Raw genomic sequence first — 55,387 nt, forward strand, 5'->3', positions numbered from 1 at the left:
CCGCCCGAAGTAGACGTTGCGCCCGCCCAGCCGTACGCCGAGCACGCCCGCCATCGCCGCCTCGCACTGCCCGGCGTTCGGGCTGGGGTGGTCGTTGCGATCTCGCAGCCACACCCGCCAGGCCCGCCCCCGGTCCCCGTGCGCAGCCGGGGCCACGGCGATGGTGAGCAGCCCGGTCAGCCGGGACGGGGCGAGATTGAGCAGGTCGTCCAGCCGGGCGGACGGGGTACCGAAGCGGGCGTACCGGGGCGACCGGTGACCGACCATCGCGTCGAGGGTGTTCGCCGCGCGGTAGCCGAGCAGGCCGGGCAGCCCGGCGACCGCCCCCCACAGCAGCGGCGCGACCACCGCGTCGGAGGTGTTCTCCGCCACGGACTCGACGGTCGCGCGGGCCAACTCGGGCTCGTCCAGCGTGGACGGGTCCCGTCCGCACAGGTGCCCCAGCCGACGACGGGCCGCCGGCAGGTCCCCGCCGCGCAGCGCGCGGCCCATCATCTTCGCCTCGTGGCGCAGGGTGCGCCCGCCGAGCACCGTCCAGGTGGCGGCGGCCATCAGCACGGCCCGGCCGACCGGCCGGCGTCGGGTGGCCACCGTCGCCGCCACCCCGACCAGCACCGGTACGCCCACGGCGAGCGCCGTGAACGTCGTGCCCGCGGCCCGGTCCGGCCGGTACACGCGCCGTTCCAGCGCACCGGCCGCCCGACCGAAGCCGGCCACGGGATGCCAGCGGCGCGGGTCACCGAGCAGGGAGTCCAGGGCATACCCTGCCACCAGCCCAGCCGCGTTAGCACGGCGACCGACTGCCGCACTGCCACCACCTTCCGTCGGCCAGCCTAGCCGCCCCCGGGAACCCCCACACCGATCCACCCACAGCCGGACCCGACTAGGGCGGGCGACCTGGGCGGGGCGGCCCCGGACGGGGCGGGGCGAAGCTGGGCGGGCCCGGACGGCTCGGCGGGGCGGGATCATGTCGGCGACATGGGTGTCCTGGCGCAGGGATGCCCCCATGTCGCCGACATGGCTACCGCCCGAGGGCCCCGCCCCGTGTCGGGCCCCGTCCCGGCCGGCTTCCACCCCCCGGCCAGCCCCGCCCCCCGTCGAGCCCCGGCGAGCGTCCGCCGCAGGCCGTCAGGCCGACACGCCGACCCGGCCTCGGCCCCGCCGGCCGCGCCTGGTCGGAGTCACCCCGCCGGACTCTCCGCCGGACGGCTCGGGGTCGTCGAGCCCGGCCGGGGACGGGTCGCCCCCGGCCACGCCCGGCCCGGCCAGTTCCTCGTCCCCGCCGAACCCACCGCCCTCGCCGAAACCGTCGCCGGAGCCGTCGCCCTCGCCGAAGCCGTCGTCGAACCCACCGCCCTCGCCGGAGCCGTCGCCGAACCCGCCGTCGTCCCCGGAGTCGTCGTCCAGGTCGTCCCGTTCGCCGAGGTCACCCAGGCCGTGCGGGTCACCCAAGCCGTGCGGCTCACCCAAGCCGTGCCGATAGTTGGAGCCGGGCGTGCCGTTGGAGCCGCCCAGGACGTCCGAGCCGTACGGGGCGTCCGAGCCACGCGGGTCGAAGGAGGCGCGGGCCGGGTCGAAGTCGCGCGGCTCGAAGTCCTCGCCGAAGGGGCGGTCCTCCGGCCCGCTGGGTGCCTGCCCGCGCGGGACCCGCTCGGTCGGCTCACCGTGCACCCGGGTCTCTGTTTCGGCGTCCTCGACCGTGCTGGTGACCATGTTCGGCCGGTTGCGCAGGAACCGGCCCCGCCCCCGGGACAGGTCGTGGCCGACGGCGACCGCCTCCAACTCGTACACCGTGCGGTGGTTGCCCGCGTCGTCGGTCCAGTCGCGGGTGTAGAGCCGGCCGACGACCATCACCGGGTCGCCGACCATCACGGAGGCGGCCACCCCCTCAGCCAGCTTCCGCCAGCAGTTGACGCGGACGCGGAGGCTGTTGCCGTCCACCCACCGGCCGCTGTCCCGGTCGAGCCGGCGGGCGGTGGAGGCCACCTTGAAGTTGGCCACCAGCGTGCCGCTCTGGGTAGTGCGCCGCCACTCCGGCGCAGTCAGCACATTGCCGACAATCGTGACGTAGGTGTCGAACATCGCCCCTCCAGGGATGATCCGGGCCTGCCATTGGTGAGTCGACTCGCCGCCGACACTGGCCGCTCCGGCCAGCCCCTCGCCACCGCCCGGCCCCCGCCTGTGGACAACCCGATGCTCTGTGGACAAAGACCTGATCAAGCTCGGGTGTGCTAGGCCCTGCCCGAGTGCGCGCGGGCGGCCCCACCGCAGGCGTTTCCGGACGGACCGTGACTGGGTACAGCTTTGATCAACCGAGCACCGCCGACGGCACGCCGTCCGATCAGAAAGGCCACGGGACATGACTTCCTGCCGACCCCGTACGACCGGCTCCGTCCGCACCGAGGGCAAGGCGCTGCGATGAGCGCCGTGGCGAACCCAGCGACCGTGGCCGAATGCCTGCGCGTCGGGGCGGGCTTCTCCCAGGGTGACCGGAACTGGATCGCCGAGCAGTTCGCCACCCTCGACGCCCGGTTGGCCGGCTTCCACGCCGACGCCACCGAGCTGGAGGTGTCCGTGAAGGACCGGGAGGCCCGGGGGCAGAAGGTCACCCTGGAGTGCTGGATCGCCGGCCGGCAGAAGATCGTCACCACCTCCGCAGAGGAGGACCTGCACGCCGCGCTCAACGACGTCCGGGACGACCTGCGCCGCCGGCTCAACGATGCCAAGACCCGGCAGGAGCCGCGCAACAACAAGCGGCTGCGCGACACCGGCCAGCCCGAGGCGGGCCAGCCCGAGGCGGGGCCGGACGGGGGCGACCTCGACGACGACGCGCCCCGGGCCGACGCCGGGACTGCCTGATCCGACCGGCGGTGAGGTGGTGTACGCCACGGCGGTGCGCCACCTCACCGCCGGGGCTACCGTCGGGTAGCTTGCGGGCGTACCGTCGCGTTCGTGGAACCGGATGTGCTGGGGCCGCCGTACGAGCGGCAGACGATCGACCTGGGCACCGACGACGAGGGGCCGGTCGTCGCGACCCTGGTGCGCCGCCGGGCCGACCGCCCGACCCGCCGTGCGGTGCTCTACGTGCACGGCTACGTCGACTACTTCTTCCAGACCCACGTGGCCGACTTCTTCGCCGAGCGAGGCTGGGACTTCTACGCCCTCGACCTGCGAAAGTACGGCCGCAGCCTGCTCGCGCACCAGACCCCGAACTTCTGCCGCGACCTCGGCGACTACTTCCCCGAGCTGGACGCCGCCGCGCAGATCGTCCGCTCCGAAGACGGCCACGACACACTGCTGGTCATGGGTCACTCCACCGGCGGCCTGATCATCTCCCTCTGGGCCCACGCCCGGCGCGACGCCGGCATCATCGACGGGCTCGTCCTCAACAGCCCCTTCTTCGACATCAACGCTCCCTGGATGGTCCGCAGACCCCTCGCGGCGGCCGTCTCCCGCCTGGGCCGCAGGGCGCCGCGCCGCCGGCTCCCATTCGGCCTCGGCACCGTGTACGGCGAGAGCCTGCACGCCGAGCATCGCGGCGAGTGGACGTACGATCTGGCCTGGAAGCCGCTCGCCGGGTTCCCGGTCCGCGCCGGCTGGCTGAACGCGGTCCGCACCGGGCAGCGGCAGCTCCGTGCCGGCCTCGACATCCCGGTGCCGGTGCTGCTGGCCTGCTCCACCCGCACCTTCCGAGGCACGAAGTGGCACGACTCGGCGGCGCTCGCCGACGCCGTCCTGGACGTGGAGCACATGGTCCGCTGGGCTCCCCGCCTCGGCCGGCACGTGACCCTGGCCCGCTTCGACGGCGGCATGCACGACCTGACCCTCTCCGGCCCCGCCGTACGGGAGAAGGTCTTCACCGAAGTGGGCCGATGGGCGGAGGCTTTCCTCGGTGCCGGCCCGACGCCTGAGGTGCCGGCCAGCCGGCCGCCGGCCGAGGCGGGCGCGGAGGTCGCCGCACCGAGCTGACCGGGCGAATCAGGGGTGCCCGGCGGGGGCAGGCCATGCGACGCTGAACGGGCCTCGACAGGCTGCCCCATCGCGCCAGACCCCCTCGGCACGGCGGTACCCTCTTGGCGCACGACCAACAGCGCGCCCGTAGCTCAGCGGATAGAGCAGGGGACTTCTAATCCCAAGGCCGCAGGTTCGAATCCTGCCGGGCGCACAGGACTTTCTTCCATCCGAACCAGCCGCGTGGGGCTACACGTGGTGCGAACGAGCTAGGTTGCCGCGTGGACGATGGCGCGGCAACGTCGCTCGGGCCGGCCAACACGAGCGCGGTAACCGGGCCGTCTTCTGGGCCGAGCACCACGACGCCTGAAACCCGCTGAACCATCTCGACAAGCGGTCTGCCGAGATGAACGCCGGTTGCCGAGATGGGCCAGCGGAGAGGACGGCAAGCGGTACACCGTGGTCAGCTACGCCATTGACGACGGCGACGGCCGGGTCCGCATGTCAGTCACCGTGGACGATGGCGGCTCGTCGGCGTTGGCACCGCTACTGAGAGACGGAATCATGAAACCGGACGACACCTTCATCACGTGACCTCTTCGGTGTAAAGGAACGATCACCGGCTCGTGAGCTGCCCTGCCGACTTCGTTGAGCTGGCCGAACGGTCCGTCACCGTCCATGACGTCCACCGTCGCCCACGCCCGTCGTCACCCGGTTAGTCACTCATCCGCAGCACGGGGAAAGACCCTCGTACACATGGCCTCGGCAACGCGTAGCCCTTCATCCTCCTCGTAGATACAGGCCGCGCAAATGGAAAGGTCCCGACTGTCCGGCCTCGGGTGAACCTGCGGCGCGTGCCCGCACTCGAGACAGGGCCTAGCTTCCTCGCTGGTCACGCGGCGATCCTTGCAAATCTGCACGCTCAGCTTGGGCATCGGGTGCCGTAGGTAGCCGGTCAGCCTGACAAAACACGAAGCGTCGAGCATACCGCCCGCCAGGGTGCCGCTCCTCGCCCCTGTTGACCGCTGCATCGGGCACGCATCCGGCACGGCGCCCGGGTGACGTGGTCCTGGTCAGGGCGACCAACAGCACCGTGCTCGTGGACAGGCTGATCGAGGAACCCGGCGCTGTCAGCGCATAGCCGTCAGGCGGACAGGGCGACCTCGGCGCGGCGGCCCAGGCCGTCCAGGATCGCCGCGCCGTAGCCGGTCACGTCACCGGTGCCCATCGTCAGCACCACGTCACCCCGCCCGGCCATCCGCGCGATCACCCGGGCCGCGTGGTCCGGTCCGAGGGGCAGGCAGTAGGCACCGTCGCGCAGCCTGGCCGCGATCGCGTCGGTGTCGGCCAACGGACGGCCGTCCGACAGGTTGTCGGGTACGTCGAGCAGCAGGACGTAGTCGGCGTTGTCCGCCAGGACGCGGCCGATACGCTCGTCGAGGGCGAGCACGCGACCGATGCGCTCGCCGAGGGCGAGGACGCGGGCGTGTCCGGAGGGCTGGAACACCACGAACACCCGCCCTCGGGCCAGGGTGCGCGCGGCTTGCAGGTCGGCGGCGATCTCGTTCGGGTGGCTGGCGTAGGAGTCGATCACCGTCACTCCGGCCCGGGTGTCGATGTGCTCGAACCGGCGGCGCACCCCGGCGAAGGTACCCACCGCTGCGGTCACGTCGGCGGGGTCCAGCCCGAGGGCCACCGCGCAGGCCACGGCCGCCGCCGCGTCGTGCAGGTGGTGCGTCGCCGGGGTCGGCAGGGTCAGCCGTGTCTCGGTGCCGTTCGGCATCCGCACCGTCGCGGACACCGACCAGCCCTCGGCGTGCACGTCCAGGAGCCGGACGTCGGCCGCGCGGTCCCGCCCGCAGCGCAGCACCATCAAATCGGGGCGCTCGTCGGCGATGACCTGGGCGGCCACCGTCGCGCCCACACAGTCGGCGTTGACGATCAGGAACCCGTCCGGCGCGACCCGGCAGCCGAACTCGACGTAGGCGCGCAGCACGTCGGCGCGGCTGACGAAGCTCGGGTGATCGTCGGTCACGTTCGTGACGACCGCCAGTGACGGGGACAGGAGGTGGAACGAACGGTACGACTCGTCCGCCTCCGCTACCAGCAGCCGGGACCGGCCGAGGTGGGCTCCAGAACCCGGCCCCGTCAGGTCGGCGCCGATCAGGTACGTCGGGTCCTGCCCGAGGGTGCGCAGGATGTGGACCAGCATGCCCGCCGTGGTGGACTTGCCGTGCGAACCGGACACCGCCACCAGCCGCCGCCCGTCGGCCAGCTTGTCGAGGACCTGTGCCCGGCGCACCACCGGGATGCCGGCGGCACGGGCCGCGCGAACCTCCGGCGCGTGCCGCGCGCCCGTGGTGTGCACGACGCAGCTCGCGCCCTCGACATACGCCGCGTCGTGGCCCACGCGTACCCGCACGCCGGCCGTGCGCAGCGCCGCGAGGATGTCCGAGTCGTGGATGTCGCTTCCGCTGACCTGGTGGCCCAGCTCGGCCAGCAGCCGGGCCAGGCCGGACATCGCGGGCCCGCCGACGCCCACGAGGTACGGGCGGGACAGGTCGATCGGGCCGGAGTGCGAATCGATCGTGTCGGTCATGATGCCGGCTCTCCTTGGTTGTGCGGGATGACGGATACCGGGTCAGCCGTGGTCAGCCGTGCGCCGACCGGGGTTGCCCGCAGCCCGGCCGGCTGAACGAAGATCGACCGGCGGGCGACGGCATCGCCCCTGTCGTCCAGTTGGTACACGTCGAGCCACATCCACCGGTCGTAGGTGATCCAGTCGAGCACCCGGATGACCCGGCACATGATCGGCTCGACGAACTGCACGCTCGCCGCGCGGGTCACCTGCACCAGGTCGCCCGCCTTCAGCGGCGACGTGCTCATGGCCGACCCCCGCGCCGGCACCTGGCGGCGGCCGGTCACGGCTCCTCCCCCTCCCCGAAGAATAGCGCCGCCCCGGCCACACATTTCGCGGCGAGCGAGACGGCGGGCTGTTGTAGACGCCATTTTTGACGCCCCTCACAGCCATGCGGATATTCGACATCCTGTGACACCGCCAGCACCTTGCGCAACACCTCCCATCCCCCTAATCTCAAGTCGAATTGACGCACGAAGAATGAAGGAGAGAAATGCGCGAGCGGAAACACCGCCTGTTGCAGGAGAACTGCGGTGATGTTGCATGACGGATGAAACAAGCGGGTCGACCGTTCCCCGGCGGCAGCTCGGCAGGCTGCTCACGCAGCTTCGCGAGGACGCCTCGGTCTCGCTGGACGCCGCAGCCGAGGGGCTGGACTGCTCGCGGCAGAAGGTGTGGCGCATCGAGAAGGGTCTGGTGCCGGTCCGGGTGGTGGACGCCCGCGCCATGTGCGAGATGTACCGGGTGCCGGAGGACATGAAGGCGATCGTCACCGGCCTCGCGAAGGAAACCCGCGCCAAAGGCTGGTGGCACTCGTACGGCGAGATCGTCCCACCATGGTTCTCGCTGTACGTCGGGCTAGAGTCATCGGCCGCCCTCATGCGGCGATACGACTCGGAACTAATCCCAGGATTACTCCAAACAAGGGAATACGCCGCCGAACTGTTCCACCGCAAGAATCCCACGATGAGCGAGGCGGAGCGGGAGAAGCTCGTCGAGGTGCGGATGCAGCGCCAGCACGTCCTGATGCGGCGGCTGCCCAGCGCGCCCACGCTGAAAGTGGTGATGAGCGAGGCCGTGCTGCGGCGCACCATCCCGGACCGGCAGGCCATGGCCGGGCAACTGCGGCACCTGCTCGACGTCGCCGCGCTGCCGAACGTGAGCCTGCGCGTCCTCCCGCTGGCCGCCGGGCCGCCGCTGGCCAGCGAGACGGGCACCTTCGTCCTGCTGGACTTCCCGCAGGCGTTCGGCCGGGCCTCGACCGAGCCGACCACCGTCTATCTAGAGAACATCACCGGCGCTCTCTATCTCGACAAGCCGGCCGAGGTCGCCGCCTACGAGCACGTCTGGTCCGACCTGGAGACGCTCGCGTCGGATGAGGCAGAATCAGAGAAAATGATCAAAATGATCATCGAGGAGCGCGCATGAGTGACCTTGCCGGTGCCGTCTGGCGCAAGAGCACCCGCAGCGGCGGCAGTGGCGGCGACTGCGTCGAGGTGGCCGACAACCTGCCCGGCGTCGTGGGCGTGCGGGACAGCAAGGACCAGGCCGGGCCGACGCTCACGTTCGCCCCGACGGCCTGGTCGGCCTTCGTGGGCCAGCTGCGGCGCGGGCCGCGCTGACCGATCGGGGCCGCCCACCTTGCCGGCGGGCGGCCCCGAACCCGCGAAGGGCCACGACCGGCAGGTCAGCCCCGGCCGGGGTGGCCGCTGACCAGGGTGGTCAACGAGCGCGGTGCCAGTTCGACCGTCGGGTGCCCGCCGTGCCCGGTGACGAGCCCGGGGGCCTCCTCCAGCTTGTGCGTCGAGTCGGTGAGGTACGCGGTCGGCTTCCTCAGGTCGACGGTGGTCCGTACGGTCTCGGTCGAGGTGTTGATGATCTGCACCACCTCGGTGCCGTCGGCGTTGCGGTACGCCGACACCGCCAGGCCCGCCGGCGTGCCGTCGACGCCGATCCGGACCGCGCCGGGACGGATGAACCGGCTGTACGCGGCGAAGGCGTACAGCCGGGACGACACCCGGTAGCTGTCGGTGGTGTTGTCGACCTGGACGAGGGCCGCCGTCGCGCCCCGGGAGGAACCGAGCCAGTAGACGAAGGCACTGGCGTCCGCCTTCGCGAGGGTGTCGTGGATGCGCTGGGCGACCGCGATGCCGTCGGTACCCTTGCCGCTGTCCCACGCCTCGTTCCAGCCGTCGGAGACGCTCGACGGGGCCCACTCCGTCATCCAGACGGGTGCCGTGATCGGCAGCGGGCGATCCGCGGGGCTGGCGTAGCCGTGCCCGGTGAACAGGTCCAGGTGGCGGCGGGCCTCCGGGTCCGCCTCGATCGCCTGGGCGTACGCGTCCGACTGCTGCCAGCCGAACGAGTCGCAGCAGGCCAGGTCCACCCCGGCCTGCTCGGCGATGGGGCCGATGACCTTCACGAACTCGGCCGCCTGCGCCGGGGTGAACCGCATCGAGGCGTACGGGGCGGTCCAGTCGGGCTCGTTGGTGAACCCGATCTCGTCGATCCGGATGCCCTCGCGCTGGTAGAACTTGGCGTACTGCACGAGGTAGCGCGCATACGCCTCGCGCCAGTCGCCGCTGGCGCAGGTCACGCCCGCCAGGCCGCAGAGGCTCCCGCCGTTGGCGTCGGTCCCGTTGTCCTTCATGTACCCCGGGGCGCTCCACGCGTCGGCGTAGAACCGGTTGATCCCGCGCTTGCGCGCCTCCCTGACGTACCACACCTGGCCGCCGTCCCAGCCGTCCCACTGGTAGTTCGGGGTGGCCGCCGGACCGCCCGGGTCGTTCGGCTGGATGGACAGCATGTTGTCGTACACGTCGGTCGTCGACGAGCCGATGCCGAGCCGCAGGATGGTCGGCGCGGCACCCTTCCTCCGGTCGAGGAGCAGGTCGAGGACCTCCGCGCGCTTCGCCTCGGACAGGTTGTGGACCAGCGTGGCGCGCTGGAAGGCGATGGAGTAGCCGAAGCCGTCGATGTGCTGGTGGGTCTCGGCGCGGTCGAGGTCGAGGCCCGGTCGGGGGCCGGCGTGAGCGGGTGTGCCGGCCAGGACGGTGAGGGCCGTGACGGCGGTGACGAGGGTGCGGGATCGAAGCACGAAGCTCTCCTGACGTCGCGCGGGGAGACACTCCGAGCCATACTATCGACATCGATGCACGTCGTAGGATAATCATTTCTTCCGAGACGGGAGACAGGAAGTGTCGACGACCGCGCACAGGAATTTCGGACGACTGGCGCAGGCCCTGGCCGTTGCCGCCGTCCTCACCACCGCCACGCCGGCCCAGGCCGTCACGCCGACCCAGGTCACCACGTCAGCGCAGGCCACCGCGGCGACGCGCAGCCACGTCGCCAGGATCATGGTGGCCGACTCGACCACCCAGACGTTCCGCATTCCCTACGGCGCGTCGATCGCCGAAGGCACCATCACCTTCTACAACCGCAGCCTGAACATCACCGGCTACGTGAAGGCGGTCAGCGCCTCGCGGACCGTGGAATTCATCGGCTACAACGGCAACCTGAGCTGCTATTTCGACGAGACGCGCACCGCCTCCGCGGGCACCACCCGCACTTACGGATTCGACGAGACGTGCGACGTGGCCGGCGGCTTCTACGCGGTCGACGTCTATTTCCCGGTGTAGGTGCCTCACTCACCGTCCCTACGTGTCGGGCACCCCTCAGCCGGCATCCGACGCCACGCCGGCCGAGGACAGCGTCGCCAGGTCCAGTTCGCCGACGGTCTGGCCGCCGCTGCGCTCCCCCGTCGGCCGGAACCCGAGCCGCAGGTAGAACTCCTCCGGCCCGTCCGCACCCGGCTCCCAGGTGGTGAAGATCCGCCGCTCGCCGCGCCGCCGGGCCTCCTCGGCCACGGCCCGGACGGCGAACCGCCCGTACCCGCGTCCCTGCCGCTCGGCGGCGATGTTCAGCCGCCACAGCCCGGAGCGCAGGTCGGTGGGGGCGTCCTCGCTCCACGGGATGCGGAAGAAGCCCATCAGAAAGCCCACCACCTCGTCGCCGTCGTAGACGAGCCGGGGCCAGGCGATGTCCTGCCACGCGTACGCCTCGGCCAGCGACCGGGCGACCGGCTCGACCAGGTGTTCCTGGTCCGGCCGTATTCGCAGGTCGCAGGCGGCGTCGACGTTGCCGGGCGTGATCTTTTCCAAGCGTGGGGTGGCCATCGGGGCACCCTACCGGGTATCCCCGCCTCGGCCCCACCCGGTTTTCCGGTCAGGGCGTGCGGGGGCCGACGCCGTCCTTCGGCGTGGGGGCCACCGGGAACCCGGTCTGGTGGCCGATGAACCGGTCGACGACCTGGCCGGCCGCCCACAGCAGGTACCCCCGGTCGTCCCGGCCGATCGCCCGCCCGTCGGCGTGGCCGACGCTGGCGAGCAGCACCCAGCCCCGCATCCCCGGCGGGCCGCCGGGCGGGCCGGGTCAGGCGGCGGAGGTACGCCGGCCGCCCCGGTCGAGCGCGGCGGCCTCCTCCGGCGTCGGCGCGGTGCCGCCGAGGTGGGCCGGCTGCCACCAGGTGTCGTCCCCGGCCGGGGTGTCCGGGTACGCCCGCTGGGCCCGGTCGACGAGGGCGGTCAGCCGGGTCCTCAGCTCGGCGCTCAGCGCGTTCGCGTCCGGGTGGGCGGCCGGGTCGATCGGCTCGCCAACGAGGATGGTGATCGGGGTGTGCCGGCGGGTGAGCGTCCTCGGCCGGCCCTTCGTCCAGAGCCGCTGGGTGCCCCACAACGCGACCGGCAGCAGCGGCACCTCGGCATCCTGGGCCATCCGGGCCGCCCCGTTCTTGAGGTCCTTCACGGTGAACGAGCGGCTGATGGTCGCCTCGGGGAAGACGCCCACCACCTCGCCGCGGCGCAGCGCGTCCACGGCCGTGCTGTACGACCCGGCGCCGGCCCGCCGGTTCACCGGGATGTGCTTCATGCCGCGCATCAGCGGGCCGGAGATCTTGTGTGCGAACACCTCGTGCTTGGCCATGAACCGGACCAGACGGCCGGACTCGTGCGCGCCGTACCCGCAGAAGATGAAGTCCAGGTAGCTCACGTGGTTGCTGGCCAGCACCGCCCCGCCGGTGCGCGGCACGTGGTGGCTGCCCTCCACGGTCAGGCGAAGGTCGAGGACCCGGAACATCGTCTTGGCGGCGGCGATCACGGGCGGGTACACGAGTTCCGGCATCCGGCGACTTTACCCCGCTGGGGGTGGGGACACGCCAGGGCCGGACCCTCCGTCCCACGCGTGCCGCCACCCCACTGCCACCGCGCCGGCCCCGCCGGTGCCGGTCAGTCGGGAAGGGTTTTCAGGTCCAGCCGGCCGCGGGCGAACGCGTCGACCTTGCCCCACCGGCCCGGGATGTCCAGCACCTCGATCCGGCCCATGCCGCTGGGCAGGCTCGGCTCGACCGACAGGTGCCCCTCGTGCGGCTCGATGCCGAGCATGGTGCGCAGCAGCAGCATCGGGGTGCCGGTCGACCAGGCCTGCGGGCTGCACGCCGTCGGGTACTCCACCGGGAACTTGGTCAGCTCGCGCTGGTACCCGCCGAACGCCTCCGGCAGCCGTCCGTCGAAGTATCGGGCGGCGTCGATGATCCCGTTGGCGATGGTGGCGGCCTCCTCGGCGAAGCCGTACCGGCGCAGCCCCCAGGCGATGAACGAGTTGTCGAACGGCCAGATCGTGCCGTTGTGGTACCCGATCGGGTTGTAGCGGACCTCCCCCTCGGCCAGCGTCCGCACCCCCCAGCCGGAGAACAGCCGGGGCCCGACCAGGTGCTCGGCGATCCGCTCGGCCCGGTCGTGGTCGACGATGCCGCTCCACAGCAGGTGGCCGATGTTGGAGCTGAGCACCTCCGCCCGGCCGCCGTCGGGGTCGAGGGCGAGGGCGTAGAACTGGCCGTCGTCGACCCACCAGTCCCGGTTGAACCGCTCCTTGAGCTGCGCGGCCTGCAACTCCAGGTGGTCGGCGTACTCCGGGTCGCCCCAGTACTCGCGCGCCAACCGGGCGGCCCGGACCTTCGCGTCGTACGCGTACCCCTGCACCTCGCAGGTGGCGCGGGGGAAGGGCAGCAGCGTGCCGTCGCGATACGAGATCGAGTCCCAGGAGTCCTTCCAACACTGGTTCTCCAGGCCGGTGTCGGTGTTGCGCCGCTCGTACCAGATGTAGCCGTTGCCGACCAGGTCGGCGTAGTCGTCGATCCACCTGAGCGCGGCCCGGCACTCCTGCTCCAGTTCCCGCACCAGCGACACGTCCCCGCTCCACCGCTCGTACTCGTCGAGCAGCACCACGAACAGCGGCGTCGCGTCGACCGAGCCGTAGTACGGCGAGTGCGGCTGCTCCTCGAACGCGGCCGTCTCGCCGTAGCGCATCTCGTGCAGGATGCGCCCGGGGTCCTCGTCGCGGAAGTCGTCGAACCGGGTGCCCTGCAACGACGCGAGGATGCGCAGCGTCGTCTTGGACAGTTCCGGGACGAACGGCAGCACCTGTAGGCAGGTCAGGATGCTGTCCCGGCCGAACATCGTCATGAACCAGGGCAGGCCGGCCGCGGGCAGGGCGCTTCCGCCGAGCGACAGCGGCGAGAAGCGCAGCGCGGCGAGGTCGACCAGGCTCCGCTGGTAGGTCCGGGCCAGGTGCTCGGCCTCGCAGTTCAGCTTCGGCGCGGCGGCGATCCACGCCTGGAGGTCCTGCTGGAGGGCCAGCCGCTCGGTGCCGTGTGCCCGCAAGCCCATCCGCAGGTCCCGCCCGCCCGGCCCGATGGCGGAGGTCCGCACGTCGATTTCCGTGCTCCACTGCTCGTTCGGCTCCAGGTGGACGGTGAACGCGAAGCCGTTGCGGTCGTACCGGGCGGTCCGCGAGCAGGAGATGATCGTCTCGCGCCGGAAGTTGCCCCGGTGGTAGCCCAGACGCAGCCGGTCGGCCTCGGCCTCGGCGTACTTCTCGCCCTTCTTGTTCACGATCTCGTCCTTGACCTGGAACAGGTCGGCGAAGTCGGAGTCGACGTCCATCCGGACCTCGAGGTCGACGGGCTTCTCGTCGTGGTTGAGGATGGTGACCTGCTCATGGAAGCTGCCGCCGACGGCCCGCTTGCGGACGATCGACAGCTTCGCGTCGACGTAGTGGGTGGCCATCCCCGGCACCAGGAAGAAGCGCGCCTCGTAGTACTGGAGGTCGTCGTACGACAGGGTGTTGAGCCGCTCGCCGTTGATGGTCAGCACCCAGCGCGACAGGAACCGGGTGTCCAGGGAGAACATGCCGGTGGGCTCGCTCGGCGTCGCTTCGATGTCGCCGGTGTCCTCCGAGACGACGAAGGTGCTGCCGTCCAGGATCCGGACCGTGTTGCTCTGCGGCATCAGCGTGCCTCCCTCTGGACGTGCCGGCGCGGGCCCTGGCTGGTCGGCGGGCCGGGAAAGAGCCGCTCCACCTGCACCACCAGCCGGGGGTCGCCACTGACGGTCATGTCCCCGCGCAGGATCGCCGCGATGCCGTGCGAACGGCCGGCGGCGAGTTCCTCGAAGAGGGCGGGGCTGATCCCGATGACGGTGTCCGCCTCCTGGTCCTCATGGCTCACCCGCAACCGGCCCCGGTCGATCGCCACCGTCCAGTGGCTGGTGCGCGGGCCCTCGCGCAGGTCGAAGCGGATGGTTCCGGATGTCTTGACCAGCAGCGGTTCGTACCCCCGCCGGTTCAGGTCCTCGAAGAATCTGGTGGTCGCGTCCGGCATCGGTCCCTCCCTCCCGTCACGCCGCAGCGTTCGACGTCGCAGGAGGGGTCCCCGTCGGGCACGGGGTCAATCTCGCCCGGATCGGGTGAGGCGCGGCGCGGCGCGGGCACGACGCGACGCCGGCCCCGGTGCGGGGCCGGCGTCGCCGCGGCGGACGGTCAGTTGTTGGGGTCCTCGGCGCTGATGCCCGCCAGCACCGACTGCGGTTCGCGCTCGACCGCGAGGTCGCCAATGGAAATCAGCCCGACCAGCCGGCCGCCGTCGATCACCGGCAGCCGGCGCACGGCGTACGTGCGCATCAGGTCGGCGGCGGCCACGGCGTCGTCGTACTGACTCACCGTGATCACGTCGCGGCTGGTGATGCGGTTGAGCGGGGTCTTGCTGGGGTCGAGTCCCTCGGCGACGCCGCGGACCGTGATGTCCCGGTCCGTGACGATGCCGACCACATCGTCGCCGGCGGTGACGACCACGTCGCCGATGGCGCTGTCACGCATCTCCCGCGCCGCGGCGGTGAGCGTCTCGTCGCCGTCCATCGTCACCAACCGGGTCGTCATGAACTCTCCGACCGTTGTCATGGTGCTCCCCTCTCGGTGTCGGCACCGCCGTCTACCCGCCGGCCCGACGGGGTAACGCGACGCCACCGCACCGGCAGGCGACCGGCCGTCAGCGGAGGTCGGCGGCGACGAGTTCGGCGAGCTGGACCGCGTTGAGGGCGGCACCCTTGCGCAGGTTGTCGTTGGAGCAGAACAGGGCGAGGCCGTGCTCCACCGTCTCGTCGGCGCGGATGCGGCCCACGTACGTCGGGTCCTGGCCGGCGGCGTCCAACGGCGTCGGCACGTCGGACAGGGCCACGCCGGGGGCCCCGTCGAGCAGCTCACGGGCCCGCTGCGGGCTGATCGGCCGGGCGAACCGCGCGTTGATCTGGAGCGAGTGGCCGGTGAAGACCGGGACCCGCACGCAGGTGCCGGAGACCTTCAGCCCGGGGATCTCCAGGATCTTGCGGCTCTCGTTGCGCAGCTTCTGCTCCTCGTCGGTCTCCGCCGAGCCGTCGTCGACGATCGAGCCGGCGAGCGGGAGCACGTTGAACGCGATCGGCCGGGCGAAGACCCGGGGGGTGGGGAACTCCACCGCCGCGCCGTCGAAGGCCAGCCCGGCGGCCTGCTCGGCGACCTTGCGGACCTGTTCCTCCAGCTCGGCCACGCCGGACAGGCCGGCCCCCGACACCGCCTGGTACGTCGAGACGACCAGGCTCACCAGCTCCGCCTCGGCGTGCAGCGGGCGCAGCACCGGCATCGCGGCCATCGTGGTGCAGTTCGGGTTGGCGATGATGCCCCTCGGGCGGTTCGCGGCGGCGTGCGGGTTGACCTCGGCGACCACCAGCGGGACGTCCGGATCCATCCGGAACGCCGACGAGTTGTCGATCACCACCGCGCCGGCCTCGGCGACCCGGGGGGCCAGCTCCCGCGCGGTGCCCTTGCCGGCGGAGAAGAGCACGATGTCCAGGCCCGAGTAGTCGGCCGTGGCCGCGTCCTCGACCGTCACCTCGCCGCCGCGCCACGGCACGGCACGCCCGGCCGACCGGGCGGAGGCGAACAACCGCACCTGCTCCGCCGGGAACTCGCGCTCCGCCAACACCTGCCGCATCACGCCACCGACCTGGCCGGTGGCCCCCACAATGCCGATCCTCATGCCCGCGAGGCTACCCAGGTCGGTGCCCGGGCCGGGAACGCTTTCCCACCGCCCGGCCCGGGACCGGTGGCCACCCGCCCGGCCCGGAAGCCACCCCGCGCCGCAACGACAGCGCCGCCAGGGCATGCCACGGCGGAAATTCCCGGGGCGCGGTCGGGCTCCGGCCGGAACATTCCCACCCCCGGCCGGGCCGCCCCGCCCGCCGGCACGCGACGCGAATCACACCCCGCCGGGTCTACGGCTGGGCGTCGACGATCTCCCCGAGGCCGGTGGCCGTCAGCTCGTCGCGGATGAGCGCGGCGTCGCCCTCGACCACCAGGGTCAGCGAATCCGGGTGCAGGTGGGTCGCGGCGGCGGCCGACACCTCGGCCACGTCGGCGGCGAGCAGGGACTCGCGCAGCCGGGCGTGGTGGTCGTCCGGCAGGTCGTGCACGACCAGGGTGGTCAGCGCCGACGCGATCGCCCGGGGGCTCTGCAACTCGACCGAGAGCTGCCCCGCCCGCCAGGACCGGGCCACCGCCAGCTCGTCCTCGGTCACCCCGCCGACGCAGGTACGGGTGATCTCCCCGACCGCCTCGACCAGGGCCGGCGCGGTGACGGCCGTCTGCACCCCGGAGCTGACCGCGAACCGGCCGAACCGGCGGGACGAGGCGAAGTCGCCCCGGATGCCGTAGGTGTAGCCGCGCACCTCGCGGATCAGGTGGTTCAGCCGGGAGGTGAACGCGCCGCCCAGCACCGTGCCGGCCAGGGTCATCGGCACGTGGTCGGGGTGCGCCCGGTGCGGGGAGGGATGACCCAGCCGCAGCGTGGACTGCACCGACCCGGGCCGGTCGACCAGGAGGATCCGGCGTCCGGCACGCAACGGCACGTCGATCGGGCCCTCCGGGGGCACCGGGCCGCCGCCGGTGCCGGCGAAGGCCGCCGCGCCGAGCGCGTCCAGGTCGAGCCGGTCCAGGTCACCGGCGACGATCAGGGTGCCGGGGCGGAGGAACCACTCGGAGTGGAAGACGGTGACGTCCTCCACGTCCAGGGCCGCCACCGAGTCCGGGTCGCCGTACATGGGCCGGCCCCAGCGGTTCTGGGCGCCGAACAGGTCGGCCCGCAGCGCCGCCTCGGCCCGGGGGCCGGGGTTCGCCCAGTCCATCCGCAGGGCGGTCGCCTCGTCGTCGCGGACCCGCCGCACGTCGTCCGGGTCCAGCCTGGGCGTGCGGACCGCCTCGGCGAGCAGCTCGACGGCAGCGCTCAGCCGGCCCACCGGCACCTGGACGCTGACCTGGAACGAGTCCCAGTCGAGCCCGGTCACCAGCTCGGTGCCCAGCGCCTCGATGGCGAGCGCGTAGCCGGTGGCGTCCCGCTGCGCGGTGCCCTCCTCCAGCGCCTTGGCCAGCACCGCGCCGAGCCCCTCCCGGCCGACCGGCTCGCGGCCGGCACCGGCGTCGAGCAGCAGCAGCGCCACGGCCAGGTTCTGCCCGGGCAGGTGCGCGGCGACGACCCGACCGCCGGCCACGTCGCGGCGCACCACCTGCGGGAACCGGTACAGCCGGGCCAGCCCCGGCCCGGGACGATCGGCGATCAGGCTCATGCGGTCTCCTCGGGCAGGTAGGTCAGGGTGACCCGGTCCTCGGCGCGCAGCGCCTCGGCGGCGAGTTCGGCGATCTGTTCGGCGGTCACCGCGAGCCAGGCGGGCAGCCGCTCGGCGGCCTTCGCCGGGTCGCCGAACTGGGTGGCGTACCGGCCGAGGGTGTCGGCCCGGCCGTCGACCGTGGACATCTGCCGCCACCACGCGGTGCTGAGCAGCGCCTTGGCCCGGTCCAGCTCGGCGGCGGTGACGGGCACGGTCGCCAGCTCGTCGACGACCTCGGCCACCCCGGCGGCCAGCCGCTCGCCGGTCACCCCGGGCCGAGCGGTGGCGGTGACGATCAGCGGGGCCGGCGCGTGCCGCAGGTCCACCCCGTACGCGCCGACCAGGTCGGGCTGGGCGAGCCGCTCCCCGTCGGCCAGGCGCTGGTAGAGCCGGCTGCCCCGGCCGCTGCCCAACACGGTGGCCAGGACGGTCAGCACGTCGTAGCCCGGGGTGCCGAACGGGTGGGTGCGGTGCGCGACGAACACGCGGGGCGCGGGCACGGCGGCGGTGACGGTCTCCGCCACCGGCGCGCCGGCGGCGGGCACGTGCCGGCCGTCCGGCGCTGCCGGAATCGACTCCCGGGCCGGGATGGCGCCGAAGTACTTGTCGGCCAGCGCGAAGACCTCGACCGCGGAGGCGTCGCCGACCACGGTCAGCACGGCGTTGTTCGGCGCGTAGTACGTGCGGTGGAACGCCTGGAAGGTGGCCAGGTCGGCGGCGTTCAGGTCCGCCATCGACCCGATCGTCGCGTGGTGGTACGGGTGACCGGGCGGGTAGAGCAGCGGCAGCAGCCGCAGCCACGCGTCGCCGTACGGGACGTTCTCGTAGCGCTGGCGGCGCTCGTTCTTGACCACGTCCCGCTGGTTGTCCAGCGTCTCCTGGGTCAGCGCCGGCACCAGGCCGCCCATCCGGTCGGCCTCCAGCCACAGCGCCAGTTCCAGGTGCTCGGCCGGGACGGTCTCGAAGTAGTTCGTCCGGTCGGGGTTGGTGGTGGCGTTGAGCGAGCCGCCGGCGCCCTGGACGAGCTTCATGTGCTCGGTCTTCGCCACGTTCACCGAGCCCTCGAACATCAGGTGCTCGAAGAGGTGGGCGAACCCGGTCTGCCCGTCCGGCTCGTGCCGGGAACCCACGTCGTACCAGAGGTTCACCGCGACCGCAGGCGCGGTGCGGTCCTCGCTCACCACCACGCGCAAGCCGTTGTCCAGTCGGGTCGTTTCGATCGGCCAGGGGTAACCGCTGTCGGGCATGGCCCGACGCTATCCGATCTCACGGTCGCAGCGGTGGCGCCTTGGGTCGGCGCGGCGGCCCCACCGCCGGCCGAACGCCGGACCCGCCGGACCCGGGCGGCGGGCGCTACCCGGGGCCGGCGTCGTGACGTGGGGGCTCAGTCCGGGGGCTCGATCGCCGGCACCGTCTGGTCCGACGTGCGGTGCTCCAGCAGGGTGTCGGGGGCGGCGTTGCGGTCGTCCTCCCTGCGGTCGGACTCGGCGAGGATCGCCTCGGCCTGGGCGTGCGGGTCGTCGCTGCCGGCCGCCGCCTCCTCGGGCAGCAGGTGCGCGCGGGACTCGATCCGGTGGGCGTCAGTCTGATCGTGGCTCATACCGGGCCTGTACCCCGTCGATGGCTCAGCGGAACGGGCCACGCACCTCGTAGGTGATCCCGCCCGAGGACGAGCCGGAGGTGCCCCGCTGGGAGGAGAAGTAGAGCCGGGTGCCGTCCGGGGAGAAGGCGGGGCCGGTGATCTCGGACGAACTCTGGCCGGTGATCCGGAGGAAGGGCGCGACCACCTCGTCCGGAGTGATGACGTTCATTTCCATGTTGCCGCCGTCCTCGGCCACGTACAGGTCCCCGGAGCGGGCCCCGACGATGTTGTCCACCCCGGTCAGGGGAGCGCCGCCGCCGGCCACCAACGAGTCGTCGTACGCCAGGTCGATGCGCTGCGCGACCGCGTCGTACGCCCAGACCCGGTTGTCGCCCTTGGTGGTGAACCAGCAGGTCCCGTCGGCGTACCAGCAGCCCTCGCCGCCGTTGAACTTCTTCGCGCCGGAGACCTGCTGGCGGGTGTACGTCGGCGAGCCGTCCGGGTCCGGCACCCGGGCCCAGGTGACCGGGCCGCTGGTGGCGGTGCCGGCGACCAGCACCTCCAGGGTGCCGGCGGACAGGTCGCCCCAGACGGTCGGCCGGAACCGGTAGAAGCAGCCGCTCGACTCGTCCTCGGTCAGGTAGATGACCTGTCGGACCGGGTCGGCCGCCGCCGCCTCGTGCTTGAACCGGCCCAGCGCCGGCCGCTGCACCGCCGTCGTGCCGCCCTGCGGGTACGTCTCGTAGACGTACCCCCGGCTGACCTCCTCGCAGGAGAGCCAGGTGCCCCACGGGGTCGCGCCGCCGGCGCAGTTCTGGTTGGTGCCGGACAGGATCCGGTACGCCGCCGCGATGGTCCCGTCGGCGTTGAATCGCACCGCCGACGCCCCACCCCCCGGGGTGATCTCGGAGTTCGAGACGTAGATCCAACCGGTTCCGGCGGGGAAGCAGGCCCCGCCGTCGGGGGCGTCGTGCCACGAGTACGTGGTGCCGGCGACCACCTGTCGGGAGCGGGCGACCACCCGGCTGGTGAACCCGGCGGGAAGCTGGATGCCGTTGCCGTCGGCGGTGCCCAGGGGCCCGTACGGTCCCGCGCCGGGCTGGGCGGGGGCGGCCAACGCGGCGGACGACCAGAGGCTGCCGGTGAAGGCGGCGGCCCCTCCGGCGGCGGTGGCGCGCAGCAGCGTACGACGATCCATTCGAACCTCCAGGCGATGGCGTGTGCGGCCGAAGCTACCGAGCAAGACATCGATGAAGGTGAACGCGAGGCGAGGCTTTCCCGACGACCGGATGAGCCTTTCCCGCTACGTCGGGTACGCTGGTCGGCGTGACGCGGTCGTATCGATGGTTTAGGCAGCCGGCTGGAGGAGCCGGTGACTTCACCATGATCTGACGTCACTCCTCTTCGAGCCGGCCGGGCAGGGGCCTGAATCCCTGCCCTTTTGCGTACGAGCAGCCGGCTCGACCTCGGGCGCCGGCCCCGGGGCACGGTCGGCGGAAGGAATCCCACCGTGACGACCCCGGACAGCCATCGCGTGATCGACCAGCGGATCGACCGCGTCGTGCCGTTGACCACCCCGGCCCTGCTGCACCACCACCTGCCCCTGGACGCCGCGCTCACCGAGGCCGTGCTCGACGGCCGGCGCGCGGTCGCCCGGGTGCTGGACCGCGCCGACGACCGGCTGCTGGTCGTGGTCGGTCCGTGCTCGGTGCACGACCCGGCCGCCGCCCTGGACTACGCGGCCCGACTGCGCTCCGCCGCCGACCGGTTCGCCGACGACCTGCTGATCGTGATGCGGGTGTACTTCGAGAAGCCGCGTTCCACGGTGGGCTGGAAGGGCCTGATCAACGACCCGGGGCTGGACGGCTCCGGTGACGTGAACACCGGCCTGCGCACCGCCCGCGCGCTGCTGCTCGACGTACTGCGGCTGGGCCTGCCGGTGGGCTGCGAGTTCCTCGACCCGATCACCCCGCAGTACATCGCCGACACCGTGGCGTGGGGCGCGATCGGTGCCCGCACCGTGGAGAGCCAGGTGCACCGGCAGCTCGCCTCCGGGCTGTCCATGCCGATCGGCATGAAGAACCGCCCCGACGGCAGCATCGGCACCGCCGTGGACGCGATCCGCGCGGCCGGCGTCCCGCACGTCTTCCCCGGCATCGACGTCTCCGGCACCCCGGCGATCATGCACACGCGGGGCAACGCCGACGGCCACCTCGTGCTGCGCGGCGGCAACGACGGCCCGAACTACGACGCCGTCTCCGTCGCCGCGGCGCTGGCGCAGCTGCGCGCGGCCGGCCTGCCGGAGCGGATCGTGGTCGACGCGAGCCACGCCAACAGCGGCAAGGACCACCGCCGCCAGCCGTTGGTCGCCGCCGACGTCGCGGCCCAGCTCGCCGCCGGCCAGCGCGGCATCGTCGGCGTCATGCTGGAGAGCTTCCTGCTCCCGGGCCGGCAGGAGCTGGACCCGACGCGCGAGCTGGAGTACGGCCGCTCGATCACCGACGCCTGCCTGGGCTGGGACACCACCGAGGAGGTCCTCGACGCTCTGGCCACCGCCGTCCGCGCCCGCCGCACCACCCCGGCCTCCACCCCCACCATCCCCACCCCCGCCTGACCCACCCCCGTCGCGCGCCGGCGGGTGGGGGGAGCGACAGTGGCGCCCCGGCCGGAGGCCGGGGCGCCACTGGTGTCGGTGTGCAGGTCGCCTCTCGGCGCGTGGCGCGACGCGGCTCCAGCCGAACGGTATTCCGCGAAGGCATTTCAGGTGAGGCCCGGGGACACTGGGCACACCGACACCCGTCACAACCGACCGGGGCGGGTCGATGTTCCAGCCTCCGACGTGACGGGCGTCACGCTCTCCGGTCGCGGTCCGGTCGGGGCGACGTTTGACCGATTCCGCCTCGGGTAGCTGATCGTCGTGACCGACGAAGCGCCCGTCACGGCCGCCCCGGTGAGCGACGCCGGGCCCGTCGAGGAGCTGGACACCCGGCCCCTCGACGAGCTGCTCGACGACATCTACCGCGGCCAGGAGCGGATCAGCCAGGCGGACATCTACCGCCGGGCCGTCGCCGCCGAACTTCCCGCGGTGCTGCTCACCCGGATCGGCGCCCTCCCCGAGGGGGAGTACGCGGTGGACGAGGCAGCCGACCTGCTGGGCGGATCGGTGCCCTGACACCGGCTCGCACGGCCCCAACCCCGCAGCGCCACCCGCAGCCGCACCAACCCCGGCCCGCACCGGCCATCGAGAGCCACGGAGGGGAGCGAGATGACCGCCCGCCAGGAGCAGCACCACGAGCACATCGAGGCGCTCGGCCGACCGCCGGAGGGCCCGGACACCACGCCCGAGCCGGACTTCGCCAACGAGCACGACCGCACGGCAGTCGACGCGGACGTGATCACCGACGAGGGCGAGCGCGAACCGGAGTCGCCGCACGGCTGGTCCGGCATGCAGCGCTGACGCCGGGGACGACGGCGCGAAGCGCACGCGGCGGCGGCACAGGCGACGACGCGGGACGTACCCGGCGGTAGACGCAGGACGAGGGGAGGGGCCGGCAGCTGCCTCCCCTCCGGCGTACCGGATGGTCAGTCCCTGTGGCGTACCGGATGGTCAGTTCTTGTGGTGGTGACGGCCGTCGGCCGCCCGCTGGGCCAGGGCGTAGCCCATCTGGAGGAAGTCGGAGGCCGCGACGGCGGTCAGGGCGGTGGCCACCAGCCGGGTCAGCCGGGGCGCCAGGACCAGGCCGCCGGTGAGCCCGGTCGCCACCCAGACGGCCAGGCAGAACGGGCAGCTCAGCAGCTCGCCGATGGCGTGCCGGGTGGGGCTGCCCGTGTCCCGGACCTGCTCCATCACCTCGCCGCTGCCGATCGGGTGGTCGTAGCGGGTGAACGGGGCGCGCAGCGGGCTGGTGACCGCGTCTTTGGACAGCAGCCGGCTGAGCTTGTGGGTGGCGACGGCGAGCAGCACCACGTCGGCGGTGGCGGGCCGCTCCGGCACGGGCCGGCCTGTCACCCGGACCAGGCCGGCGATCGTGGCGGTCACGCCCGCGTACGTGCCCATCGCGGCGAGGTAGCCGCCCAGCGGGCGGTGCTCGTGCGGCGCGTACGCCTGGCGCAGCCGCGCCACCTTCTGCTTCAGGCGGCTCTCGCTCAACCCGATCTCCTCATCGTCTGCCCGGCGCGGCTCGGCCCGAGGGTCCGTACGCCTGAAGGTCCGTGCGCCACAGGGGCCCGCCGCTCAGCCGGCGGTCAGGTTGTCGGCCACCTCGCGGGCGAGGTTGGCCAGGGCCTCGTCGGCGAGCCCGGGTTTCGCCCCGCCGGCGGCACCGGCGAGGTCGAGGAGCACCCGGGCACCCCCGGCGTCGGCCGACTCGACCCGGATCTCGGCCGACCAGCCGGGCGCGGAGTCGCTGTGCCACCGCGCCCGCAGGTCCCCCGCGTCGACCTCGGGACGGTTGTCGCCGTCGGCCCGCAGTGGCTCCGGCAGCCAGGCGGCGACGCGGTCCGGGTCGGTCGCCGTGTTGAACACCACCTCGGGCGGCGCGGACATGCCGCGCTCCGCGCGTGCGGCCATCACTCGTCCCGCAGCCGGGCGGGGTCGATCTCCCGCCCGGGGTGCCGGGCCAGGTACTCGGTCTCCAGCTCGGCCGTGCGGCGCAGGTGGTTGGCGAGCGCCGAGTCCGACGCGTGCCGCAGCGTGTCGAGCCGGGTACGGTGCAGGCTGTGCATCTCGCGGATCAGGTCGTCGTCGGCGAGCTCCGCGGGGTCGATCCCGGGCTCGCCGTCGGTGGACAGGTCCCGGAAGTGGTCCCCGTCCCATTCGGGCATCCGCTGTTCCGGGCTAACGTCCATCGGGCCGGTGGTCCGCCGTAGTGACTCGGTCATCGTCGCCCCCTCGTCTCGGCTGGGCTGGCGTCTAGATGGATGCCCACCCCGGCCCCGGGCAAACCCTCCGAACTACGACGCCGCGTCGGAGAGCGCCCCGCCGCCCGGTACCCTCGATGCCATGAAACGGCTCTGGACACCGGCGTGGATCGCCCGCCACGTGGCCATGGTCGTGCTGGTCGTCGGCTTCCTCGGGCTGGGCTGGTGGCAGATCAACCGGGCCGCCGAGGGCAACGCGCTGAGCTGGGGGTACGCGGTCGAGTGGCCGATCTTCGCGGCGTTCGTGCTCTTCGTCTGGTGGCGTGAGCTGCGGCACGCCCTGCGGTCCGCGCCCGGCGGCGAGCCGGCGGAGCCGACCCCGGCCGACCGGGTAGGGGCGGGCGTGCCGGCCCCGCCGTCCGTCAACCCCACGGGGGTACGCCGACCCGTGCGGGTGTCCCGGGCGCCGGTGCCGGTCGACGGCGCGGAGGACGACGACCTGGTCGCCTACAACCGCTACCTGGCATGGTTGAACGCCAATCCGGGCGCCCGGCCCGGTGACTACCCCGGCTGAGGCCGATTCGCGACTACCCGGCGCAGGCCGGTTCGGAAGGACGGACAAGGTGGGCGGAGCCCTTACCCGGTACCGGGTGATCGCCTGGATCGTGGGCGTGGCGCTGGTCGTGCTGGTTCTGGTCGGCATGCCCCTGAAGTACGGATTCGACGAGCCGACCGTGGTGGCGGTCGTCGGCACCGCGCACGGTTGGCTCTACATGCTCTACCTGGCGGCGACGTTCGACCTGTCCCGCCGGGCGGACTGGCCCCTGAAGCGGATGCTGCTGGTGATGCTCGCCGGTACCGTCCCGTTCGTGTCCTTCTACGCCGAGCGGCGGGTCAGCGGCTGGCTCGCCCCGGAGGCCACCCCGGCCGTGGAGCCGGTCGCCGGCTGAGCCCCGGAGCGGGTCGCCGGCCGAGCCCCGGAGCCGGTGTCCGGCCGAGCCCCGGAGCCGGTGTCCGGCCGAGCCCCGTCGCCCAGGGTCAACGGTCGGGGTGCCAGAACGGCTGCTCGGCGGCGGCCGGGGCCGGACCCCAGCCGCCGTGGCGCACGCCCTCGCGGGCCCGGCGCACGGCGCGGCTGACCTGGCCGAACTGTCGCTCGTCGTCGCTGCTGAACAGCAGTACCTGCGCGCCCCGGTGCCAGCCCCACAGCTCGTACGGTGGCGGGCGCCAGCGGTCGCCGGCCACGGCGAGCAGCACCGGCAGCAGGGCGACCGCGCCGAACGCCAGGTACGCCCCGGCGGTGAGCCGTTGCAGCCCGCCGGTGAAGCCGAGCAGCAGCCCCACCCCGGTGATCATGAGAGCGGTCACCGCCACGGCCCGGGTGGCGAGCCGGTCGTGCGGGCCCCGGGTGGCGTGCAGGTGGGTCAGGTCGGCGATTTCCCAGGTGGTGCGGCCGACGGTGAACCGGTCCGCCGTGACGACGATGCCGGGTCGGGCGTAGAGCAGGACGGGGGCCGCGGGGGTCACCCTGGGTGACCGGCGCGGGCGGGTCGAGGAACCTTCTCGGGTCGCGGTGCCATTCCGGGTCGCGGTGCCTTCTCGGGTCACGGCTGTCTCCCACGGCTGAGGCGCCGGGCGCGGTTCCCGTAACACCGATAAACAGGCAGCGGGATTCCCGGCTTCGGCACCATTCTGTTACCGCAAGGCCAGCCCGGAGCGCCCTTTTCCGGCGTGTTCTCCCGGCCCGGTGGCCGTGCCGCGCCAGCTAGAGACCGACGAGTCCGGCATGTCGTGACATCGCGCCGGAACCCTCGGCGACATCCGTCCAGAACGACGAAACCGGCCTACCACGCGAAAGCACCCCTGGGAGCGAATCGGTCCAACCGATCGCGCTATCGCCATCACCATACGTGACCAACTCTCGTGACCCATCCGACCGTTTCGACACTTTCGCCCCTGCTTCAACTGCGGGCAACTTCCGTCCCGCGATAGGTTGAGCGGGCCGGACCGGTCGACCGCCGTCCACCCGGACAGCCCCGGGCCGGTGCCGTCGCGGCGTCCGCAAGGTCGCGACGGCCAGTGGGAGAGGAGCCCTCCGCTCTTGTCGTCCCTCAGGAATTCGCTGCGCGCACTGGTGACGGCCGGCCTCGCGGCCGTACTGATCGCCCCGGCGTCGGTGGCTCGGGCCGAGCCGACCCCCGCCGAGCTGACGCGGCGGATTGAGAAGTCCTCGACCGAGCTGGAACGGGTCGTCGAGTCCTACAACAAGCTGACCGAGGACATCAAGGCGAACAAGGCCGCCGCGGCGAAGCTCGCCGCGCGGATCGGCCCGCTGGAGGCGCAGACCGCGCAGAGCCGGGCCGACGTCGGCTCGATCGCCGTCACCGCGTACAAGTCGGGCCGGCTGGACACCGCCAACGCGCTGCTGAGCCCGGGCGGGCCGAGCAACCTGCTGGACCGGCTCGACACCCTCGACCAGCTCAGCCGGCAGCGCCAGCAGCGGATCGCCAGCTACACCGAGAACCAGCGCCTGCTGCTCGACCAGAAGAGGCGGCTGGACGCCACGCTGACGAAGCAGGGCGCGCAGGCCAAGCAGCTCGCCGCCGGTCGTAAGCGGATCGAGAAGGACCTGGCCGAGCTGTACGAGATGCGCCGGCAGGCGTACGGGCGGGCCACCGAGCCGTCCACGCCGAAGGCGCGCTCGGGCGCGAAGTCCGGCGAGAAGGCCCCGGCCGTCTCGGGCCGGGCCGGCACGGCGGTCCGGTACGCGTACGGCGCCCTCGGCAAGCCCTACGTCTGGGCCGCCGACGGCCCCGACGGATACGACTGCTCCGGCCTCACCTCCGCCGCCTGGCGGGCGGCCGGCAAGTCGTTGCCGCACAACACGAGGATGCAGTGGGGCGTGGTCAGCCACATCAGCCGCAGCGAGCTGCGCCCGGGCGACCTCGTCTTCTACAGCAACCTGGGCCACGTGGCCATCTACGTCGGCAGCGGCCAGGTGATCCACGCGCCGACGTTCGGCCGCAACGTGGAGAAGCGGGACGTCGACCTGATGAGGCCCTACGGGTACGGCCGGGTCCGCTGACCGTCTCGCGACACGACGGCGAACGGCCGGCGCCCCCCTATCGGACGCCGGCCGTTCGCCGTCATTGCTACCAGCTCAGGCGGCCTGTAGCCCCTCGGCCCGGGCCAGCTCGCGCAGCCGCCCCAGGGCCTGGATCTCCAGCTGCCGGATCCGCTCCCGCGACAGCGAGAACCGCGACGCGACCTCGGTCAGCGAGTGCTCCCGCCCGTCCTCAAGGCCGTAGCGGGCCCGCATGATGCCAGCCGACCGGTCGTCGAGGTGGTTGAGCAGACCCTCGATGCGCTGCCGCTCCAGGCCGGTGAGGACGATGTCCTCCGGCGACGGGGCGTCGCTGTCGGCCACCAGGTCGCCGAGGTTGGTGTCGCCGTCGTCGCCGACCGGCGTGTCCAGCGACACGGTGTCCTGCGACCAGCGGACCAGCTCGTTGACCCGCTCGACGGTGACGCCGAGTGCCGCCGCGATCTGCTCCGGCTCCGGGTCGCTGCCCAGTTCACGGGTGAGCTGCCGGGCCGCGTTGCGCATCCGGTTGACGTCCTCCACCAGGTGCACCGGCAGCCGCACGGTGCGCTCCTGCTGGGCGATCGCCCGGCTGATCGCCTGGCGGATCCACCAGGTCGCGTAGGTGGAGAACTTGAACCCGCGCTCGTAGTCGAACTTCTCGACCGCCCGGACCAGGCCGGTGTTGCCCTCCTGGATCAGGTCGAGCATGGGCATGCCCGAGCGCACGTAGCGCCGGGCGATGGAGACGACCAGCCGCAGGTTGGCGCGGATGAAGAGATCCTTCGCCCGCTCCCCCTCGGCGGCCACCCGCTCCAGGTCGTCCCGGTCGACACCGGCGGGAACGCGGTCCGTCTCGAGCAGGTGCTCGGCGTACAGCCCAGCCTCGATCGACTTGGAGAGGTCGACCTCGGTGGCGGCGTCCAGCAGTGGCGTCCGGGAGATCTCGTGAAGGTAGACTCCGACCAGGTCGCGCTCCTCGGCCACCTCGTCGGTTCGCATGCCGATGTTCTTGTCCACGTTGCCCACGGTCCCCTCGCTCGCGCCGGTCGCCCGGTTCCTTGCCATCCCCACGTCCATCAGCCCTCCCCCGTAACTTCCGCTGTGCCCTCCGGCGCTGACCTGACACCTGCACAACAGTTGAGACGCGTCGGGGATTCCATGTCGTGAGTCGAAAGTGTCACGAATGCCTGAGTAGTAGCTGAGAGCCCGGTCCATGTTTGCTGTCAGCACCCCGAAAGTGGCTCGCCGTTGGCGTCACGGACGGGTCGGCGGATCGACGGAACGTGTCCACCCGTAGGCATGGCACCATCGCCACCCCGGGGCGCACAGCGACCCGCGTCACCGCCGCGCTGCGATCCTGGTCACGGGCTGATACGCGCTGGCGGACCGGTCGGTTCATTCACGGATGCGGAATACCCTCGCCCCGGTTGAACAATCCGAGCCGTGTGGTAAGTCCCACTGCGGGCCAGAGGTGACCATCGTCACCGGCCGCGCCGCCGCCCGTGGCGGCACGCGGCGTCGGCGCTCGCCCGGGTGAGGTGCCGCGACGCTCAGGAGGCGAGCAGGTCGAGTGCGCCCCGGACCTGGTCGTCGGCGCGGGCCAGGGCGGCCCGGGCGGCGGGGACCTCGGCGCCGGAGACGAGCGACACCAGGGCGGTCTTGAGGTCGCCGTCGGCCTCGCGCAGGGCCCGCCGGCAGCCCTCCTCGGCGCAGCCGGTGGCCTCCATCAGGATCGAGATCATCCGGCCGCGCAGCTTGGCGTTGGTCGCCACCATGTCGATCATGAGGTTCGAATAGACCCGGCCCAGCCGCACCATGACGGCCGTGGAGAACGTGTTGAGCACCAGCTTCTGTGCCGTGCCCGCCTTCATCCGGGTCGACCCGGTCACCACCTCGGGGCCGGTGTCCACCCCGATGAAGACGTCCACCGCCCCGGCGGCCTCGGCCTCCGGGTTGGCGCAGAGCAGCACGGTCGAGGCCCCCTGGGCCCGGGACGCGGCGAGCGCCCCGAGAACGTACGGGGTGCGCCCGCTGGCGGCCAGCCCGACGACGAGGTCGCCCGCGCCGACGCAGTCGGCGGCCTCGGCCGCCCCGCCCCGGTGGTCGTCCTCGGCGTCCTCCACGGCCCGCCACATCGCGTCCCGGCCGCCGGCCAGGTGGGCGCAGAACCAGTGCCGGGGCGAGTTGAAGGTGGGGGCCAGCTCGGCGGCGTCCAGCACCCCGAGGCGACCGGAGGTCCCCGCGCCGAAGTAGTGCACCCGGTGCCCGCCGCACAGCGCGGCGACCGCGAGGTCGACGGTGACCGCGATCTCGTCGAGAACCGCCGCGACGGCGGCCGGCACCCGCCGGTCCGCCTCGTTGATGACGGTGAGCACCTCCCGGGTGGACATCAGGTCGAGGTCGACGCTGAGCGGGTTGCGCCGCTCGGTGGGCGCGCCGACCCGGATCACCGGGCGGGCGGGGACCGCCGCGACCTCGCCGGGCTCGACGCGCCCGGCCGTCATCCCCGCCTCCGGCCGGGGCCGACCCGGCGGGCCCGCACAGCGTCGGCGGTGACCTCCAGCGCCCTGCGGGCGCGCGCGCGGTTGCGGGCGGCCACGCCGACGAAGAGACAGTCGATCACGGTGAGCTGGGCCAGCCGGCTGGCCATCGCGCCCGAGCGGTACGTGGTCTCCCGGGCCGCCGTGGTCAGCACGAAGTCGGCGACGTCGGTGATCGGCGAGCGGGGGAAGTTGGTCAGTGCCACCGTGCCGGCGCCCCGGGACCGGGCCTGCTCCAGCACCTCGATCACGTCGGACGTGGTGCCGCTGTGCGAGATGCCCACGGCGATGTCGCCCTTGCCGAGCAGCGCGGCCGAGGTGAGGGCGGTGTGCACGTCCGGGAAGTAGAACGCCATGCGGCCGATGCGGTGCAGCTTCTGCTGGAAGTCCGAGGCGACGAAGCCGCTGGCTCCCGCGCCGTAGACCTCGATCCGACCGGCGCCGACGATCGCCTCGACGACCTGCTCGCAGACGGCCGGGTCGAGCTGCTCGGCCGTCTCCTCGACGGCCCGCGCGTCGTTGAACGCGATGGTGGCGATGATCTGAGCCAGGTCCGCGCCGGGCGGGATGTCGCCGCCGACCACCCGGGCGTCCGGTGGCTCGACCCGGCGGGCGGCCTCGGCGGCGAGTCGGATCCGCAGCTGCGGATAGCCGTCCATGCCGACCGAGCGGCAGAACCGGATGACGGTCGCCTCGGATGTCTCGGCGGCGGTGGCGAGGTCCGTGATGGTGCGCCGGGCAGCGTCCGCCGGGTCGGAGACCACCAACCGGGCCACCCGCTGCTCGGCGGGCGACAGCGAGGGAAGCAGGCCGCTGATGTGGACGATCAGCCCACCCGGCTCGTGACTCGCGGAAATCTTCGGACTCTTCACCACGGATGAAACTTACTTTCACGGAGCGCAAGCGTCAACCGTGTCTCCACGGATCGGGAAAAGTACTCCGGACGTTCATGAGTGTTGCGGCAAGAGTGCCATTTCCGCAGCGCTCGGCACCTCCCCCGCAGGGCCCGGCCCCCACGCCGTACGGGGTTGGGGCCCGCCGTCCGGCCCCTTCGACAGAACCTCCTGGCCCTCGGGAGCCCGTACCACCGGTGCCCGGCGCCGGCGACGGGCCGGGCCCGTCGCCGGCGTGGGCGGGCCCGGCCTACGGCAGGGTCGGACCCGCCACGAGCAGCCCCGGCCCCAGGTCCGCGTCGTCGGCGGCGGGGTCCGTCCCGGGCGCGGTCGCCGCCTCGGCCGGCACGGTCGCCTCGGCGCCCACGGTCCCCCCGGCCGGCAGCCACGCGGCCAGGTGGGCCCGGATCTGCCGGGACACCTCCTCGGGCGGGCTGCCGGCGTCGACGACGACGAAGCTGGGGAACTCGGGCAGCGTGCGGTACGCCGTGTCGGCGGCGCTCAGCCAGCCCATCGTCTCGTGATCGGTGCCGCGCCGCTCGATCCGCCGGTACGCCTCTGCCGGGTCCACCGCGAGCAGGAAGGTGACCTGTGGCGGCGGGAAGATCCGGTACCCGGCGCGGGCCAGCCGCTCCCAGCGCTGCCCGCCGTGCGCCCGGATGCTGGCGTACTGGCACGCCGAGTAGCGGTCCATGACGGCCGTCCGGCCGGTGACGAGGCAGCTCACCAGCGCCACCGCGATCGCCAGCCAGCGCAGCACGGACTCCACGGCGAGCAGTCCGCTCCGGCCGACCAGCCGCTCGGCGTCCGGGCGGCCGAGCCGCTGGGCGATCCGGCCGAGCCAGCGGCGGCCACCGGCGTTGCGATGGTACGTCGCTGGGCGACCGGCGGCGGTGAGCGCCTCCGCGAGGTAGTGGGCCTGCGTCGTCTTGCCCGAGCCGTCGATGCCGATCAGGGCGACGGCGCGCAGTCGGGCCCCGCCCCGCTGGTCCCGCAGTGATCTGGCCACCTTCCCCAGACTATCGGACCCGCGCTCACCTCCGAAACTTTGCCCCTTATCACCTGGTTCGCACCCCGAGGGGCGACGCTCAGGTGTGGCCGACCGGAATGCCGGGTACGCAAATCGAATCCGCCTGTCCACGACCACGACCGACGGGAGGGCCACATGGCCGAGCGCGGGGACGAGACCCTGGTACACACGTTGAAGAAGGTCGCCGCCGTGCTCAAACAGTCCGAAATCCCGTTCGCCCTCGGCGGCAGCTTCGCGGTGTACGCCCACGGCGGGCACTCCAGCGAGCACGACGTCGACTTCCTCATCCGGGGTGAAGACGTGGACCGGGCGCTGGCGGCGCTCGTCGCGGCGGGTTTCGACGCCGAGCGCCCGCCCGAGGACTGGCTGGTGAAGGTCTACGACGACGGCCGGATGGTGGACCTGATCCACCGCCCGATCGAGACTCCCGTCACCGACGAGACGTTCGCCGACACGATCGACCGCCCGGTCGATGCGATCCACATGCCGGTGCTGTCCGCGTCCCAGCTCATGGTGCACAAGCTGCTGAGCTTCTCCCAGCACTACTGCGACTTCGCCCGGGCGCTGCCGCTGGCCCGGTCCCTGCGCGAACAGATCGACTGGGAACGGGTACGCAAGGAGACGCAGCACTCGCCGTACGCCGAGGCGTTCCTGGTGCTGCTCGACCGGTTGGACGTGGTGCCGTACGCCGGCGCCACCAGGGAGAAGGAGACCGCGTGAGCGAGCACCGTGACAGGGCCGCCGGGACCCCCGCCGTCACCGCCGGCCGCCCCGACGAGTACGTGGAGGCCGAGATCCACCGGCTGCTGGCCGAGGATCCGGCCGTCGCCGAGCAGGGGATCACCGTGGTCCGCCGGGAGCGCGGCCTGGTCCTCTACGGCGAGGTGGAGAGCCCGCACCGGCGCGAGGAGATCCTGCGCCGGGTGGCCGAGCGTTTCCCCGACGTGCCGGTCACCAGCGACATCGGGGTGATCCGCACGCAGGCGCCCACCGAAGTCGAACAGTTGCCATGAGGGAGGTCGAAAGGTGATCCGGATCGCCGCGGTGGGCGACGTGCACCTGGACGAAGACGTGGTGGGCCGATTCCGGCCCGCCCTGGACGAACTGCCCGACTGCGCCGACGTGCTGCTGCTCGCGGGCGACCTGACCCGGCACGGCACCGAGGCCGAGGCGCGCTGCGTGGCGCGGGAGTTCGGCGGGCTGGGGGTGCCGGTGGTGACGGTGCTCGGCAACCACGACCACCAGTGCGACCAGGTGCCGCAGGTGGTCAAGGTGCTGGAGGAGGCCGGCATTCGGGTGCTGGAGGGCGAGGGGATCGTGCTGGAGTTCCCCACCGGGCGGCTCGGCGTGGCCGGGGTGAAGGGCTTCGGCGGCGGCTTCGCCGGCCGGTGCGCCAGCGACTTCGGCGAGCCGGAGATGAAGGCGTTCGTCCGGACCACGAACGAGAGCGCGGACGCGCTGGGCGCGGCCCTGCGAGGGCTCGACTGCGACCTGCTGGTGGCGCTGACCCACTACTCCCCCGTGCCGGACACCCTGGCCGGCGAGCCGCTGGAGATCTACCCGTTCCTCGGGTCGTACCAGCTCGGGCAGGCCATCGACTCGGCACCGACCGCGCTGGCCCTGCACGGGCACGCCCACGCCGGCAGCGAGCGGGGCACCACCCCGGGCGGGGTGCGGGTCCGCAACGTGGCCCACCCGGTGATCAAGCAGGCGTACAGCATCTTCCACCTCGGAGATCATCTGGACGCCGGGCAGGTTTCCCGGATCGGTCACTCGGGTACTCAGCAACCATGGAGCTGATTCTCTGGATTCTCGCAGTCGTACTCGTGGTCGCCGGTATTCTCGCGCTGTTCCGCCGGCAGATCCTGTGGGGCATCGTCCTCATCGTGGTCGGCCTGTTGGTCGGCCCGGGTGGGGTCAGCATCTTCAACAATTGATGCCTGACCTCGTAACCACCACCGACCCGCTGGGGTCGTCGTGACCGGAGCTTCGTCCTCCCAGACAGGAGCCATCGGGCAGGACGACCCCAGCGTTCTGCCACCCGGGCGGGTTGCCCGGCGCCGGCCGCCGGGCACCTGCGTCACATGACGATTTCGGACAACCTCCGGCGGACGACCGGGTCGCCGGCCCGGTCTGGAGCTGCTCTGAGCGCTGATTCCGATCGCCGGCTGGCTGGTATGGCGGCGGCCGGCCTTCGGCCTACGAGCGCCGGTCAGCAGCGCGGGACGTTCGGGATGTAACCGTCGTGGCCGGTGTACACGTACGCGTCGGCGATGTACCGGCCGCTGCCGATGCGGTCCCAGATCGAGCTGGTGCCGTACGTGCCGGTGACCGTGGTGCCGCTGGTCTGGCAGTAGATCGTCACCTTCGTCCCGTCCGCGACCGTGCCGACCGAGGAGTACCCGGTGCCCGGGCCGGAGCGCACGGTCAGCGCGGTGCCGCTGGTGTTGACCGTGCCGGAGCCGGTGCTCGACGAGCAGTTGTTGTCGCTGGTGTAGGTCTTGGTACCCCAGTACAGCGCCAACGCCCCGTTGAAGCGGACCTGGATGTCGTTGCCGTTGAGCCGCTGCTCGTAGTGCAGGTGCGGGCCGGTGGAGCCGCCGGTGCTGCCCACCCAGCCGATCACCTTGCCATAGCCGACGCTCTGACCGACCGAGACGTTGAAGCCGTTGAGGTGGGCGTAGTAGGTGCTGTAGCCGCCGCCGTGGTCGATCCGGACGTACTTGCCGTAGCTGGTGTCGCCGAGATCGGTCACCCGGTCGACCGTGCCGGGCGCGCTGGCCACCACCGGGTCGCCCTGGTCGTCGGTCCGGTTGAAGTCGATGGCGTACGCCGGGCTGTGGTCGGAGCGGGTCTGACCGGACCAGGACTGGCCGCAGGGGAACGGGACCTTGAAGGTCGGGGCGGCCAGGGCCGGGTTCGCCGGCACCAGGGCCGCCGCGATCAGCACGCCGACCGCCGCGAGGCTGAACAATCGCTTACGCATCCAGCACCTCCGATGTCGATATTCTTCGATCGATTGCTCTCAGCGTGACAGAATCTTGCAGCCGCCGAAAGGGGGTGGTTGGCGACCCGAACACCCCTGTCGATGGGAGCGCGCCCAGTAGGGGTGAGCTGGTTTCGGGATTGTTACTCGTCCGTGTCCGACCTGGGGTGGACGCACTTGAATGCAAGCGCTTACATGTGGTGACGCCCATCGGACCGGCGCGGAATTGAGCACGACCGCGCCGGCAAGGAAGGAGAACGGCATGGCGGTCTTTGCCAGACCACGCCAGGCTCTCGCGGTCGCCGGCGTACTGGGGCTGGCGCTCAGCGTCACTGCCTGTGGCACCGGCGACGACAAGAGCAGCGACAAGGCGGACTCCGCAGAGTGTGCCGCGTACGAGAAGTACCAGGGCAACGACGGCAAGAAGGTCACGATCTACTCGTCGATCCGGGACATCGAGGCCGACCGCCTCGACGAGTCCTGGAAGCAGTTCGAGGACTGCACGGGCATCGACATCGACCACGAGGGCAGCGGCGAGTTCGAGGCCCAGCTCGGTGTCCGGGTCGACGGCGGCAACGCGCCCGACCTCGCCTTCATCCCGCAGCCGGGTCTGCTCAAGCGGTTCGTCGACGCGGGCAAGCTCAAGCCGGTCAGTGCCGACACCAAGGCGATGGCCGAGCAGAACTACTCGGCCGACTGGCTGAAGTACAGCACCGTGAACGGTCAGTTCTACGGCGCCCCGCTCGGCTCGAACGTCAAGTCCTTCGTCTGGTACTCGCCGAAGACGTTCAAGGAGAAGGGCTGGACCGTCCCCACCACCTGGGACGAGCTCATCGCCCTGAGCGACAAGGTCGCGGCGAGCGGCACCAAGCCGTGGTGCGCCGGCATCGAGTCCGGTGACGCCACCGGTTGGCCGGCCACCGACTGGATCGAGGACGTCATGCTCCGGACCGCCGGTCCGGAGGTCTACGACCAGTGGACCACCCACGGCATCCCGTTCAACGACCCGAAGGTCGCCGAGGCCCTCGACAAGGCCGGCACCATCCTCAAGAACGAGAAGTACGTCAACGGCGGCTTCGGCGGCGTGAAGAGCATCGCCACCACCTCCTTCCAGGAGGCGGGCACGCCGATCACCACCGGCAAGTGCGCCCTGCACCGCCAGGCGTCCTTCTACGCCAACCAGTGGCCGCCGGGCACCAAGGTGGCCGAGGACGGCGACGTCTTCGCGTTCTACTTCCCGGCGATCGACCCGGCCAAGGGCAAGCCGGTGCTGGGCGGCGGCGAGTTCGTCGCGGCCTTCGCCGACCGTCCCGAGGTCCAGGCCGTGCAGACCTACCTGGCCTCCGGCGAGTACGCCAACAGCCGCGCCAAGATCGGCGACTGGGTGTCTGCGAACAACAAGCTCGACCCGGCGAACGTGCCGAACCCGGTCGACAAGCTCTCCGTGCAGATCCTGCAGGACCAGAAGACCGTCTTCCGGTTCGACGGTTCCGACCTGATGCCGGCCGCGGTCGGCGCCGGGACCTTCTGGAAGGGCATGGTCGAGTGGGTCAACGGCAAGGACACCGCCACGGTGCTCCAGGGCATCGAGAGCAGCTGGCCGAAGTGATCTGAGTCGGTGGTCCGGCCCGCACGCGGGCCGGACCACCGCCTGATCCGAACCCGAGGGAGGGTTGATGGAGTTCGACTTCGCCGCAGAGCAGCCGAAGCTCCTCATGCTGATGTACGGGCTGATCGCGTTCGTCGTGGTCGTCGGGGGCCTACTGCTGCTCCTCGACGCCGTGCCGTCCTGGTTCGCCCGACGCCGCGAGGCACAGCTGGTCGCCGCTTCGGCGAGCGGGGCTCCGCTGCCCCGGCACCGCAAGCCGCAGGAGGGGATGTTCGCGTTCTTCTTCCTGCTGCCGGCGGTGCTGCTGCTCCTCGTCGGCCTGGTCGTCCCGGCCATCCGCACCACGCTGCTGTCGTTCATGGACGGCGGCAGCCGGAACTGGGTGGGCCTGCGCAACTACACCTGGATGTTCTCCGACGACTCGATCGTCCGGGTGCTGATCAACACGCTCATCTGGGTGCTGCTGGTGCCACTGGTGGCCACGGCGTTCGGCCTGATCTACTCGGTCCTGGTGGACAAGGCCCGGTTCGAGTCGGTGGCCAAGTCGCTGATCTTCATGCCGATGGCGATCTCGTTCGTCGGCGCGGCGATCATCTGGAAGTTCGTCTACGCCTACCGGGGCGACGGGCAGGAGCAGATCGGCCTGCTCAACCAGATCGTGGTCAGCCTCGGCGGCGAGCCGAGGCAGTGGCTGCTGGACTCGCCGCTGAACACCCTGCTGCTGATCGTGATCATGGTGTGGATCCAGGCCGGCTTCGCCATGGTGGTGCTCTCCGCCGCGATCAAGGCCATCCCGGCCGACATCGTCGAGGCCGCCCGGCTGGACGGGGTCAGCCCGTGGCAGATGTTCTGGCAGATCACCATGCCGAGCATCCGGCCCGCGCTGGTCGTCGTGGTGGTGACGTTGTCGATCGCCACGCTGAAGGTCTTCGACATCGTCCGGACCGGGACCAACGGCAACTACGACACCAGCGTCATCGCGAACGAGATGTACAACCAGGCGTTCCGGTACGGCGAGAACGGGCAGGGCTCGGCGCTGGCGGTCTTCCTGTTCGTCCTGGTGATCCCACTCGTGATCTACCAGATCCGCAACCTGCGTCAGCAGCGGGAGGGCTGAGATGACCACCACGACGCCCACGCTTCCCGCGGGGGCCCAGGCCACCGGGAAGACCTCCACCGCCGCCGGGCGGGTGCGCAAGCGGCTGAACAGCCGCACCGCGACCCTGGCCTCGATCGTCATCGCGGTGCTGTGGACGATCCCCACCTTCGGCCTGCTCGTCTCCTCGTTCCGGCCGGAGAACCAGATCAAGACCACCGGCTGGTGGACGTTCTTCGGCGACCCGCAGTTCACCCTGGAGAACTACCAGGAGGTGCTGTTCGGCCGCTCCTCGTCCTCGGGACAGTTGGCCAGCTACTTCATCAACTCCCTGGCGATCACCATTCCGTCGGTGCTGTTCCCGCTCGCGTTCGCGTCGCTCGCGGCGTACGCGCTGGCGTGGATCAACTTCCGGGGCCGGGACTGGGTCTACATCGCGATCTTCGCGCTGCAGATCGTCCCGCTCCAGATGGCCCTGGTGCCGCTGCTGAAGTTCTTCTCCACCGGGGTCAGCCTCGGCGGGGTGCCCCTGATGCCCGCCTGGGACCTGGTCGACGAGCAGAAGTTCGCCCAGGTGTGGTTCGCGCACACCTGCTTCGCGCTCCCGTTCGCCGTCTTCCTGCTGCACAACTTCATCTCGCAGCTACCCAAGGACCTGATGGAGGCGGCCCGGGTCGACGGGGCCACCCACCCCAAGATCTTCCGCACCATCGTCCTGCCGCTGATCACCCCGGCCATCGCGGCCTTCGGCATCTTCCAGTTCCTCTGGGTCTGGAACGACCTGCTGGTCGCGCTGATCTTCGCCGGAGGCGGCAACGAGACCGCCCCGCTCACGGTCCGGCTGGCCGAGATGGCCGGCAGCCGGGGCAACGAGTGGCAGCGGCTGACCGCCGGCGCGTTCGTCTCGATCGTCGTACCGCTGGTCGTGTTCCTGTCGCTCCAGCGGTACTTCGTGCGCGGCCTGCTCGCCGGCAGCGTCAAGGGCTGACGCTCGCGACCGCCGCCGCCCGCGTCCCCGGGCGGCGGCGGTCCGGGTGCCGGAGCGGGGTGAACATGACCAAGATCGATGATGTCGCCCGCCTGGCCGGGGTCTCCACCGCCACCGTCTCGCGGGCCCTGCGTGGCCTGCCGACCGTCTCCGCCGCCACCCGCCACCGCGTCCTCGCCGCCGCCGAGCAACTCCAGTACGCGGTCTCGCCGAGCGCGTCACGGCTGGCCGGTGGACGGACCGCCACCGTGGCGGTGATCGTGCCCCGGATCACCCGCTGGTTCTTCGCCACCGTGGTCGAGGCCGTCGAGGAAACCCTGCACGAGTCCGGCTACGACCTGCTGCTGTACAACCTCGGCGGCCGGGAACACACCCGCCAGCGGGTGCTGCGCACCGCCAACCTGCACAAGCGGGTGGACGCCGTGATGCTGGTCGCCACCCCGCTGCGCCGGGCCGAACTGGCCGCGCTCACCGTGCTGGACCTGCCCGGCGTGACCATCAGCTCCGGCAGCGGGGTGCCCGGCTGGCCCTGCGTACGCATCGACGACGTGGCCGCCGCGCGGACCGCCACCCGGCACCTGCTCGACCTGGGCCACCGCCGGATCGCGCACATCTCCGGCGACCCGGACGACGAGCTGGCCTTCACCACCCACCTGGACCGACGCCGGGGCTACCGGGAGGCGCTGCGGTCCGCGGGCATCGAACCCGACCCGAGCCTGGACGTCGAGTCGCAGTTTTCCATCGACGGCGGCGAGCAGGCCACCGCCGAGCTGCTCGCCCGGGGCGAGCCACCGACGGCCATCTTCGCCGCGTGCGACGAGATGGCCATGGGCGCGATGAGCGCGGTGCGTGACGCCGGACTACGGGTCCCGCAGGACGTCAGCGTCATCGGCATCGACGACCACGACCTGTCCCGGGTGCTCGGGCTGAGCACGATCGCCCAGCCTGCGACGGAACAGGGCCGCCTCGCCGCCCGCATCCTGCTCGACCCGCTCGGCGGGCGGGACCTCCCCCCGCTGGGCGGGCAGATCGTCCCCCGCCCGCGCGGCACCGGCCCCGCCGAGCCGTCCGCCGCGCCCGTGATCCTGCCCACCCGGCTCGTGGTACGGGACTCGACCGCCCCGCCCCGGGCAGACTGAACAAATCCGTTCGCCCGCCCCGGTCAGACCAGACGGATTCGTCCGAGTGCCGGCTGGGAAACAGGACCGGGACGGCTTCGACACACGGGAGAAGGCTCTGAACACCGACGCGACCCCCCAGGAACAGTCCGCCGGCCCCGCCACCGCCTGGTGGACCGAGGCCGTGATCTACCAGATCTACCCGCGCTCGTTCGCCGACTCGAACGGCGACGGCATCGGGGACCTGCCGGGCATCACCGCCCGGCTCGACCACTTCGTCGAGCTGGGCGTGGACGCCGTCTGGCTGTCGCCGTTCTACCCGTCGCCGCAGGCCGACGCCGGGTACGACGTGGCGGACTACCGCGACGTGGACCCGCTCTTCGGGCGGCTCCCCGACGCCGACCGGCTGATCACCGAGGCACACGCCCGGGGGCTGCGGGTCATCGTCGACCTGGTGCCCAACCACACGTCGTCGGCGCACCGCTGGTTCGTCGCGGCCCTCGCCGCCGCACCGGACAGCCCCGAGCGCGCCCGGTACGTCTTCCGCGACGGCCTCGGGCCCGGCGGCGACCAGCCGCCGAACGACTGGACCAGCGTCTTCGGCGGCCCGGCGTGGACCCGGGTCACCGATCCCGACGGCCGCCCCGGCCAGTGGTACCTGCACCTGTTCGACACCGGGCAGCCCGACCTGAACTGGGACAACCAGGAGGTCCGCGCCGAGTTCCTGGGCGTGCTGCGGTTCTGGCTGGACCGGGGCGTCGACGGCTTCCGGGTGGACGTGGCGCACGGCCTGATCAAGCAGGCCGACCTGGCGAACTGGCAGGAGCCGCAGGAGATCCTCTCCGGCAGCGAGGTCGACAAGCCGCGCCCGCCGATGTGGGACCAGGACGGCGTCCACGAGGTATACCGGGACTGGCGCAGCCTGCTCGACACCTACGACGGCCAGCGGATCCTGGTCGCCGAGGCCTGGGTGGAGCCGGCCGAGCGGCTGGCCCGCTACGTGCGGCCCGACGAGATGCACCAGGCGTTCAACTTCGAGTACCTCCAGGCGTCCTGGACCGCCCCCGCCCAGTACGCGGTGATCACCCGATCGCTGGAGGCCACCGACGCCGTCGGCGCGCCCACGACCTGGGTGCTGTCCAATCACGACGTGGTCCGGCACGCCTCCCGGCTGGGCCTGCCCGTCGGCACCCCCCGCCCGAACGGCATCGGCATCGGCGACCCCCAGCCGGACGCCGCGCTGGGCCTGCGGCGGGCCCGGGCGGCCACCCTGCTGATGCTGGCCCTGCCCGGCTCGGCCTACCTCTACCAGGGCGAGGAGCTGGGCCTGCCGGAGCACATGACGCTCCCCGACGAGGTGCGGCAGGACCCGACCTGGGAGCGCAGCGGGCACACCGAGCGCGGCCGGGACGGCTGCCGGGTGCCGATCCCGTGGGAGGCCGACGCGCCGTCGTACGGGTTCGGGCCGACCGACGCCAGCTGGCTGCCCCAGCCCCCGCTGTGGGCCGAGTACGCCCTCGACCGGCAGCGCGGGGTGCCCGGCTCGACGTACGAGCTGTACCGGACCGCGCTGCGGCTGCGCCGCGAGCACGGGCTCGGCCGGGGCACCCTGTACTGGCTCTCCTCCGGCGACGAGGTGCTGAGCTTCCGCAACGGCGACGTCACGGTGCTGACGAACTTCGGCCAGGCGCCGGTGCCCCTGCCGGCCGGGGCGGAGTTGCTGCACGCCAGTGCCCCACTGCCCGACGACGGCACGGTCGGGCAGGACCTCACCGTCTGGTTCCGCACCGCCTGACGGTGGGTGAGAGGGGGCCCCTTCTCTACCCCAGGCGTTAACAAGGGGCCCCTCCTTACAAGCGTTCCGCCCGGGTGTGCAGCAGGTCGCGCACGGCGGCGACGTCCCGGGGCGACGTACGGGAGGCCAGCCAGTACATGACCCCCGTCGGCACGAAGAAGAGCTGGAACACGGCCAGCCCGACGGCGTAGTTCAGCGGCGGCGGGAACGCCGCCCGCAGCCCGTAGAAGGCCAACCCGACCAGTCCGTTGCCGGCGGCCCGGCCGACCCCGTTGACCAGGTTGCCGAGGCTGTACACGGTGCCCCGGTGCTCGGGCGGGTTGACGTCGGCGATCAGGGCGAACCAGTTCGGCGAGTTCGCCGAGGTCAGCGCCAGGGCGAGCACGGCGGTGAGCAGGCTCAGCCCGACCGTCGGCTCGGTGACGACGCTGGCCAGCACCGCGCCGGCCACCGCGCCGGTGCCGCCGCCCTCGGGCACGTCGATGCGGATCGGCACGAAGAACAGCACCAGGTAGAACGGCAGGGCCGCGAGGATGCCCACCGCCGCGACCAGCGCCCTGCCCCGAGGGGTACGCCGCTGCACGGCGTCGCCGACCAGGCCGCCGACGATCGAGAGCACCCCGCCGAGCTGGAACAGGGTGGCGAAGACGCTGCCGACGACGACGGCGGTGGCCGCCGAGTAGCCCTGGGCCTCGGCCCGCTGGGCGAACAGCACCGGCAGCCAGACCAGCGAGCCGAAGGCGGCCTGGGCGGTCAGCCCCTGCAGGACCAGCCAGCGGTTGGTCCGCCGGGCCAGGATGCCCGGCAGGTCGGCCCGGGTGATCCGGTAGTCGTACTCCGCGCCGCCGGCCAGCGCGCCGGCCAGCTCCGGCTCGCTCTGCCCGCGCCGGATGTCGTACGTGAACAGGTACGCCGCCGTCGCCGCCAGCCCGACCACGGTGAGCAGCCAGAACGGCCGCCGCCAGTCGGTGGCCCCGAGCAGGCCGCCGACCAGCGTCCCGGCCAGGGTACCGACGCCCTGGGACAGCCCCCAGAAGCTCATCACCAGGCCCCGGCGGCGCGGCGAGATCAGGTCGGTGACCACGGAGAAGCCGACCGAACCGACCGCGCCGAGGCCGACCGCCGCGACGAGCTGGGCGGCCAGGAACGCCGGGTAGCTCTGGGCCAGCGCGCTGCCGCCGGTGCCGGCGGCCCAGACCAGGGTGCCGACCATCAGCAGCGGCTTGCGGTCGGTGCGGTCACCGACGTACGCCCAGCCGACGGCGGCAACCGCGCTGACCAGGAAACTGACCGCGGTGACCAGCCCGAGCAGCCGCTGGGACGCCCCGAGCGAGCCGGCGATCGGGCCGTACAGCGGCGGGACGAGACCGATCGCCACGTTGTCCAGGGACGCGAGCAACACGAACACCAGGACGCTGTACGTTCGGTGCGCCGCCCCGCCGCCCCAGCCCCGCCGCACCGCCAACCGACCTGTCACCGGCCCAGCATGCCCGAGGGTCAGGCCGGGCGGTCGAGCACCCGGTCGCGGGCCGCCGCGTACCGGTCGCGGACGACCGGGACACCGTCGGCTTCGTACTCCTCGGTGCCGGCCGGCGACCAGGCGGGCGGGGTGTCGCCGCCCAGGGCCAGCCAGGCGGCCTGGCGGGCCGCCCCGTCGGCGACGTACTCCCCCGGCGGCGGCACGACCACCGGGCGACCGAAGACCTGCGGCGCGATGCGGCGCACCGCCGCCGACCGGGCCCCACCGCCGACCAGGATCACCCGCTCGGCCCGGCAGCCCTGCGCGGTAAGCGCGTCGAGGCCGTCGGCGAGCGCGCAGAGCATCCCCTCGACCGCCGCGCGGGCCAGGTGCGCGGGTGTCGAGGTGCGCAGGGTGAGCCCGTGCACCGCGCCGGTGGCCGACGGCCGGTTCGGGGTCCGCTCCCCCTCCAGGTAGGGAACCATGACCAGGCCGTCCGCGCCGGGCGGGGCGGACAGCGCAAGGTCGGACAGGTCGTCCAGGCCGACCCCGAGCAGGGTGGCGGCGGCGTCGAGCACCCGGGCCGCGTTGAGCGTGCAGACCAGCGGAAGGTACCGACCGGTGACGTCGGCGAACCCGGCGACGGTGCCGCTCGGGTCCGCCGTGGGCGCGTCGGCGACGCTGAACACGGTGCCGGAGGTGCCGATGGAGACGACCACGTCGCCGGGACGGGCCCCGACGCCGAACGCGGCGGCGGCGTTGTCCCCGGCCCCCGGGCCGAGCAACGCCCCGCCGGCTCCCCCGTCGGCGGCGAGCGCCGCCGGGGCGAGGGCCCCGGCGGCCTGGGTCGGCCCGAGCACGACGGGCACCTCCAGCCGCCGCCCGAAGGCCCGTTCCAGCAGGTCGAACCGGTATTCGCCGGTGGCCGGGGACCAGTAGCCGGTGCCGCTGGCGTCGCTGCGGTCGGTGCGCAGGGCGTCCAGGCCGGGCGCGCCGGCCAGCCGCCACGTCAGCCAGTCGTGCGGCAGGCAGACCGCGGCCACCCGGTCGGCGTTGGCCGGTTCGTGCCGGGCCAGCCAGCGCAGCTTGGTGGCGGTGAAGCTGGCCACCGGGACGACGCCGACGGCCTCGGCCCAGAACCGCCCGCCGACCTCGCCGCCGCCGGCCTCCTCGATCAGGTCGGCGGCGGCACCGGCGGACCGGGTGTCGTTCCACAGCAGGGCCGGCCGGACCACCTCGCCCGAGCCGTCGAGGCAGACCATGCCGTGCTGCTGGCCGGCGACGGAGACGGCGGCGACGTCGGCCAGCCCGCCGGCCTGCGCCACGGCGGCCTCCAGGGCCGCCCACCAGGCCGCCGGGTCGACCTCGGTGCCGTCGGGGTGGGCGGCCCGGCCGGAACGGACCAGCGCGCCGGTCTCCGCGTCGCGGATCACCAGCTTGCACGACTGGGTGGACGAGTCGAACCCGGCGACCAGAGGCATGGCGGCGGCCTCAGCGGGCGCCCGAGCACGTGCTCGACGGCAAGCTGGTTGAGCCGGACGAAGTGGAAGCCGCGCGCGGCCGCGGCATCGACGTCGTACTCCTCGAAGGCGGAGCGGTCGGCGAGCAGGTCGGCGTAGCTCTCACCGGGCGCGACGGTCGGCACGGCCAGGTCGCCGACGCGGCTCGCCGCGAGGGCCTCGGCCACCTCCGGGTCGGCCCGGAACGCTGCGGCCCGCTCCTTGAGCAGCAGGTAGGTGCGCATGTTCGCCTCGGCCGAGGCCCACACGCCGGTGAAGTCCTCGGTGCGCGACGGCTTGTAGTCGAAGTGCCGGGGGCCGTCGTAGGCGGGGCCGCCGTCGGGGCCGCCGTTCTCCAGCAGGTCCACCAGGGCGAACGCGTTCATCAGGTCGCCGTGGCCGAAGACCAGGTCCTGGTCGTACTTGATGCCGCGCTGGCCGTTGAGGTCGATGTGGAACAGCTTGCCCTGCCAGAGCGCCTGGGCGATGCCGTGGGTGAAGTTGAGCCCGGCCATCTGCTCGTGGCCGACCTCGGGGTTGAGGCCCACCATCTCCGGGCGGGCCAGGGTGGAGATGAACGCCAACGCGTGACCGACGGTGGGCAGCAGGATGTCGCCGCGCGGCTCGTTCGGCTTCGGCTCGATGGCGAAGCGCAGGTCGTAGCCGGAGTCGACGACGTACTGGCAGAGCAGGTCGACGGCCTCGCGGTAGCGGTCCAGCGCCGAGCGGATGTCCTTGGCCACGTCGTACTCGGCGCCCTCCCGGCCGCCCCACATGACGAACGTCTTCGCGCCCAGCTCGGCGGCCAGGTCGACGTTGCGCAGCACCTTGCGCAGCGCGTACCGGCGCACGTCGCGGTCGTTGCTGGTGAAGCCGCCGTCCTTGAACACCGGGTGGGTGAAGAGGTTGGTGGTGACCATCGGGACGACCAGGCCGGTCTCGTCGAGGGCCTTGCGGAACCGGGCGAGCTGGGCGTCGCGGGCGGCGGCGTCCGCGCCGAACGGGATCAGGTCGTCGTCGTGGAAGGTGATCCCGTACGCGCCCAACTCGGCGAGCTTGTGCACCGCCTCGACGGCGTCCAGCTCGGGGCGGGTGGCGTCGCCGAACGGGTCACGGGCCTGCCAGCCCACCGTCCAGAGGCCGAAGGAGAACTTGTCGGCGGGGGTGGGACGGGGTGCCATGGCAGACCTCCGGTAGCTATTTGTTCAGTGGTTGAATTATTTGGCGCGCGTGTGGCAGTGTCAAGGGGTGACCCGCCCCGCTCCTGTCTCCGGGGCGGTCCGCCAGGGCAGCCTGCGCGAGCTGAACCTCGCCGTGGTGCTCGGCCGGATCGCCGCCGCGCACCGCCCGCCGTCCCGGGCCGACGTGGCGGCCTCGACCGGCCTGACCCGGGCCACCGTCTCGGCCGTCGTCGACGACCTCATCGCCGGCCGGCTGGTCGCCGAGTCGGAGCCGGCGCCGCGCACCGGGGCCGGGCGGCCGGCACGCGGGCTGGTGCTGACCGGGTCCGGCCCCGCCGGGCTCGGTCTGGAGATCAACGTCGACTACCTCTCCGCCTGCGTGGTCGACCTGGCCGGCCGGGTCCGGCACCACACCGTCCGCCGGGCCGACCTGCGTCCCGTGTCCCCTGCCGACGCCCTCGCCCGGCTCGTCGCGCTGGCCGCCGCCGCGCGGGTCGACGCCGAGCAGCAGGGCCTCACCCTCGCCGGGGTCGCCCTCGCCGTCCCCGGGCTGGTCTGCGACGCCGGGCTGGTCCGGCTCGCCCCGAACCTCGGCTGGCGCGACGTCGCCGTCCCCGAACTGCTGGCCGGCCACCCGCCGCTGGTCAAGCCGGTGCCCGGGGTCCCGCCACTGGTCGTCGACAACGAGGCCAACCTGGCCGCCGTCGGCGAGCTGCACGCCGACCCGGCCGGGCCGGCCAGTTTCCTGCACATCTCCGGCGAGGTGGGCATCGGCGCCGGGATCGTCCTCGACGGCGCGCTCTTCCGGGGCGTGCGGGGCTGGAGCGGCGAGATCGGGCACATCCCCGTCCAGCCGCAGGGGCGGCCCTGCCGCTGCGGCGGCAGGGGTTGCCTGGAGCAGTACGCGGGCCAGGAGGCCGTGCTCGCCGCCGCCGGGCTGGACCGGGCGGACCTGCCGGCGGACACCGCCGCCGCCCGGCTGGCCAACCTCGCCGCCGCCGAACATCCCGCCGCCCTGGCGGCCCTCGCCGAGGCGGGGCAGGCCCTCGGGGTCGCCGTTGCCAGCGTGGTGAACCTGCTGGACCTGGACACCGTGGTCCTCGGGGGCGGCTACGCGCGGCTCACGCCCTGGCTGCGGCCGGCCGTGCTGGCCGAGGTGTCCCGGCGGGTGCTCACCGCCGGCTGGGCGCCGGTCACCGTCCGCCCGGCGGTGCTCGGCCCCGAGGCCGCCGTGGTCGGCGCGGCCGGCTCGGTCGTCCGGCGGATCGTCGCCGACCCGGTCAGCTGGCTGACCCGCCCCGGCTGACCCCCCTCTGCCCGGTGGACGCGTCCACCGGGGCGGGGGGCCAGGAGCCGCTGCTGGCCACCCGCGGCACCGCACCGGCCGAGCATCCCCGCGCCTGCGCGCACCCGCGGCCGGCCCGGAAGGCCGCCGCCGCGCGCTGACTCCGGGATCAGGCGGTACGGGCCACCGCGGGGTCCCCGGCCGACCAGCCGCCGCCCGGGGTGGCGTCACCGGGCCAGCCGCCCGGCGCGGCGTCCGCCGCCGGGCGGGCCCGGGGCCCGTCCCCGGCCGACCAGCCGGCCGGCCGTTCCCCCGCCGACCAGCCCTCGGGGCCGGCCCGAGACGCCCACTCGTCCGCCCGGGTCTCGGCGGCTGACTCCGCCGACGGCGGCTCCGGGGGGTACCGGAGCCGGGCCACCTCGTCGAACGCCTGGAGCCCGCCGAGCAGGGCCTGTCGCCCCTCGGGGGTCATCCCGGACAGGATCGCCGCCAGCCGCTGCCGGCGGTCGGCCCGCAGCTCGGCGAGGAGCTTCTCGGCCTCCTGCGTGAGGTGCAGGGAGATCTCCCGCCGGTCGGACCGGCCCGGCTCGCGCTCCAGCATGCCCGCCGCCACCAGCCGGTCGCAGAGCCGGCTGGCCGAGGAGAGCAGCATGTCGAGCAGCGTCGCCAGCCGTCGCAGGTTGATCCCGTCGTGCTGCTCGACCACCATCACGGCGCGCAGTTGCGCGCCGGAGAGCCGGCTCGTGGTCCGCTCGCGGGCCGCCTCGAAGACCGTGAGCAGGGTGCCGGCCGCCGCATCGAGGGCGGCGGCCATACTCGCTTCTGGTCCCTGGGGACCGTGTTCTTCGGCCATGTTGGGCAAGAGACTACCCGGCGTCCCTGGTCGCCGGCCCCTCCGAACAGAGGAGTGACGATGAGCGGCGCCGAAGGCCGGGCCCGTCGTACGCTGACCGAGGCGCCGGCCGACCTGCTGATCGACCGGCTCGCCGAAGACCTCGAACGGTCGTACGGGATCACGGAGACAGAACTCCTCCAGGTCGACTACCGCCTCTCGGCGCTGCTGCCGCTCACCGGGGGTGAGCCGATCGAGGCCCCGGGGCACCCGGCCTGGCGCTGCTTCGACCACCAGGAGCCGATCGTCGCCGAGCGGACCGGCTACCTTCCGGTCAGCATGCGCGGGGACCGGCGGGGAGTGCTCCGGGTGGCGCCGCTGCCCGGCGATCCGGCCGCCGTGGGCGAGCTGCTCGGGATCGCCACCGCGCTCGGCCACGAACTGGTCGCGGTGAACGATGGCACGGACGTCTACCGGGCCGCCCGCCGCAGCCGCCGGCTCACCCTCGCCGCCGAGATGCAGTGGGAGCTGCTGCCCGGGCGGAGCCGGAGCCGCCCGTCGTTCAGCCTGGCCGGCCAGCTCGAACCGGCGTACGCGGTGCGGGGCGACAGCTTCGACTGGTCCGACGACGGGCACCGGCTGTGGCTGTCGACGATCAACGGGATGGGCGAGGGCGTGCAGGCCTCCGTGCTGACCGCCCTGGCCACGCACGCGCTGCGCAACGCCCGCCGGGGCGGGCTGCGCCTGGCCGACCAGGCCGCCCTCGCCGACCAGGCGGTGTACGCGCTGCACCGGGGCGCGCAGCACGTCTCGGCGCTGCTGCTGGAGCTGGACCTGGCCAGTGGCGTGATGACGGTGGTTGACGCGGGATCGCCCCGGCTGGTGCTGCTGCGCGACGGGGAGGTGATGGAGCAGCCGCTGGAGGCGCAGTTCCCGCTCGGCATGTTCGACGGGACCGACTACCGGGAGCAGCAGTTCGCGCTGCGGCGCGGCGACCGGCTCTTCGTGCTCAGCGACGGCGTCGTCGAGGCGACCGGGCAGAACGTCCAGTACGGCGAGACCGCGCTGGACCGGTTCCTGCGCCGGACCGGCCCGATGGAGCCGCTGGACGCGGTCCGGTCGCTGATCGGCGACCTGCGGGCGTTCGTCGCCGGTGACCTGGTCGACGACGCGGTGGTGGTCTGCCTGGACTGGATGGGCCCACAGCCCTGACCGGCAGGCGTCCAAGACCGGCCGGCGTCCAAGACCGGCCGGCGTCCAAGACCGGCCGGCGTCCAAGACCGGCCGGCGTCCGCGACCGCGGGGCTGCCGCCCGGGACACCCGCCGGGTTCAGTACGCGCCCCGGCTCCGCACCACCGCGCCGAAGGTCTTCCACAGGATGGTCAGGTCGGCGGCGAGCGACCAGTTCTCCACGTAGTAGAGGTCGAGCCGGATGCCGTCCTCCCAGCTCAGGTCGGATCGGCCGCTGACCTGCCACAGGCCGGTCATCCCGGGCTTGACCAGCAGTCGCCGGGCCACGTCGCCGTCGTAGCGGGCCACCTCGGAGGGCAGCGGGGGGCGCGGGCCGACCAGGCTCATCTGCCCGAACAGCACGTTCGCCAGCTGGGGCAGCTCGTCGAGCGACCACTTGCGCAGCACGCGGCCGACCCGGGTCACCCGGGGGTCGTCGCGCATCTTGAACATGAGGCCGTCGGTTTCGTTGCGGGTGGCCAGCTCGGCGAGCAGGGCGTCGGCGTTGACCACCATCGTGCGGAACTTGAACACCCCGAACTCGCGGCCACCCTGGCCGACCCGGATCTGCCGGAACAGCACCGGCCCCCGGCTGTCGAGCTTGATCGCCAGCGCGATCACCGCCAGCAGCGGCAGCAGCAGGGCCAGCGCCACGGCGGCGGCGGACCGGTCGACGAAGCCCTTGACCAGCTTGCGGGCCCCCCGGAACTCGGGGGCCTCCACGTGGATCAGGGGCAGGCCGGCGACCGGCCGGGTGTGGATGCGGGGGCCGGCCACGTCGGTGAGCGCGGGCGCGACGACCAGGTCGACGCCGGTACCCTCCAACTGCCAGCCGAGCCGCCGCAGCCGGGTCGCGGTCAGCTCGCCGGAGGCCGTGACGGCCACGGTGTCCGCGCCGATCGCGGTGGCCGCCTCCGGGATGCCCCGGAACGAGCCCACCACCGGCACGTCGCCGAGCCGCTGCGGCACCGGCGCCAGCAGCGCGTCCGGAATGCAGGCCCCCACCACGTGGTAGCCGGCGTATGGCTCGCGGCGGAGCTGGTGCACCAACTCCAGCACGTGCGCGGTGTCGCCAACCACCAGCACCTTGCGCGACCAGCCGCGCCCCCGGGACCGGGCCCGGTGCAGCCGTTTGCGAGCGGCGAACCGGGCGACCTCCAGGCCCAGCATGCCGACCGCGAACGAGATGGCCAGGAAGCCCCGGGAGACGCCGACGTCGGCGATGTAGCCGGCGATGGCGGTGCCACCGGCGAGGCGCAGGCTGGCGCTGCCCACCCGCCGGTACTCGTCGGCGCCGTAGCCCAGCACGCGGTCGTCGTAGCAGCGCAGGACCTTCAGCGAGAGCAGCCAGGTGAGCAGCAGCACGGGGGCGACGACCACGTACGGGATCTTCGAACCCACCGGCTCCTCGTCGCCGAAACGGGCCACGTAGCCGATCAGCACCGCGACCGCCAACACGGCGGTGTCCAGCACGACCAGCATGCGTACGTACGCCCGCTCGTCGACGCGGGCCACCGGCCCGCCCCGGTCAGCACCAGGCCGCGGTGGCGTCCTGGTGGCGGTCAACAGCGTCGCCGACGTCACCGGCCCTCCCCACTCTGCTGAGAAAGACCCCGGTCGTTGTCCGGTCCCTCCTACGGGACCGACGCCGGAGCACCTCGACATCTTCTCGTATAACTATGCTCACCGATTGATACCGACGTATTGCCGTCAGTTTTGCTGATGGCCCCGTATCGGAAGGGTGGCGCGCGGCGCGTCACCGCCGCTGGTCCAGGGCTCAGCGAGGCGCGTTCGGGCGCAGCGCGATCGCCTTGAGGAAGATGTCACCGATCTTGGTCGGATCTTCGGTGATGAAGCTGCCGCCCCCGGTGACCTTGGTGATCGAATCCAGCTCGGACTTGCTGACGTCGTTGCCGATACCGATGATCACGACCTGCACCGGCCGCTCCGGATCGGCGGCCTGCTTCAGCTCGGCGAGCAACTTCTGCTGGGAGATGCCATTGGCGTCCTCGTTCTTGCCGTCGGTGAACAACACGACCGAGTTGACCCGCCCCGGCTCCCAGTCCTCCTGGACCGTCTTGTAGGCGGCCAGCATCGTGTCGTACAGGCCGGTGTCGCCGCTGGAGGGTCGGATCGTGGCCAGCCCCTGCTCCAAGCGGCTGCGGTTGCTGGAGAGCAGGTTGATCGGGACCAGTTCCCGGTAGTCCAGGGTGCCGACCAGCTCGGTGGAGAAGGTCCAGAGCCCGATCGACCAGGAGTCGTCGAAGAGGTTCAGGCCCCGGCTGGCCGCCGCGACCGTGACCTGCTCCCGGGTGGCGTTGTTGGCGCTGGGCACCGGCTGCTTCATCGAGCCGGAGACGTCGATGACGCAGAGCATCCGGCCGGACTGGGTGGCGATGGACCAACTGGAGACGGCCCGATCGATCGCGACGGGGTCGAGACCACCGGCACCGTTGCCACCCGGCGCCGGCGCGCTCGCCGCCCTACCCGCCGGGCTCGGCGCGCCCCGCGGGGCCTTGAAGCCGTCGCCCCAGTTGCCGTCCGGCGCGCGCAGCGACCGCCCGGCCAGCCGGTTGCGGAAGCCCGGCGTGGTGAGCACCTCGAACAGCACCTTCGCGGCGGACTGCTTCGCCGGCTCGATCCCCGGCAGCACCGCGTACGGGTAGTCCAGCGGCATCGGCGACGGTTCGAGGTAGAGCGCCGCCAGCGGGATCGGCGGCTTCCGCTCGTTGTACGCCATCACGTCCTCTTCCGACAGCGCGGCGGCGCCGAGGCCGGAGGCGATCGCCGCCGGATCGGAGGAGCGGGGGAACCGGGCCAGCAGGTCCTCGCGAAGCGCGGAGCGGCCGGTGGCCAGCGCCCGCAGCGCGCCCGTGGTGGCCTGCTGCGCGTCGCCGCCCGCCCCGCTGGCCGCGGCGGTCAGCGACAGCAGCCCGGACAGGCCGGCCGCGTCCTGGGTCGGCTCGACGATCCCGGCCCGGATCGGCTTGCTGCTGCCCACCTGGCGCAGCAGGTCGGTCCAGGTCAGCCTCTTCTCCGGCCAGCCGAACCGGGACTCGGCGACCGGCTCGGGCACCGCCACGACCACCGGGCTGCGGGCGATGGACGCACCGTTGCCCGGGGCGAACGCGGTGGCCCCGGCGTTCTTGAGCCGCAGCAGCCAGGTCGAGGAGTCCGGCACCCAGACGTCCGGGGTGACCGCCGTGCCACTGGCCTGGCCGACGCCGGCAAGCTGCACCCCGTGCTTGCCCGCCAGCGCGGCGGCGACGTCCACCGGCTCGGACTCCGCGACGTTCACGGAGATGCAGGTGCCGCCGACCGCCGCGCCATCGGTTACCCACTGGGCGGCGGCAGCCTGCACTGCCGGGGCCAGCTCGGGGGCCACCGCCACCGAAAGCTGGATCTGCCCCGAACAGGCGGGCTGGACCAGCCCCCGGTAACCGAACCAGGCACCCGCGATGACGACGACGAGCGCCGTCGCCGACGCGACGGCACCGGCTCCGCGGATACTTGACTGCATACGATGGCGGCCTGACACGGTGACCATCTTGCGGACCCGCCGCAGGTAGTGCCACGTCCGTTCGGACGAAAGTTACTCAGGAGAGACAGACTTCATCACTTTCGTGACACTGGGTGATCATAGGGTTCCCCGAGGGTTGCCGGCCCGCCCCGGAACAGGGCCGAACCCATCGAACCGCGTCCCGCCCCGAAACCGGTGACCGCGCCACCGGGGCCTGTCGTCAGGGCCGGACGCAGGTCGGGCTGGACACCGCGACGGGCTCGCCCACCGGTTCCGGAATCCCCGTGTTGGCATCCACCCGGAACACCCGGACCATGTCGGCGCGCTCGTCGGCGACGTAGAGGTGCTCGCCGGTCAGGGCGAAGTGCCGGGGCCACTCCCCGCCAGTCTCCACCTCCGCGACCAACTCGGGCAGCTCACCGGCGACGGCGAAGACCGAAAGGGTGCCGATCCCCCGGTTGCCGACTTATTTTTAAGCGCCCGTCCGCGCCGACGGCGATCTCCGAGGGCTGGACGTGGCCGGCCCGCGCGCTGGCGTCCACCCGGCCCCGCTGGTGCAGCGCCCCGCCCCCGGTCAGCTCGTACGCGGTGACCGTGGCGTCCAGCTCGCCCGCCAGCCAGCAGCGCCGGCCGTCGGGGTGCCGGGCCAGGTGCCGGGGGCCGGTGCCCGCCGCGGTACGCACCCGGGGTGCCCGGGGCACCAGCCGGCCGGAGGCCGCGTCGAGGTCGTACCGGTACACCGAGTCGGTCCCGAGGTCGACGGCGAGCAACGGCCCGGCGTCCGGTGCCGGGGAGACCATGTGGCAGTGCGCCTTCTCCTGCCGCTGCGGGTCGGGCCCGTGCCCGGAATGCGCGACCAGGTCGGTGCGCTCGCCCGGCACGCCCTCCGGGTCGAGTGGGAACACCGCCACGCTGCCGCCGCCGTAGTTGGCCACCACGAGGTGCCCGCCGTCTGAGGTGACCGCCAGGTGGCAGGGCTCGGCGCCACCGGTGCCGCGCACGCCGAGCGGGGTCAGGTCGCCGTCCGGGCCGACCCGGAACGCGCTGACCTCCCCCTCGGGCAGCTCGTTGACGGCGTAGAGCACCGGCCGGGCGGGGTGCCGGACGAGGAAGGACGGCGAGGGGGTCACCGCGACGGTGCCGAGCGGGGTCAACGCGCCCGTCGCCGGGTCGCGCCGGGCGGCGACGATCCCCTCGCCCCGCCCCCCGCTGGCCGCCGTGTAGCCCCCGATGTGGACGATCGCCTGCTGCCCGATCACCCGATCCGCCTTCCGCCGCTGTCCGTGTCGATCACCCCAGAGCTTTCCCCGCGTCCCGCCGGGCCAGCCCTGGTTCCCGCGGGTTGGACCCGACCCACCTCGGGCCCGGTCGCGCAGGCGACCGGGCCGGCGCTGATCAGGCCACCGGCACCGGTTCGCCCCGCTGCCGGGCGACGTGCTCGACCAGGGAGACCAGCACCAGCTTGCCCGACTGCCGGTCCCGGGCGTCGCAGAACACCAGCGGCACGTCCGGGTCCAGGTCCAGCGCGTGGCGGACGGCGTCCAGGCTGAACCGGCGGCCGTCGTCGAAGCAGTTCACTCCGACCACGAACGGGATGTTCCGCTGCTCGAAGTAGTCGATCGACGGGAAGCAGTCGGCCAGCCGGCGGGTGTCGGCGAGCACCACCGCGCCGAGCGCACCGAAGGCCAGCTCGTCCCAGAGGAACCAGAACCGGTCCTGGCCCGGGGTGCCGAACAGGTAGACCTGAAGGTCCTCGTTGATGGTGATCCGACCGAAGTCCATCGCCACCGTGGTGGTGGACTTGCCCTCCACGCCGGAGAGGTCGTCAACGCCGATTCCGGCCCCGGTGAGGACCTCCTCGGTCTGGAGGGGTCGGACCTCGCTCAAGGCGCTCACGAGCGTGGTCTTGCCGGCGCCGAAGCCGCCGGCGATGAGGATCTTCAGGGCCAGCGGGATTCTCGCCCCGGACCCGTCACGGTCATAGTGCACGGAGTCCATTGACCACCGCCTTGAGAATGTTGTCGTCGGGAAGGAACGCGGTGCCGGCCGGCTCGTACACGGAGACCAGGCCGCGGGCGAGCAGGTCGCCGACGAGCACCCGGACCACGCCCACCGCGAGGTCCAGCTCGACGGCCAGTTCGGCGACCGGCACCGGCCGCCGGGCGAGCTCCACCAGGCGGCGGTGTTCGGGGTGCAGCCGGGGATGGGCCACCGGGTCCGCGCCCCGGCGGGCGAGCACGAACGCGACCAGGTCGAGGCCGACCGACGGCCGGACCCGCCCGCCGGTCAGGGTGTACGGGCGGACGACCGGGCCGGCGTCGCCGTCCAGCCACTCGTGCTGCGGCCCCGGCGACTCAGCCCGCATCGGCCCCACCCGAGCCGGACCGAATCGGCGCGGTCAGGTTCTCGCCCACCCTGGTCACCAGCATCGCCATCTCGTAGGCCACCAGGCCGATGTCCGCGTCGGCCTCGGCGACGACCGCGAGGCACGCGCCCTGCCCGGCGGCGGTGACGAAGAGGTACGCCGACTCCATCTCCACCACCGTCTGCCGCACCCCGCCGGCGGCGAGGTGCCGGCTGGCGCCCTTGGCCAGGCTGGAAAAGCCGGAGGCCAGAGCGCAGAGGTGCTCGGCATCGGTACGGTCGAGGTCGGCGGAGGCCCCGAGCAGGAGCCCGTCCGCCGACAGCACCACCGCCTCGCGGGCGGCAGGCACCCGTCCCACCAGCTCGTCGAGCAACCAGTCGAGATCGACGTTCGGCTTCGTCGTGTACACCACTAGGCGTCCCTCTCAGTCACGGTCGGGGCTTGCGGGGGCGCCGCTGGGGCGCCCGGTTCCGGCGCGGTGTCGGCGCGGGTCGAGGCGGAACCGGTGGGGTTGGTCGGGCCGGCGGTGGCCGGGGTGGACGGCACGGGGGCGGACGGCACGGGGGCGGACGGCACGGGGGCAGCTGCGTTGGCCACGCCGTCCCGGCGGCCCCGGGCGGTGCCGGCCTGGAGCGCGGACATCAGCCGGCGGGCCTCCTCCGGGGTGCGCGGGACCGGGGTGTCCTGGGCGGCCGGCCGGGGGCGGGCGGGGCCACGCCGGCGCACCCGCCGGGGCAGGCCGTCGCCGTCCGGGTCGGCCGGCACGGAACGGCTGGCCGCCAGCGGCACCACGGCCGTCGACGTGTCGCCGCGCTCC

At 72.8% G+C, this 55,387-nt stretch carries 57 protein-coding genes, 1 tRNA gene and 3 pseudogenes (1 of these 61 only partly in view); 24 read left to right on the plus strand and 37 right to left on the minus strand.

Annotation, left to right across the window (positions count from 1 at the left end):
- Both MCAG_RS08680 and ssb read right to left on the minus strand, forming a co-directional pair.
- Positions 1-774 (minus strand): cobalamin biosynthesis protein (locus MCAG_RS08680; RefSeq protein ID WP_036376704.1); only part of this gene is annotated, 774 nt, incomplete at its 3' end.
- A gap of 666 nt (positions 775-1,440) precedes the next feature.
- Positions 1,441-2,082 (minus strand): annotated as a pseudogene (gene ssb / locus MCAG_RS34600) (single-stranded DNA-binding protein); the annotation flags it as partial.
- Positions 2,083-2,418: 336 nt separating this feature from the next.
- On the opposite strand from ssb, the gene MCAG_RS08690 reads away from it, so the two are divergent.
- From MCAG_RS08690 to MCAG_RS35645, 4 genes are all read left to right on the plus strand, one after another.
- Positions 2,419-2,859 (plus strand): HPF/RaiA family ribosome-associated protein, encoded by a 441-nt coding sequence (locus tag MCAG_RS08690; RefSeq protein WP_007072591.1) that lies wholly within the window; start codon positions 2,419-2,421, stop codon positions 2,857-2,859.
- 93 nt (positions 2,860-2,952) lie between these two features.
- Positions 2,953-3,969 (plus strand): alpha/beta hydrolase, encoded by a 1,017-nt coding sequence (locus MCAG_RS08695; protein ID WP_007072592.1) that lies wholly within the window; start codon positions 2,953-2,955, stop codon positions 3,967-3,969.
- A gap of 123 nt (positions 3,970-4,092) precedes the next feature.
- Positions 4,093-4,165: transfer RNA gene (locus tag MCAG_RS08700), tRNA-Arg, on the plus strand.
- A 245-nt stretch (positions 4,166-4,410) separates the two neighbouring features.
- Entirely contained in the window at positions 4,411-4,545 is a 135-nt protein-coding gene (locus MCAG_RS35645; protein ID WP_255349027.1) for a hypothetical protein, read from the plus strand.
- A gap of 550 nt (positions 4,546-5,095) precedes the next feature.
- Here MCAG_RS35645 and murC read toward each other — a convergent pair.
- Genes murC through MCAG_RS33535 form a run of 3 tightly spaced genes read right to left on the minus strand, consistent with a single transcriptional unit; the run spans position 5,096 to position 7,148 of the window.
- Entirely contained in the window at positions 5,096-6,550 is a 1,455-nt protein-coding gene (murC, locus tag MCAG_RS08715) for a UDP-N-acetylmuramate--L-alanine ligase (protein WP_007072595.1), read from the minus strand.
- Positions 6,547-6,837, minus strand: a complete 291-nt coding sequence (locus MCAG_RS08720) for a hypothetical protein (protein WP_050778166.1) — start codon at positions 6,835-6,837, stop codon at positions 6,547-6,549. Before MCAG_RS08720 ends, murC begins: the two co-directional genes overlap by 4 nt.
- A gap of 35 nt (positions 6,838-6,872) precedes the next feature.
- Positions 6,873-7,148 carry a hypothetical protein gene (locus tag MCAG_RS33535; protein WP_007072598.1) on the minus strand — a complete coding sequence of 92 codons (276 nt, stop codon included), beginning with the start codon at positions 7,146-7,148 and terminating at the stop codon, positions 6,873-6,875.
- Between MCAG_RS33535 and MCAG_RS08725 the strand changes: the two genes are divergently transcribed.
- Both MCAG_RS08725 and MCAG_RS08730 read left to right on the plus strand, forming a co-directional pair.
- Positions 7,133-8,017 (plus strand): helix-turn-helix transcriptional regulator, encoded by an 885-nt coding sequence (locus MCAG_RS08725; protein WP_007072597.1) that lies wholly within the window; start codon positions 7,133-7,135, stop codon positions 8,015-8,017. The two genes, MCAG_RS33535 and MCAG_RS08725, sit on opposite strands and share 16 nt — an antisense overlap.
- On the plus strand, positions 8,014-8,211 hold the full coding sequence (locus tag MCAG_RS08730; protein WP_007072599.1) for a DUF397 domain-containing protein: 198 nt from the start codon (positions 8,014-8,016) through the stop codon (positions 8,209-8,211). The genes MCAG_RS08725 and MCAG_RS08730 overlap by 4 nt, the downstream gene beginning before the upstream one ends.
- Before the next feature lie 65 nt (positions 8,212-8,276).
- On the opposite strand, the gene MCAG_RS08735 is transcribed toward MCAG_RS08730, so the two are convergent.
- The gene (locus MCAG_RS08735) at positions 8,277-9,686 is read right to left on the minus strand and encodes a glycoside hydrolase (protein ID WP_007072600.1); all 1,410 of its coding nucleotides are present in this window, start codon (positions 9,684-9,686) and stop codon (positions 8,277-8,279) included.
- A 100-nt stretch (positions 9,687-9,786) separates the two neighbouring features.
- On the opposite strand from MCAG_RS08735, the gene MCAG_RS08740 reads away from it, so the two are divergent.
- A complete protein-coding gene (locus MCAG_RS08740) occupies positions 9,787-10,227 on the plus strand; it encodes a hypothetical protein (protein ID WP_007072601.1) in 441 nt (146 codons plus the stop codon).
- Between the two features lie 36 nt (positions 10,228-10,263).
- Here the strand turns inward: MCAG_RS08740 and MCAG_RS08745 are convergent, their stop codons facing one another.
- The 11 genes from MCAG_RS08745 to MCAG_RS08795 form a co-directional block, all read right to left on the minus strand.
- A complete protein-coding gene (locus tag MCAG_RS08745) occupies positions 10,264-10,764 on the minus strand; it encodes a GNAT family N-acetyltransferase (RefSeq protein WP_007072602.1) in 501 nt (166 codons plus the stop codon).
- 49 nt (positions 10,765-10,813) lie between these two features.
- Positions 10,814-10,981, minus strand: a complete 168-nt coding sequence (locus MCAG_RS08750; protein ID WP_157547962.1) for a hypothetical protein — start codon at positions 10,979-10,981, stop codon at positions 10,814-10,816.
- A 39-nt stretch (positions 10,982-11,020) separates the two neighbouring features.
- On the minus strand, positions 11,021-11,767 hold the full coding sequence (locus tag MCAG_RS08755; RefSeq protein ID WP_007072604.1) for a 1-acyl-sn-glycerol-3-phosphate acyltransferase: 747 nt from the start codon (positions 11,765-11,767) through the stop codon (positions 11,021-11,023).
- Positions 11,768-11,871: 104 nt separating this feature from the next.
- Positions 11,872-13,932, minus strand: coding sequence for a glycogen debranching N-terminal domain-containing protein (locus MCAG_RS08760; protein WP_007072605.1), 2,061 nt, complete (start codon positions 13,930-13,932; stop codon positions 11,872-11,874).
- A complete protein-coding gene (locus MCAG_RS08765) occupies positions 13,932-14,303 on the minus strand; it encodes an SCP2 sterol-binding domain-containing protein (RefSeq protein ID WP_007072606.1) in 372 nt (123 codons plus the stop codon). Before MCAG_RS08765 ends, MCAG_RS08760 begins: the two co-directional genes overlap by 1 nt.
- A gap of 158 nt (positions 14,304-14,461) precedes the next feature.
- Positions 14,462-14,878 carry a CBS domain-containing protein gene (locus tag MCAG_RS08770; RefSeq protein ID WP_007072607.1) on the minus strand — a complete coding sequence of 139 codons (417 nt, stop codon included), beginning with the start codon at positions 14,876-14,878 and terminating at the stop codon, positions 14,462-14,464.
- 88 nt (positions 14,879-14,966) lie between these two features.
- The gene (locus tag MCAG_RS08775; protein WP_007072608.1) at positions 14,967-15,992 is read right to left on the minus strand and encodes an aspartate-semialdehyde dehydrogenase; all 1,026 of its coding nucleotides are present in this window, start codon (positions 15,990-15,992) and stop codon (positions 14,967-14,969) included.
- Positions 15,993-16,227: 235 nt separating this feature from the next.
- Positions 16,228-17,574, minus strand: coding sequence for a pitrilysin family protein (locus MCAG_RS08780; protein ID WP_007072609.1), 1,347 nt, complete (start codon positions 17,572-17,574; stop codon positions 16,228-16,230).
- Positions 17,571-18,863, minus strand: coding sequence for a pitrilysin family protein (locus tag MCAG_RS08785; protein WP_007072610.1), 1,293 nt, complete (start codon positions 18,861-18,863; stop codon positions 17,571-17,573). Before MCAG_RS08785 ends, MCAG_RS08780 begins: the two co-directional genes overlap by 4 nt.
- 137 nt (positions 18,864-19,000) lie before the next feature.
- The gene (locus tag MCAG_RS08790) at positions 19,001-19,216 is read right to left on the minus strand and encodes a hypothetical protein (RefSeq protein WP_036372882.1); all 216 of its coding nucleotides are present in this window, start codon (positions 19,214-19,216) and stop codon (positions 19,001-19,003) included.
- 25 nt (positions 19,217-19,241) lie between these two features.
- Positions 19,242-20,396, minus strand: a complete 1,155-nt coding sequence (locus MCAG_RS08795) for an alkaline phosphatase PhoX (RefSeq protein WP_007072612.1) — start codon at positions 20,394-20,396, stop codon at positions 19,242-19,244.
- Between the two features lie 312 nt (positions 20,397-20,708).
- Here MCAG_RS08795 and MCAG_RS08800 point away from each other — a divergent pair, with 312 nt between their 5' ends.
- The 3 genes from MCAG_RS08800 to MCAG_RS08810 all read left to right on the plus strand — a co-directional run bounded on the left by MCAG_RS08800 (position 20,709) and on the right by MCAG_RS08810 (position 22,655).
- On the plus strand, positions 20,709-21,812 hold the full coding sequence (locus MCAG_RS08800) for a 3-deoxy-7-phosphoheptulonate synthase (RefSeq protein ID WP_007072613.1): 1,104 nt from the start codon (positions 20,709-20,711) through the stop codon (positions 21,810-21,812).
- A gap of 303 nt (positions 21,813-22,115) precedes the next feature.
- A complete protein-coding gene (locus tag MCAG_RS08805; RefSeq protein WP_007072614.1) occupies positions 22,116-22,370 on the plus strand; it encodes a hypothetical protein in 255 nt (84 codons plus the stop codon).
- A gap of 93 nt (positions 22,371-22,463) precedes the next feature.
- Positions 22,464-22,655, plus strand: coding sequence for a hypothetical protein (locus MCAG_RS08810; RefSeq protein WP_007072615.1), 192 nt, complete (start codon positions 22,464-22,466; stop codon positions 22,653-22,655).
- 150 nt (positions 22,656-22,805) lie between these two features.
- Here the strand turns inward: MCAG_RS08810 and MCAG_RS08815 are convergent, their stop codons facing one another.
- The 3 genes from MCAG_RS08815 to MCAG_RS08825 all read right to left on the minus strand — a co-directional run bounded on the left by MCAG_RS08815 (position 22,806) and on the right by MCAG_RS08825 (position 24,079).
- A complete protein-coding gene (locus tag MCAG_RS08815; protein WP_036372884.1) occupies positions 22,806-23,348 on the minus strand; it encodes a DUF1360 domain-containing protein in 543 nt (180 codons plus the stop codon).
- 84 nt (positions 23,349-23,432) lie between these two features.
- Positions 23,433-23,768 carry a hypothetical protein gene (locus MCAG_RS08820; protein WP_007072617.1) on the minus strand — a complete coding sequence of 112 codons (336 nt, stop codon included), beginning with the start codon at positions 23,766-23,768 and terminating at the stop codon, positions 23,433-23,435.
- Positions 23,768-24,079, minus strand: coding sequence for a DUF6158 family protein (locus MCAG_RS08825; RefSeq protein WP_007072618.1), 312 nt, complete (start codon positions 24,077-24,079; stop codon positions 23,768-23,770). Before MCAG_RS08825 ends, MCAG_RS08820 begins: the two co-directional genes overlap by 1 nt.
- A gap of 121 nt (positions 24,080-24,200) precedes the next feature.
- Between MCAG_RS08825 and MCAG_RS08830 the strand changes: the two genes are divergently transcribed.
- Together MCAG_RS08830 and MCAG_RS08835 are read left to right on the plus strand one after the other, a co-directional pair.
- Positions 24,201-24,632 (plus strand): hypothetical protein, encoded by a 432-nt coding sequence (locus MCAG_RS08830; RefSeq protein WP_007072619.1) that lies wholly within the window; start codon positions 24,201-24,203, stop codon positions 24,630-24,632.
- Between the two features lie 49 nt (positions 24,633-24,681).
- Entirely contained in the window at positions 24,682-25,008 is a 327-nt protein-coding gene (locus MCAG_RS08835) for a DUF3817 domain-containing protein (protein WP_007072620.1), read from the plus strand.
- 88 nt (positions 25,009-25,096) lie between these two features.
- Here MCAG_RS08835 and MCAG_RS08840 read toward each other — a convergent pair whose 3' ends face one another.
- Positions 25,097-25,585, minus strand: coding sequence for a DUF6232 family protein (locus MCAG_RS08840; protein ID WP_232290114.1), 489 nt, complete (start codon positions 25,583-25,585; stop codon positions 25,097-25,099).
- Positions 25,586-26,159: 574 nt separating this feature from the next.
- Here MCAG_RS08840 and MCAG_RS08845 point away from each other — a divergent pair.
- Positions 26,160-27,143, plus strand: a complete 984-nt coding sequence (locus MCAG_RS08845) for an NlpC/P60 family protein (RefSeq protein WP_036372887.1) — start codon at positions 26,160-26,162, stop codon at positions 27,141-27,143.
- 75 nt (positions 27,144-27,218) lie between these two features.
- Here the strand turns inward: MCAG_RS08845 and MCAG_RS08850 are convergent, their stop codons facing one another.
- From MCAG_RS08850 to MCAG_RS08865, 4 genes are all read right to left on the minus strand, one after another.
- Complete coding sequence (locus tag MCAG_RS08850; protein ID WP_198141524.1) at positions 27,219-28,208, minus strand: RNA polymerase sigma factor RpoD/SigA; 990 nt, start codon at positions 28,206-28,208, stop codon at positions 27,219-27,221.
- 485 nt (positions 28,209-28,693) lie between these two features.
- Complete coding sequence (gene murQ, locus MCAG_RS08855) at positions 28,694-29,647, minus strand: N-acetylmuramic acid 6-phosphate etherase (RefSeq protein WP_050777914.1); 954 nt, start codon at positions 29,645-29,647, stop codon at positions 28,694-28,696.
- Positions 29,644-30,558, minus strand: a complete 915-nt coding sequence (locus MCAG_RS08860) for a MurR/RpiR family transcriptional regulator (RefSeq protein WP_007072625.1) — start codon at positions 30,556-30,558, stop codon at positions 29,644-29,646. The genes murQ and MCAG_RS08860 overlap by 4 nt, the downstream gene beginning before the upstream one ends.
- Positions 30,559-30,826: 268 nt before the next feature.
- Positions 30,827-31,585, minus strand: a complete 759-nt coding sequence (locus MCAG_RS08865) for a dTMP kinase (RefSeq protein WP_198141525.1) — start codon at positions 31,583-31,585, stop codon at positions 30,827-30,829.
- Positions 31,586-31,624: 39 nt separating this feature from the next.
- Here MCAG_RS08865 and MCAG_RS08870 point away from each other — a divergent pair, with 39 nt between their 5' ends.
- The 4 genes from MCAG_RS08870 to MCAG_RS33540 are packed head-to-tail and all read left to right on the plus strand — an operon-like array spanning position 31,625 to position 33,543.
- Positions 31,625-32,326, plus strand: a complete 702-nt coding sequence (locus tag MCAG_RS08870; RefSeq protein WP_255348982.1) for a nucleotidyltransferase family protein — start codon at positions 31,625-31,627, stop codon at positions 32,324-32,326.
- On the plus strand, positions 32,323-32,619 hold the full coding sequence (locus MCAG_RS08875; RefSeq protein ID WP_007072628.1) for a hypothetical protein: 297 nt from the start codon (positions 32,323-32,325) through the stop codon (positions 32,617-32,619). Before MCAG_RS08870 ends, MCAG_RS08875 begins: the two co-directional genes overlap by 4 nt.
- Before the next feature lie 13 nt (positions 32,620-32,632).
- Positions 32,633-33,406: a metallophosphoesterase gene (locus tag MCAG_RS08880; RefSeq protein WP_007072629.1), complete on the plus strand. Its 774-nt coding sequence runs from the start codon at positions 32,633-32,635 to the stop codon at positions 33,404-33,406.
- The gene (locus tag MCAG_RS33540) at positions 33,397-33,543 is read left to right on the plus strand and encodes a GPGG-motif small membrane protein (RefSeq protein ID WP_165949678.1); all 147 of its coding nucleotides are present in this window, start codon (positions 33,397-33,399) and stop codon (positions 33,541-33,543) included. The genes MCAG_RS08880 and MCAG_RS33540 overlap by 10 nt, the downstream gene beginning before the upstream one ends.
- A gap of 275 nt (positions 33,544-33,818) precedes the next feature.
- Here MCAG_RS33540 and MCAG_RS08885 read toward each other — a convergent pair whose 3' ends face one another.
- Positions 33,819-34,592: a M23 family metallopeptidase gene (locus MCAG_RS08885; RefSeq protein WP_007072630.1), complete on the minus strand. Its 774-nt coding sequence runs from the start codon at positions 34,590-34,592 to the stop codon at positions 33,819-33,821.
- Between the two features lie 262 nt (positions 34,593-34,854).
- On the opposite strand from MCAG_RS08885, the gene MCAG_RS08890 reads away from it, so the two are divergent.
- The 5 genes from MCAG_RS08890 to MCAG_RS08910 all read left to right on the plus strand — a co-directional run bounded on the left by MCAG_RS08890 (position 34,855) and on the right by MCAG_RS08910 (position 41,198).
- A complete protein-coding gene (locus MCAG_RS08890; protein ID WP_007072631.1) occupies positions 34,855-36,201 on the plus strand; it encodes an ABC transporter substrate-binding protein in 1,347 nt (448 codons plus the stop codon).
- Positions 36,202-36,268: 67 nt separating this feature from the next.
- Positions 36,269-37,318, plus strand: a complete 1,050-nt coding sequence (locus MCAG_RS08895; RefSeq protein ID WP_007072632.1) for a carbohydrate ABC transporter permease — start codon at positions 36,269-36,271, stop codon at positions 37,316-37,318.
- Between the two features lies 1 nt (position 37,319).
- Positions 37,320-38,285, plus strand: coding sequence for a carbohydrate ABC transporter permease (locus MCAG_RS08900; RefSeq protein ID WP_007072633.1), 966 nt, complete (start codon positions 37,320-37,322; stop codon positions 38,283-38,285).
- A gap of 65 nt (positions 38,286-38,350) precedes the next feature.
- Positions 38,351-39,424, plus strand: coding sequence for a LacI family DNA-binding transcriptional regulator (locus MCAG_RS08905; protein WP_007072634.1), 1,074 nt, complete (start codon positions 38,351-38,353; stop codon positions 39,422-39,424).
- 97 nt (positions 39,425-39,521) lie between these two features.
- Positions 39,522-41,198, plus strand: coding sequence for a glycoside hydrolase family 13 protein (locus MCAG_RS08910; protein WP_007072635.1), 1,677 nt, complete (start codon positions 39,522-39,524; stop codon positions 41,196-41,198).
- Between the two features lie 55 nt (positions 41,199-41,253).
- Here the strand turns inward: MCAG_RS08910 and MCAG_RS08915 are convergent, their stop codons facing one another.
- Genes MCAG_RS08915 through xylA form a run of 3 tightly spaced genes read right to left on the minus strand, consistent with a single transcriptional unit; the run spans position 41,254 to position 45,337 of the window.
- Complete coding sequence (locus MCAG_RS08915) at positions 41,254-42,699, minus strand: MFS transporter (protein WP_083802418.1); 1,446 nt, start codon at positions 42,697-42,699, stop codon at positions 41,254-41,256.
- Positions 42,696-44,138, minus strand: a complete 1,443-nt coding sequence (xylB, locus tag MCAG_RS08920) for a xylulokinase (protein ID WP_007072637.1) — start codon at positions 44,136-44,138, stop codon at positions 42,696-42,698. The genes MCAG_RS08915 and xylB overlap by 4 nt, the downstream gene beginning before the upstream one ends.
- Positions 44,087-45,337 (minus strand): xylose isomerase, encoded by a 1,251-nt coding sequence (gene xylA / locus MCAG_RS08925; protein ID WP_007072638.1) that lies wholly within the window; start codon positions 45,335-45,337, stop codon positions 44,087-44,089. Before xylA ends, xylB begins: the two co-directional genes overlap by 52 nt.
- Before the next feature lie 67 nt (positions 45,338-45,404).
- Between xylA and MCAG_RS08930 the strand changes: the two genes are divergently transcribed.
- Entirely contained in the window at positions 45,405-46,643 is a 1,239-nt protein-coding gene (locus MCAG_RS08930; protein ID WP_232290116.1) for an ROK family protein, read from the plus strand.
- A 148-nt stretch (positions 46,644-46,791) separates the two neighbouring features.
- On the opposite strand, the gene MCAG_RS34605 is transcribed toward MCAG_RS08930, so the two are convergent.
- Positions 46,792-47,436 carry a MarR family winged helix-turn-helix transcriptional regulator gene (locus MCAG_RS34605; protein ID WP_007072640.1) on the minus strand — a complete coding sequence of 215 codons (645 nt, stop codon included), beginning with the start codon at positions 47,434-47,436 and terminating at the stop codon, positions 46,792-46,794.
- Positions 47,437-47,535: 99 nt separating this feature from the next.
- Between MCAG_RS34605 and MCAG_RS08940 the strand changes: the two genes are divergently transcribed.
- Entirely contained in the window at positions 47,536-48,666 is a 1,131-nt protein-coding gene (locus tag MCAG_RS08940; RefSeq protein WP_007072641.1) for a PP2C family protein-serine/threonine phosphatase, read from the plus strand.
- Between the two features lie 118 nt (positions 48,667-48,784).
- On the opposite strand, the gene MCAG_RS08945 is transcribed toward MCAG_RS08940, so the two are convergent.
- The 7 genes and pseudogenes from MCAG_RS08945 to MCAG_RS08975 all read right to left on the minus strand — a co-directional run.
- Positions 48,785-50,269 carry a sugar transferase gene (locus MCAG_RS08945; RefSeq protein WP_007072642.1) on the minus strand — a complete coding sequence of 495 codons (1,485 nt, stop codon included), beginning with the start codon at positions 50,267-50,269 and terminating at the stop codon, positions 48,785-48,787.
- Positions 50,270-50,462: 193 nt separating this feature from the next.
- Positions 50,463-52,205, minus strand: a complete 1,743-nt coding sequence (locus tag MCAG_RS08950) for a substrate-binding domain-containing protein (protein WP_007072643.1) — start codon at positions 52,203-52,205, stop codon at positions 50,463-50,465.
- A gap of 220 nt (positions 52,206-52,425) precedes the next feature.
- Positions 52,426-53,464: pseudogene (locus tag MCAG_RS08955) on the minus strand (lactonase family protein).
- A gap of 136 nt (positions 53,465-53,600) precedes the next feature.
- Positions 53,601-54,203 (minus strand): ATP/GTP-binding protein, encoded by a 603-nt coding sequence (locus MCAG_RS08960; protein ID WP_007072645.1) that lies wholly within the window; start codon positions 54,201-54,203, stop codon positions 53,601-53,603.
- Complete coding sequence (locus MCAG_RS08965) at positions 54,184-54,570, minus strand: DUF742 domain-containing protein (RefSeq protein WP_007072646.1); 387 nt, start codon at positions 54,568-54,570, stop codon at positions 54,184-54,186. The genes MCAG_RS08960 and MCAG_RS08965 overlap by 20 nt, the downstream gene beginning before the upstream one ends.
- Positions 54,560-54,982 (minus strand): roadblock/LC7 domain-containing protein, encoded by a 423-nt coding sequence (locus MCAG_RS08970; protein WP_007072647.1) that lies wholly within the window; start codon positions 54,980-54,982, stop codon positions 54,560-54,562. Before MCAG_RS08970 ends, MCAG_RS08965 begins: the two co-directional genes overlap by 11 nt.
- A pseudogene (locus MCAG_RS08975) lies at positions 54,982-55,387 on the minus strand (nitrate- and nitrite sensing domain-containing protein); it runs 1,996 nt beyond the window's last position. Before MCAG_RS08975 ends, MCAG_RS08970 begins: the two are co-directional and overlap by 1 nt.

It is taken from the genome of Micromonospora sp. ATCC 39149 (genome assembly GCF_000158815.1).
Classification (GTDB): Bacteria; Actinomycetota; Actinomycetes; order Mycobacteriales; family Micromonosporaceae; genus Micromonospora.

Coding starts and splice junctions, on each gene's coding strand:
- MCAG_RS08690 (WP_007072591.1), top strand. CDS start 2,419: ATGAGCGCCGTGGCGAACCCAGCGACCGTGGCCGAATGCCTGCGCGTC.
- murC (WP_007072595.1), bottom strand. CDS start 6,550: ATGACCGACACGATCGATTCGCACTCCGGCCCGATCGACCTGTCCCGC.
- MCAG_RS08720 (WP_050778166.1), bottom strand. CDS start 6,837: ATGAGCACGTCGCCGCTGAAGGCGGGCGACCTGGTGCAGGTGACCCGC.
- MCAG_RS08725 (WP_007072597.1), top strand. CDS start 7,133: ATGACGGATGAAACAAGCGGGTCGACCGTTCCCCGGCGGCAGCTCGGC.
- MCAG_RS08730 (WP_007072599.1), top strand. CDS start 8,014: ATGAGTGACCTTGCCGGTGCCGTCTGGCGCAAGAGCACCCGCAGCGGC.
- MCAG_RS08745 (WP_007072602.1), bottom strand. CDS start 10,764: ATGGCCACCCCACGCTTGGAAAAGATCACGCCCGGCAACGTCGACGCC.
- MCAG_RS08755 (WP_007072604.1), bottom strand. CDS start 11,767: ATGCCGGAACTCGTGTACCCGCCCGTGATCGCCGCCGCCAAGACGATG.
- MCAG_RS08760 (WP_007072605.1), bottom strand. CDS start 13,932: ATGCCGCAGAGCAACACGGTCCGGATCCTGGACGGCAGCACCTTCGTC.
- MCAG_RS08765 (WP_007072606.1), bottom strand. CDS start 14,303: ATGCCGGACGCGACCACCAGATTCTTCGAGGACCTGAACCGGCGGGGG.
- MCAG_RS08770 (WP_007072607.1), bottom strand. CDS start 14,878: ATGACAACGGTCGGAGAGTTCATGACGACCCGGTTGGTGACGATGGAC.
- MCAG_RS08775 (WP_007072608.1), bottom strand. CDS start 15,992: ATGAGGATCGGCATTGTGGGGGCCACCGGCCAGGTCGGTGGCGTGATG.
- MCAG_RS08780 (WP_007072609.1), bottom strand. CDS start 17,574: ATGAGCCTGATCGCCGATCGTCCCGGGCCGGGGCTGGCCCGGCTGTAC.
- MCAG_RS08785 (WP_007072610.1), bottom strand. CDS start 18,863: ATGCCCGACAGCGGTTACCCCTGGCCGATCGAAACGACCCGACTGGAC.
- MCAG_RS08790 (WP_036372882.1), bottom strand. CDS start 19,216: ATGAGCCACGATCAGACTGACGCCCACCGGATCGAGTCCCGCGCGCAC.
- MCAG_RS08795 (WP_007072612.1), bottom strand. CDS start 20,396: ATGGATCGTCGTACGCTGCTGCGCGCCACCGCCGCCGGAGGGGCCGCC.
- MCAG_RS08810 (WP_007072615.1), top strand. CDS start 22,464: ATGACCGCCCGCCAGGAGCAGCACCACGAGCACATCGAGGCGCTCGGC.
- MCAG_RS08820 (WP_007072617.1), bottom strand. CDS start 23,768: ATGGCCGCACGCGCGGAGCGCGGCATGTCCGCGCCGCCCGAGGTGGTG.
- MCAG_RS08825 (WP_007072618.1), bottom strand. CDS start 24,079: ATGACCGAGTCACTACGGCGGACCACCGGCCCGATGGACGTTAGCCCG.
- MCAG_RS08830 (WP_007072619.1), top strand. CDS start 24,201: ATGAAACGGCTCTGGACACCGGCGTGGATCGCCCGCCACGTGGCCATG.
- MCAG_RS08850 (WP_198141524.1), bottom strand. CDS start 28,208: ATGGCAAGGAACCGGGCGACCGGCGCGAGCGAGGGGACCGTGGGCAAC.
- murQ (WP_050777914.1), bottom strand. CDS start 29,647: ATGACGGCCGGGCGCGTCGAGCCCGGCGAGGTCGCGGCGGTCCCCGCC.
- MCAG_RS33540 (WP_165949678.1), top strand. CDS start 33,397: ATGGAGCTGATTCTCTGGATTCTCGCAGTCGTACTCGTGGTCGCCGGT.
- MCAG_RS08885 (WP_007072630.1), bottom strand. CDS start 34,592: ATGCGTAAGCGATTGTTCAGCCTCGCGGCGGTCGGCGTGCTGATCGCG.
- MCAG_RS08890 (WP_007072631.1), top strand. CDS start 34,855: ATGGCGGTCTTTGCCAGACCACGCCAGGCTCTCGCGGTCGCCGGCGTA.
- MCAG_RS08895 (WP_007072632.1), top strand. CDS start 36,269: ATGGAGTTCGACTTCGCCGCAGAGCAGCCGAAGCTCCTCATGCTGATG.
- MCAG_RS08900 (WP_007072633.1), top strand. CDS start 37,320: ATGACCACCACGACGCCCACGCTTCCCGCGGGGGCCCAGGCCACCGGG.
- MCAG_RS08905 (WP_007072634.1), top strand. CDS start 38,351: ATGACCAAGATCGATGATGTCGCCCGCCTGGCCGGGGTCTCCACCGCC.
- xylB (WP_007072637.1), bottom strand. CDS start 44,138: ATGCCTCTGGTCGCCGGGTTCGACTCGTCCACCCAGTCGTGCAAGCTG.
- xylA (WP_007072638.1), bottom strand. CDS start 45,337: ATGGCACCCCGTCCCACCCCCGCCGACAAGTTCTCCTTCGGCCTCTGG.
- MCAG_RS34605 (WP_007072640.1), bottom strand. CDS start 47,436: ATGGCCGCCGCCCTCGATGCGGCGGCCGGCACCCTGCTCACGGTCTTC.
- MCAG_RS08940 (WP_007072641.1), top strand. CDS start 47,536: ATGAGCGGCGCCGAAGGCCGGGCCCGTCGTACGCTGACCGAGGCGCCG.
- MCAG_RS08950 (WP_007072643.1), bottom strand. CDS start 52,205: ATGCAGTCAAGTATCCGCGGAGCCGGTGCCGTCGCGTCGGCGACGGCG.
- MCAG_RS08960 (WP_007072645.1), bottom strand. CDS start 54,203: ATGGACTCCGTGCACTATGACCGTGACGGGTCCGGGGCGAGAATCCCG.
- MCAG_RS08965 (WP_007072646.1), bottom strand. CDS start 54,570: ATGCGGGCTGAGTCGCCGGGGCCGCAGCACGAGTGGCTGGACGGCGAC.